The 57,671-nt window shown below is 50.4% G+C and carries 54 protein-coding genes, 1 tRNA gene and 2 pseudogenes (1 of these 57 running past the window's edge); 12 read left to right on the top strand and 45 right to left on the bottom strand.

Features of this window, described 5'->3' with window-relative positions:
- From EKM70_RS07450 to EKM70_RS07415, 8 genes are all read right to left on the bottom strand, one after another.
- Positions 1 to 288 carry the beginning of a WxL domain-containing protein gene (locus EKM70_RS07450; protein ID WP_164506351.1) on the bottom strand. Its footprint begins 420 nt before the window's first position, so the window shows 288 of its 708 coding nt (coding positions 1–288); its start codon is at positions 286 to 288; the stop codon falls past the left edge of the window.
- 43 nt (positions 289 to 331) lie between these two features.
- Positions 332 to 979, bottom strand: a complete 648-nt coding sequence (locus tag EKM70_RS07445; protein WP_057878846.1) for a WxL domain-containing protein — start codon at positions 977 to 979, stop codon at positions 332 to 334.
- A gap of 20 nt (positions 980 to 999) precedes the next feature.
- Positions 1,000 to 1,389, bottom strand: coding sequence for an LPXTG cell wall anchor domain-containing protein (locus EKM70_RS11520; RefSeq protein ID WP_225416402.1), 390 nt, complete (start codon positions 1,387 to 1,389; stop codon positions 1,000 to 1,002).
- 514 nt (positions 1,390 to 1,903) lie between these two features.
- Positions 1,904 to 2,620: a class A sortase gene (locus EKM70_RS07435; protein WP_125546642.1), complete on the bottom strand. Its 717-nt coding sequence runs from the start codon at positions 2,618 to 2,620 to the stop codon at positions 1,904 to 1,906.
- A 236-nt stretch (positions 2,621 to 2,856) separates the two neighbouring features.
- Positions 2,857 to 5,988 carry a mucin-binding protein gene (locus EKM70_RS11440; protein WP_125546640.1) on the bottom strand — a complete coding sequence of 1,044 codons (3,132 nt, stop codon included), beginning with the start codon at positions 5,986 to 5,988 and terminating at the stop codon, positions 2,857 to 2,859.
- A 440-nt stretch (positions 5,989 to 6,428) separates the two neighbouring features.
- The gene (locus EKM70_RS07425) at positions 6,429 to 6,680 is read right to left on the bottom strand and encodes a type B 50S ribosomal protein L31 (RefSeq protein ID WP_057878851.1); all 252 of its coding nucleotides are present in this window, start codon (positions 6,678 to 6,680) and stop codon (positions 6,429 to 6,431) included.
- Positions 6,681 to 6,780: 100 nt separating this feature from the next.
- Entirely contained in the window at positions 6,781 to 8,070 is a 1,290-nt protein-coding gene (locus EKM70_RS07420) for a UDP-N-acetylglucosamine 1-carboxyvinyltransferase (RefSeq protein WP_125546638.1), read from the bottom strand.
- 128 nt (positions 8,071 to 8,198) lie between these two features.
- Positions 8,199 to 8,735 carry a TetR/AcrR family transcriptional regulator gene (locus EKM70_RS07415; RefSeq protein WP_125546636.1) on the bottom strand — a complete coding sequence of 179 codons (537 nt, stop codon included), beginning with the start codon at positions 8,733 to 8,735 and terminating at the stop codon, positions 8,199 to 8,201.
- 645 nt (positions 8,736 to 9,380) lie between these two features.
- On the opposite strand from EKM70_RS07415, the gene EKM70_RS07410 reads away from it, so the two are divergent.
- Positions 9,381 to 11,711, top strand: coding sequence for an ABC transporter ATP-binding protein/permease (locus tag EKM70_RS07410; RefSeq protein WP_125546634.1), 2,331 nt, complete (start codon positions 9,381 to 9,383; stop codon positions 11,709 to 11,711).
- 699 nt (positions 11,712 to 12,410) lie between these two features.
- Here EKM70_RS07410 and budA read toward each other — a convergent pair.
- Both budA and alsS read right to left on the bottom strand, forming a co-directional pair.
- Positions 12,411 to 13,121 carry an acetolactate decarboxylase gene (gene budA / locus EKM70_RS07405; RefSeq protein WP_404819864.1) on the bottom strand — a complete coding sequence of 237 codons (711 nt, stop codon included), beginning with the start codon at positions 13,119 to 13,121 and terminating at the stop codon, positions 12,411 to 12,413.
- Positions 13,122 to 13,136: 15 nt separating this feature from the next.
- On the bottom strand, positions 13,137 to 14,819 hold the full coding sequence (alsS, locus tag EKM70_RS07400) for an acetolactate synthase AlsS (protein WP_125546630.1): 1,683 nt from the start codon (positions 14,817 to 14,819) through the stop codon (positions 13,137 to 13,139).
- Positions 14,820 to 14,942: 123 nt separating this feature from the next.
- Between alsS and EKM70_RS07395 the strand changes: the two genes are divergently transcribed.
- The gene (locus EKM70_RS07395; protein ID WP_057878858.1) at positions 14,943 to 15,380 is read left to right on the top strand and encodes a MarR family winged helix-turn-helix transcriptional regulator; all 438 of its coding nucleotides are present in this window, start codon (positions 14,943 to 14,945) and stop codon (positions 15,378 to 15,380) included.
- A gap of 570 nt (positions 15,381 to 15,950) precedes the next feature.
- Here EKM70_RS07395 and EKM70_RS07390 read toward each other — a convergent pair.
- From EKM70_RS07390 to EKM70_RS07380, 3 genes are all read right to left on the bottom strand, one after another.
- Positions 15,951 to 17,558: a CTP synthase gene (locus EKM70_RS07390; protein WP_125546628.1), complete on the bottom strand. Its 1,608-nt coding sequence runs from the start codon at positions 17,556 to 17,558 to the stop codon at positions 15,951 to 15,953.
- 168 nt (positions 17,559 to 17,726) lie between these two features.
- Positions 17,727 to 18,377 (bottom strand): DNA-directed RNA polymerase subunit delta, encoded by a 651-nt coding sequence (gene rpoE, locus EKM70_RS07385; RefSeq protein ID WP_057878860.1) that lies wholly within the window; start codon positions 18,375 to 18,377, stop codon positions 17,727 to 17,729.
- A gap of 44 nt (positions 18,378 to 18,421) precedes the next feature.
- Positions 18,422 to 18,862 carry a DUF1934 domain-containing protein gene (locus tag EKM70_RS07380; protein ID WP_057878861.1) on the bottom strand — a complete coding sequence of 147 codons (441 nt, stop codon included), beginning with the start codon at positions 18,860 to 18,862 and terminating at the stop codon, positions 18,422 to 18,424.
- 349 nt (positions 18,863 to 19,211) lie between these two features.
- Between EKM70_RS07380 and EKM70_RS07375 the strand changes: the two genes are divergently transcribed.
- The 4 genes from EKM70_RS07375 to yidA (EKM70_RS07360) are packed head-to-tail and all read left to right on the top strand — an operon-like array spanning position 19,212 to position 23,077.
- Positions 19,212 to 20,033 (top strand): lipoate--protein ligase family protein, encoded by an 822-nt coding sequence (locus EKM70_RS07375; protein WP_125546626.1) that lies wholly within the window; start codon positions 19,212 to 19,214, stop codon positions 20,031 to 20,033.
- A 28-nt stretch (positions 20,034 to 20,061) separates the two neighbouring features.
- Complete coding sequence (locus EKM70_RS07370) at positions 20,062 to 21,441, top strand: HD domain-containing protein (RefSeq protein ID WP_125546624.1); 1,380 nt, start codon at positions 20,062 to 20,064, stop codon at positions 21,439 to 21,441.
- Positions 21,431 to 22,240, top strand: coding sequence for a sugar-phosphatase (gene yidA / locus EKM70_RS07365; protein WP_125546622.1), 810 nt, complete (start codon positions 21,431 to 21,433; stop codon positions 22,238 to 22,240). The genes EKM70_RS07370 and yidA (EKM70_RS07365) overlap by 11 nt, the downstream gene beginning before the upstream one ends.
- A gap of 27 nt (positions 22,241 to 22,267) precedes the next feature.
- Positions 22,268 to 23,077 (top strand): sugar-phosphatase, encoded by an 810-nt coding sequence (yidA, locus tag EKM70_RS07360; RefSeq protein ID WP_125546620.1) that lies wholly within the window; start codon positions 22,268 to 22,270, stop codon positions 23,075 to 23,077.
- Positions 23,078 to 23,198: 121 nt separating this feature from the next.
- On the opposite strand, the gene EKM70_RS07355 is transcribed toward yidA (EKM70_RS07360), so the two are convergent.
- The 23 genes and pseudogenes from EKM70_RS07355 to trpS form a co-directional block, all read right to left on the bottom strand.
- Positions 23,199 to 23,936: a class I SAM-dependent methyltransferase gene (locus tag EKM70_RS07355; RefSeq protein WP_125546618.1), complete on the bottom strand. Its 738-nt coding sequence runs from the start codon at positions 23,934 to 23,936 to the stop codon at positions 23,199 to 23,201.
- Between the two features lie 25 nt (positions 23,937 to 23,961).
- Positions 23,962 to 24,321, bottom strand: a complete 360-nt coding sequence (locus EKM70_RS07350) for a DUF3899 domain-containing protein (protein ID WP_125546616.1) — start codon at positions 24,319 to 24,321, stop codon at positions 23,962 to 23,964.
- A gap of 372 nt (positions 24,322 to 24,693) precedes the next feature.
- A complete protein-coding gene (locus EKM70_RS07345) occupies positions 24,694 to 25,674 on the bottom strand; it encodes a ribose-phosphate diphosphokinase (protein WP_125546614.1) in 981 nt (326 codons plus the stop codon).
- 83 nt (positions 25,675 to 25,757) lie between these two features.
- A complete protein-coding gene (glmU, locus tag EKM70_RS07340) occupies positions 25,758 to 27,137 on the bottom strand; it encodes a bifunctional UDP-N-acetylglucosamine diphosphorylase/glucosamine-1-phosphate N-acetyltransferase GlmU (protein ID WP_125546612.1) in 1,380 nt (459 codons plus the stop codon).
- A gap of 11 nt (positions 27,138 to 27,148) precedes the next feature.
- On the bottom strand, positions 27,149 to 27,988 hold the full coding sequence (gene purR / locus EKM70_RS07335) for a pur operon repressor (RefSeq protein WP_125546610.1): 840 nt from the start codon (positions 27,986 to 27,988) through the stop codon (positions 27,149 to 27,151).
- 254 nt (positions 27,989 to 28,242) lie between these two features.
- The gene (locus EKM70_RS07330) at positions 28,243 to 29,040 is read right to left on the bottom strand and encodes a metal ABC transporter permease (protein WP_125546608.1); all 798 of its coding nucleotides are present in this window, start codon (positions 29,038 to 29,040) and stop codon (positions 28,243 to 28,245) included.
- The gene (locus EKM70_RS07325; RefSeq protein WP_125546606.1) at positions 29,033 to 29,731 is read right to left on the bottom strand and encodes a metal ABC transporter ATP-binding protein; all 699 of its coding nucleotides are present in this window, start codon (positions 29,729 to 29,731) and stop codon (positions 29,033 to 29,035) included. The genes EKM70_RS07330 and EKM70_RS07325 overlap by 8 nt, the downstream gene beginning before the upstream one ends.
- Positions 29,728 to 30,663: a metal ABC transporter solute-binding protein, Zn/Mn family gene (locus tag EKM70_RS07320; RefSeq protein ID WP_125546604.1), complete on the bottom strand. Its 936-nt coding sequence runs from the start codon at positions 30,661 to 30,663 to the stop codon at positions 29,728 to 29,730. Before EKM70_RS07320 ends, EKM70_RS07325 begins: the two co-directional genes overlap by 4 nt.
- 444 nt (positions 30,664 to 31,107) lie before the next feature.
- Positions 31,108 to 32,046: an alpha/beta hydrolase gene (locus tag EKM70_RS07315; RefSeq protein ID WP_125546602.1), complete on the bottom strand. Its 939-nt coding sequence runs from the start codon at positions 32,044 to 32,046 to the stop codon at positions 31,108 to 31,110.
- Positions 32,047 to 32,185: 139 nt separating this feature from the next.
- Entirely contained in the window at positions 32,186 to 32,767 is a 582-nt protein-coding gene (locus tag EKM70_RS07310) for a uracil-DNA glycosylase family protein (protein WP_125546600.1), read from the bottom strand.
- A 15-nt stretch (positions 32,768 to 32,782) separates the two neighbouring features.
- The gene (gene ispE, locus EKM70_RS07305; RefSeq protein ID WP_125546599.1) at positions 32,783 to 33,637 is read right to left on the bottom strand and encodes a 4-(cytidine 5'-diphospho)-2-C-methyl-D-erythritol kinase; all 855 of its coding nucleotides are present in this window, start codon (positions 33,635 to 33,637) and stop codon (positions 32,783 to 32,785) included.
- 109 nt (positions 33,638 to 33,746) lie between these two features.
- On the bottom strand, positions 33,747 to 33,983 hold the full coding sequence (locus EKM70_RS07300; RefSeq protein WP_125546597.1) for a Veg family protein: 237 nt from the start codon (positions 33,981 to 33,983) through the stop codon (positions 33,747 to 33,749).
- A 99-nt stretch (positions 33,984 to 34,082) separates the two neighbouring features.
- Entirely contained in the window at positions 34,083 to 34,973 is an 891-nt protein-coding gene (gene rsmA, locus EKM70_RS07295; protein ID WP_125546595.1) for a 16S rRNA (adenine(1518)-N(6)/adenine(1519)-N(6))-dimethyltransferase RsmA, read from the bottom strand.
- Entirely contained in the window at positions 34,963 to 35,535 is a 573-nt protein-coding gene (gene rnmV / locus EKM70_RS07290) for a ribonuclease M5 (protein WP_125546593.1), read from the bottom strand. Before rnmV ends, rsmA begins: the two co-directional genes overlap by 11 nt.
- The gene (locus EKM70_RS07285) at positions 35,522 to 36,301 is read right to left on the bottom strand and encodes a TatD family hydrolase (protein ID WP_125546591.1); all 780 of its coding nucleotides are present in this window, start codon (positions 36,299 to 36,301) and stop codon (positions 35,522 to 35,524) included. Before EKM70_RS07285 ends, rnmV begins: the two co-directional genes overlap by 14 nt.
- A 103-nt stretch (positions 36,302 to 36,404) precedes the next feature.
- The gene (metG, locus tag EKM70_RS07280) at positions 36,405 to 38,438 is read right to left on the bottom strand and encodes a methionine--tRNA ligase (protein ID WP_125546589.1); all 2,034 of its coding nucleotides are present in this window, start codon (positions 38,436 to 38,438) and stop codon (positions 36,405 to 36,407) included.
- A 174-nt stretch (positions 38,439 to 38,612) separates the two neighbouring features.
- A pseudogene (locus EKM70_RS07275) lies at positions 38,613 to 39,461 on the bottom strand (DUF72 domain-containing protein).
- Between the two features lie 11 nt (positions 39,462 to 39,472).
- Positions 39,473 to 39,799: a hypothetical protein gene (locus EKM70_RS07270; RefSeq protein WP_125546588.1), complete on the bottom strand. Its 327-nt coding sequence runs from the start codon at positions 39,797 to 39,799 to the stop codon at positions 39,473 to 39,475.
- An 11-nt stretch (positions 39,800 to 39,810) separates the two neighbouring features.
- Positions 39,811 to 40,509: pseudogene (locus EKM70_RS07265) on the bottom strand (NAD-dependent protein deacylase).
- A 23-nt stretch (positions 40,510 to 40,532) separates the two neighbouring features.
- Positions 40,533 to 41,498: an IpaB/EvcA family protein gene (locus EKM70_RS07260; RefSeq protein ID WP_125546586.1), complete on the bottom strand. Its 966-nt coding sequence runs from the start codon at positions 41,496 to 41,498 to the stop codon at positions 40,533 to 40,535.
- A gap of 16 nt (positions 41,499 to 41,514) precedes the next feature.
- Positions 41,515 to 42,786 carry a hydroxymethylglutaryl-CoA reductase, degradative gene (locus EKM70_RS07255; RefSeq protein WP_125546584.1) on the bottom strand — a complete coding sequence of 424 codons (1,272 nt, stop codon included), beginning with the start codon at positions 42,784 to 42,786 and terminating at the stop codon, positions 41,515 to 41,517.
- A gap of 11 nt (positions 42,787 to 42,797) precedes the next feature.
- Positions 42,798 to 43,718 (bottom strand): Ppx/GppA family phosphatase, encoded by a 921-nt coding sequence (locus EKM70_RS07250; protein WP_125546582.1) that lies wholly within the window; start codon positions 43,716 to 43,718, stop codon positions 42,798 to 42,800.
- Positions 43,719 to 43,738: 20 nt separating this feature from the next.
- A complete protein-coding gene (gene trpS, locus EKM70_RS07245; RefSeq protein ID WP_125546581.1) occupies positions 43,739 to 44,758 on the bottom strand; it encodes a tryptophan--tRNA ligase in 1,020 nt (339 codons plus the stop codon).
- Positions 44,759 to 45,177: 419 nt separating this feature from the next.
- Between trpS and helD the strand changes: the two genes are divergently transcribed.
- On the top strand, positions 45,178 to 47,484 hold the full coding sequence (helD, locus tag EKM70_RS07240; RefSeq protein WP_125546580.1) for an RNA polymerase recycling motor HelD: 2,307 nt from the start codon (positions 45,178 to 45,180) through the stop codon (positions 47,482 to 47,484).
- A gap of 183 nt (positions 47,485 to 47,667) precedes the next feature.
- On the top strand, positions 47,668 to 48,030 hold the full coding sequence (locus EKM70_RS07235) for a hypothetical protein (protein WP_125546578.1): 363 nt from the start codon (positions 47,668 to 47,670) through the stop codon (positions 48,028 to 48,030).
- Between the two features lie 49 nt (positions 48,031 to 48,079).
- On the opposite strand, the gene EKM70_RS07230 is transcribed toward EKM70_RS07235, so the two are convergent.
- Positions 48,080 to 48,541 carry a hypothetical protein gene (locus tag EKM70_RS07230; RefSeq protein WP_125546576.1) on the bottom strand — a complete coding sequence of 154 codons (462 nt, stop codon included), beginning with the start codon at positions 48,539 to 48,541 and terminating at the stop codon, positions 48,080 to 48,082.
- A gap of 431 nt (positions 48,542 to 48,972) precedes the next feature.
- Positions 48,973 to 50,154, bottom strand: a complete 1,182-nt coding sequence (locus EKM70_RS07225; protein ID WP_125546574.1) for a cation:proton antiporter — start codon at positions 50,152 to 50,154, stop codon at positions 48,973 to 48,975.
- 203 nt (positions 50,155 to 50,357) lie between these two features.
- On the opposite strand from EKM70_RS07225, the gene EKM70_RS07220 reads away from it, so the two are divergent.
- Positions 50,358 to 50,633 carry a hypothetical protein gene (locus tag EKM70_RS07220; protein WP_125546572.1) on the top strand — a complete coding sequence of 92 codons (276 nt, stop codon included), beginning with the start codon at positions 50,358 to 50,360 and terminating at the stop codon, positions 50,631 to 50,633.
- 297 nt (positions 50,634 to 50,930) lie between these two features.
- On the top strand, positions 50,931 to 51,206 hold the full coding sequence (locus EKM70_RS07215) for a hypothetical protein (protein WP_125546570.1): 276 nt from the start codon (positions 50,931 to 50,933) through the stop codon (positions 51,204 to 51,206).
- A 58-nt stretch (positions 51,207 to 51,264) separates the two neighbouring features.
- Here the strand turns inward: EKM70_RS07215 and EKM70_RS07210 are convergent, their stop codons facing one another.
- The 3 genes from EKM70_RS07210 to EKM70_RS07200 all read right to left on the bottom strand — a co-directional run bounded on the left by EKM70_RS07210 (position 51,265) and on the right by EKM70_RS07200 (position 54,535).
- Entirely contained in the window at positions 51,265 to 51,537 is a 273-nt protein-coding gene (locus tag EKM70_RS07210; protein WP_125546568.1) for a hypothetical protein, read from the bottom strand.
- Between the two features lie 345 nt (positions 51,538 to 51,882).
- Positions 51,883 to 53,217 (bottom strand): dihydrolipoyl dehydrogenase family protein, encoded by a 1,335-nt coding sequence (locus EKM70_RS07205; RefSeq protein ID WP_125546566.1) that lies wholly within the window; start codon positions 53,215 to 53,217, stop codon positions 51,883 to 51,885.
- A gap of 52 nt (positions 53,218 to 53,269) precedes the next feature.
- On the bottom strand, positions 53,270 to 54,535 hold the full coding sequence (locus EKM70_RS07200) for an MFS transporter (RefSeq protein ID WP_125546564.1): 1,266 nt from the start codon (positions 54,533 to 54,535) through the stop codon (positions 53,270 to 53,272).
- 151 nt (positions 54,536 to 54,686) lie between these two features.
- Between EKM70_RS07200 and EKM70_RS07195 the strand changes: the two genes are divergently transcribed.
- Both EKM70_RS07195 and EKM70_RS07190 read left to right on the top strand, forming a co-directional pair.
- The gene (locus EKM70_RS07195) at positions 54,687 to 55,133 is read left to right on the top strand and encodes a DUF3290 domain-containing protein (protein ID WP_125546562.1); all 447 of its coding nucleotides are present in this window, start codon (positions 54,687 to 54,689) and stop codon (positions 55,131 to 55,133) included.
- A gap of 3 nt (positions 55,134 to 55,136) precedes the next feature.
- Positions 55,137 to 55,775: a DUF421 domain-containing protein gene (locus tag EKM70_RS07190; protein ID WP_125546560.1), complete on the top strand. Its 639-nt coding sequence runs from the start codon at positions 55,137 to 55,139 to the stop codon at positions 55,773 to 55,775.
- A gap of 61 nt (positions 55,776 to 55,836) precedes the next feature.
- Here the strand turns inward: EKM70_RS07190 and EKM70_RS07185 are convergent, their stop codons facing one another.
- From EKM70_RS07185 to EKM70_RS11515, 4 genes are all read right to left on the bottom strand, one after another.
- Positions 55,837 to 56,004: an LPXTG cell wall anchor domain-containing protein gene (locus tag EKM70_RS07185; protein WP_125546558.1), complete on the bottom strand. Its 168-nt coding sequence runs from the start codon at positions 56,002 to 56,004 to the stop codon at positions 55,837 to 55,839.
- 289 nt (positions 56,005 to 56,293) lie between these two features.
- The gene (locus EKM70_RS07180; RefSeq protein WP_125546556.1) at positions 56,294 to 57,208 is read right to left on the bottom strand and encodes a C39 family peptidase; all 915 of its coding nucleotides are present in this window, start codon (positions 57,206 to 57,208) and stop codon (positions 56,294 to 56,296) included.
- A 198-nt stretch (positions 57,209 to 57,406) separates the two neighbouring features.
- Positions 57,407 to 57,479 (bottom strand) — tRNA-Thr (locus EKM70_RS07175).
- On the bottom strand, positions 57,470 to 57,671 hold a 202-nt coding region (locus EKM70_RS11515), incomplete at its 5' end, for a hypothetical protein (protein WP_225416401.1). The genes EKM70_RS11515 and EKM70_RS07175, both read right to left, overlap by 10 nt.

Below are 57,671 nucleotides of genomic sequence, written 5' to 3'. Positions count from 1 at the left end.
TAAACCAGCATCCTGCCTGAACTTGATGTTCGAGACATAATCCAAGGTTAGCGGACCAGTGGACCCAGTCCCCGGATTTTCAGGATCCTCGGGATCACCGGTGAAGTTACCACCGGGGTTATCCGGATCAACAGGTTTAACACTGGTGTCAGTATCCCCAGGTGTCAGACTGGTTGACGCCGTTGTCTTGGACGGATCAGCTGCTAATGCAACTTCCTGTGGCGACGCCAATGCGAGGCTTGGACCAAGCACTAAGGCAGCCACGACTGAAGCAAACGTCTTAGCCACCACACAGCCCTCCTTTGCTTAAAAGCAACGGGTCATCGACGACTTAGGCTGGCGTGTTAGTCAACGTCCAAGTTAGCTTTGAAGTGTACGTGTCAGCCTTGTTACCAGCAGCAACCTTGAAGGAAGCGTCCTTAGCAGCATAGTTAGCCATCCAAGTTCCGACACCTTGACCAGTTGCAGCCTTGAAGACCAATTGGTTCGTTTGACCTGCAGAAGCGAAAGTCAAAGCGCTACCGGCATCAACGGTACCCTTGTTAGTACTGTCCAGAGGCGTAACGGCTGGTGCACCGAAAGTCATTTCACTGGCGTTTAACGGCGTTTTTTCATCACTACCCACGAAAGCACTAGAAGCAACTTGAACGTTCCAACCAGAAGCAGTCCCTGGGTCATTAACTGTAACAGTACCTGCCGCAGCGTCCTTGTTTACTGAGTTAGCGTTCGTGGTAAAAATACCATCAGTAAATGTTTGCGTATTCCCATCGAGCTTACCACTGAAAGAAACATCAGGAGCGGAAAGTAATTGGATACCACCGGCACCGGTCGATGGGTCACCAGGAGTCAAGTTAACCTGAGCGACAGTATCGTGTGAATCAGTAGCCGGCGTTGTATCGGCGTTAGCCGTAACAGCTGTGAAACCAAATCCAGCAACGATAGCAGCAGTAGCAAGTAATTGTAAAGTCTTCTTAGTCATAATAAATTTCTCCCTCAACTTTAGTTATTTTGTTTTTTCATCCTAGTTTTGATAAAGCCTATCCAAACCAACAACATTAAGATAATTCCCGCCATCACGCCTAAACCAAGGGTTATCTCAGAAGTCTGAGGCAAAAGCCCGGTAAGGCCATGGTTGGTTGAAACTGGTTGACTTGAGCCGTCTGCAGTCTGAGTAACGGTCGCCCCGGCACCGCCGGAGTTGTTATGGGAAAGACCTGGTGTTGTAATCAAGTCCCCCTCCCCACCAGAACTCGGCGGGGTTAACGTTACTGAATAATTCGACTGTTGAACGTCACCGGTCTGGGTTGATGCCCGATCAGCTGTTGGGAAAACCCAACCGATGATGAGTAGGCTCAGTACCAGCAATCTCATTTTTCGGAATTGCGTCACTGTCCATCCACACATCCTGTTCTCGCAAACCTAAAGCCAATCACAACAGAACACCTACATGAAGCTTGTTCAAATAAAAAGTTCATATCAGCTGATTACAGGTAGTATCTTAGCATGATTTTTCTGCTCTGTCCACAATTAACGATGTGTGGGGAAGAATGTTTACTTGGAAACCGTTACATAGTCTGTACTTCCGTTTATAGTGTAGACGGATAAGACATAAAAATCCCGTCACATCAGCATTTGTAGGCTGTCATTACGAACATAACACTTTCTATATTTAGGAACCAATCATGAGTAAGTTCTCATGAAGCCGCTATCACAGCAATCGTTTACACCGTGATTTCTTACACAAACCCATCATGCGGTGAAACAGATCCGGCACTCAAACCCTTGTGAAACCTACGTTTCCCATCAGAACAGAGATAAACAGTTTTACTGAACTTTCACAATCTCACTTTTCGAAAAAAAAAGCACTTTTTACAATTTTTTTGTAAAAAGTGCTTGGAACGACTTAATTTTTATTATTGAACCCACTATGGAAGCCCTTTTGAACCGAAACTGGTGCATCCTTGTACGCCATCTGCTTCACGTATTTACCACGAATCATCAACCGGTTTGCGCCCGTAGCATCGCAGGTGATCAACGTGACCAACTTCTGCTGCGTCTGATCGACCACCTGAACATCGGTAGCTGGAATGAACTTCCGAACACTAACCTTATAGACGAAGACCTTCTTGGCATTTGTCAGGTAGATGGTCTGACCAACCCGCGTTTTCCAGTAAAGTGGACTAAAGAGGATCGTCTGTGAGGTCATGTGGTGTCCCGCTAACGGATAATTTCCCTCACCCATCTTCTGATCGGCCCGCATCGTCCCGGCAGTCAGCGCCAAGACCTCATTGCTGACCCCCTTAGCGATTGGCAAGTGAATCTTAGACTGGGGCATCAGAATCTCCCCAACCACATGAATGTTGGCGGTGTTCCAACGGGCATTAGCGACTGTCGAGAAGTCCAAAGACTTCACCTTACTGAAATCGTAAGAGGCCTTCTTACCCTCGTTCTTCTTTACCGACTTCTTAGTAATTTGCGGTTGATAGGAAGAAATCAACCAGTTTTTAATCTGCTCGTTAAAGATTAAGCCGAGTGAAATGATAATTAAGATGATAAAAAGCGTCGTCCAGAACCAGCGCCAGCGATGCTTATTCGGTTGCTGCTGCTTTTTCTCTGCCATAGTGATTACTCCATTCCCCAAACTCGTAGTCTTCGTTATCGAATTCTACCCCAAATGCTGACAAAAACAAAGTAAAACAGACTTCTCAACAAAGGATGATTACTCAATAATGCCAACTCTGGGCAACACTTCTAATAGAAAAGGCGTGACTGCTAGCTAGTCATCTTTTCTGACAACCTGGCAGTCATGCCTTCAAAAATTCATCTCTTAATGGCGACTTCTAACTTTATTGCTGGTTAAAAGTCCCGTTTCCGCCAACCAAATAGGCTAGCTAATAGACTCAATAACATTAAACCCAGCGCAACGAAGCCATGCGCAGACTTTTCACTGGTCTGTGGTAATTCAGTACGCCGTACTTGCTTGGAAGCTGTCGCCAAGTTCTGAACCTGAGCACCCTCACCACCAGCAACCACGTCAGATACTTTGGCTGGTTTTTGACCATTAGTACTTGGTTTTACAGGCTTGCTCGGCTTCTTACCTGGCGTCACTTGTGCCCCATTGCCACCTGTCGATGGCTTATCTGGCTTTGCTGGTGGTGTCACCGTGCCGCCACCATTATCACCGTTGCCTCCGGTTGTCGCATTAGGGGCATAGGTCACAACAACTGCCAAATCCGTACTTTCAGGCGTTACTGACTGTGCCGTCGTCTGTGTCAGATCATTAGCAACATCTGTCGTCGCCGTGACGTGCATCCCCGAAACAACCGGATCAGCAACAGCGTCAAATGCCACCGTATCACCATCTTTGTAGGTAACCCAACTGCTATCAGTTGGTTGCCCCGTCGTACTCAACTCTGGGTCAGCCGTCGCATCCGCCTTCCAGTAAGTTAAGGCTTCATTGGTCACTTGATCGGTCACCGTTGCGAAAGAAATCGCCTTGGAAACCGGATCTGCCACGGATTGTTGTTGGGCATTTTGATAATTAATCTGCTCGTGAATCACCTTGGTAGCCGTCTTGAAAGCATGAGCCAAGGTAATCGTGTAATCGAGATTAGCCGTAGGAGCATCAGTAAATGTAATGGCACTGGTACCATCGGCGTTCTTCGTGGTGTCACTGACCAAGGTGTACCCCTTGGCAAGCGCAGGATTAATCACCGTTGCTGAATCGAAGGTACTCGTGGTGCCCAAAGCACCCTTTAATTCTGGATTGGACTGATCGTCTAAGACCTGAATAGTCTTACCAGTCGTGGCATCCTTCACCGTGACAGTGGCGTGTGCAGCTTTCTTATAGACCATCAACAGGGTCTGCTTAGGTCCAGCGAAAGGCACAGTCGTATCCTGACTAACATCTGTCCATGACTTCCCATCTACACTAGTCTGAGCACCAGTGTAAACATAATCGGGCAAATCCTTTTGGTAACTGCTCAAGGTCAATTGTTCATCTGATGTTCCATTATGACTGTCGGTCATTGGTGTCCCATCAGCATTGGTCAGCTGTGTCACGGTCCCATCAGCGTTCTGAACCGCGTAAATGACTGAGAGATTCCAAGGCATGACATCCTTGTAGAATAGCAACGTCCAGTTCTTGGAATCTTTCGTCAAAGTTGTCGTAAAACTTGGTTGCCGATTTGCCTTCCCGTTCCCAGCTAGATAATCAGAATAAAGACCCGTTCCATCCAGAATCAAGTTAGAGAACGTATAACCCTTGGCAATCTGCTGATTAAAGAAGCTGATCACAGTTGGGTTGGCGCCAACGTTAAGTTCAGAACCAACCTCACCAGAGATCAACGTTGAGGGAGCCAACGTGAGCTGTTGCCCATCGGCTTGGAGAAGTTGAATGTTTACATTAATATCACTAACATTTTCGGCTAAATCATAAGGCTGAATGATGTATCCCGCGAAGGAACTGTTGGGATCAGACCAGATTGTCGATAAACTCCCATAGTCTGTGTTGGTACTATCCTTCTGCAGGTTGTACCAGGACAACGTATTGTCGTTTACATTACCAGTATCTGCGCTTGATGGATACAAGGATGGGTACGTTTCCTTGTCAGGATTATCAAATCCTTTAATTGGCAGGTTGCTCGACGTCAAGTCTTTAATGATAAACGATGGCGTCGTATACGTCAGTAGCCCATCTACCGTAACAGCTTCACCCTTGGCTAACTGCGAGCTAACCGTGATTGGCGCTAACAGCACGTGTTGATAGGCGAGTCCCACGTTCTTAATATCAACATTCTTATCTGTTGCCAGCGGTGAAATATCAGTGATTTGGTTATAAGGCAGGTCGACAGAAGTCAGCGTATCCTTATTCCCGAGGGCTGAGATATCGTTAATTGAAAATGCTGTCAAGGCCACTTTCTTTAATTTTGTGAGCCCACTAAGTGCCCGAATATCCCAAAGATTTCCGTTTTTAACGGCCGTTCCAAAAGTGGCTTGGTTCAGCAAGACATCTGGATAAAGATCCAGTACTTGCAGATTCGTCGCATTCTGCATACCTTCCAACGTGTACATGGCCATCATCGCCTTATAGTAGACGGTTGGCGTCTTGTGGTCGTAATTGCTGGACATTAAGCTCTCGTCCGCCGTAATGTTCGTAACGGTGGCTAAGTCTGCCTTGGTGAAGTTGGCACGGAAATCAGCAATTGTCGCGTACGTCTTCGAAAAGTTACTCAACCACAAAAAGTTCTGTAAGGCATTGTCTGGCATCCACTCATCAATGTACAACGGGTGAGTCCCATCAGAAAACCGAAGAGGCGAATTGACATCCATCCCTTTAGCATCCTGCGCAATGTTATTCGCATAGGTTTCTCCCAACCAATAACCGTAACCAGTCGGCGCCTGATAAGTTGGACTGTAACCATCCTTGACCCGGAGATCCGAGTTAAGCCCATTGGCTTCGGAATGGTCATATGTATATTGCAGGTGATCAGTCTTGCTAACGTTGAAGGCTGGTTGTCCCGTCACCGGATCAGTCAAAGCAGTTGGATCTTTAACGACGATCCCCGTCTGCACGTTAGTCTTAGGGGCAGTATGAGTCTGTTCAGGAGCTTCATCTAAGCTCTCTGCTTCGGGTGTTGGAACACCAGTCGCGGGCTGTTCCTCAACTTTATCAGAAGAATCTGGCGTTTTAGGAGCAGTCTTCTCATTATCGGGTGCTGGTGTCTCTGGTTCCTGAGACTTCTCTGCTACCGGAGCTTGTGGTGTGCTAGTCTTCTTCAAAGGAACCTCGGAATGTTCACCAGTTGTTTTATTGGGGTCAACGGATTCCGTTCCTGGCGTATCGTCGGCCGCTTTGGCGGTCTGAGTTGCCTGCGGTCCAGCAATCACCCCAACTGCCAGACTTGCCACGGTAACACCCGCAACTAGCCAGCCTTTATGTGACTTGTACATCTTATAGTGTGTTTTACGCTCAAAGTTTTTCATCATTGATCCCTCTCCTCAAACAATGACCAAATAACAACCTAACAGCGGACAGATACCTGTCATTCTCTTTAAAAATGTCCTCTTACTGTCCAGTATAGCCAAATTGTGAGAAACAATCAACGGCCTAAATCTTTGTGGGGAATAAAGATTTCAATAGTCGAGTACAAAGACTGTCATATCAACAATCTACTCCATTTATTTTACTATTGTATTTTGATATTTATCGTCGTGAAAGCCCTTCATAAGTACCTGATTGTGTACAATCTAAACGACTTTTATCATCTTTTGAGACGACCTAAACGCTCTAAGAATGCGGAGCTAGGCCACTTGACGTCGTCTCACGGAACGTGGTGCCATTATCGCAAGTGCACCAATCACCTAAAAAACGGTACAAAAAAACCGGCGACAATCAAGCCACCGGCGACAAATCATATTTTTTATAATTAGTCGTTTGATAAACCATACTTCTTGTTGAAACGGTCCACGGCACCATCGGCCTGAGTAAACTTTTGCTTACCAGTGTAGAATGGGTGTGAATCTGAAGAAATTTCGACACGGATCAATGGGTAAGTGTTACCATCTTCCCATTCAACCGTTTCGTCAGAAGTTGCAGTCGAACCAGACAAGAACTTGAAACCAGTACTTGAGTCTTGGAAGACAACTTCATGGTAATCTGGATGAATTCCTTGCTTCATAATGTATTTCGCTCCTTTGCCCTGGCCCATTGACTGAACCAGAGATTGATTTAATCGTCAACCGTTGAATTATACCATGAATTTCGATACTCATCAATGACTAATCTTGGCCGTTTTCCACCAAACTGGCGTCGCCAACAATCTCGACATCTGCATTTAACGCCGTGAGCTTCCCGGCAATCCGGTCATAGCCCCGTAAAATGTTATCAGCATGGGTGATCACGGTGTCCCCATCGGCCATCAAGCCGGCAATCACTAACGCTGCCCCGGCCCGGATTTCCCCAGCCTGAACCTCGCTACCGATCAGATCTGTGGAAGGATCGACCACAATGGTGTCGTCCTCCGAGCGGATGCTAGCGCCCATCTTCCGTAATTCAGAGATGTGCTTGATGCGTTTAGGATAGATCGTATCGATCACCACGCTGCTCCCGGAAGCCCGGAACAACAGCGGTGTTAAGGGCTGTTGAAGATCCGTGGCAAAACCTGGGAATGGCATGGTTTTAATCTTAATTGGCTTTAAATTATCGGTGTGTGGCACGTAGATACTATCTTCACTAATCTCTAACGGCACACCCATTTCAATCATCTTAGCGGTAAAGGCCTCCAAGTGTTCTGGAATCACGTTCTTAATCGTGATCCCATCCCCAACAGCCGCAGCCATTGACAAGTAAGTCCCGGCTTCAATCCGGTCGGGGATAATTGTGTGGGTATTCATTGCCCGCAACGTTGGGACCCCTTCGATCCGGATGACGTCGGTACCCGCCCCCCGGACATGGGCGCCCATGTTGTTCAAGAAGGTTGCGATATCGATGATTTCTGGTTCCTTAGCGGCATTCTCAATCACCGTCGTCCCAACGGCCTTCACGGCTGCCAAGATGGAATTGATCGTGGCCCCAACGGAAACCATGTCGAGGAAGATTGTAGCCCCGTGTAAACCGGTTGGTCCAGTCGTTATCCGCACGGTTCCGTCCTCTTCTTCAACATTGGCACCTAAGGCTTCGAAGGCCTTGATATGCTGGTCAATCGGCCGTGGGCCAATGTTGTCACCACCAGGAAAACTCAGCGTGGCCCGTTGGAACCGCCCCAACAAGGACCCCATAAAATAATAAGATGCACGCAAGCTCTTGATAGCCTTACTTGGTAGTGGTGCTTCGACGATTTCAGTTGGGTCGATGGTCAGCACGCCATCCTCGAAAGTGGAGTGCACGTTCATTGATTTCAAAATTAACATTAAGTTGTGAACATCCAGAATATCCGGCACCATATCAAAACGAACCGGTGTATCAGCGAGAATTGCTGCCGGAATTAAAGCTACGGTACTATTTTTAGCGCCGCCGATCGTTACTTCTCCGGAGAGACGTCGGCCGCCATGAATTATCATTTTTTTCATTTTGAAGCGATCCTCACTTATTCTAACTTCCATTATAATTCCATACAGTCAGATACCATGATAAATAAATCAGCGGTAAAAGACAACTGTTTCACGGTATTTCAGGTAAAATGTAATATTTGCTTCCCTTATAGGGGGGTCGTACGCAGGTTATCCAGGTTGCGCGCCAGAATAGTGTCGATAATAATTTGCGTCATTTCATGGGGCGACTCGACCATGCCGCCCTTCACCCAAACCTTCAACACACTCTGAATACCGGCTCCAATATAAGCTCCCTGATAAGCCGTAATTTCCGGTGGTCGGGGCCCGGTCTGATCCATCAGTTCCTGCATTCGCGCCAGGACTTTCGTCTTCCCTTCGACAAAGACTAGGTTACTGAGCTTCTTATCTCGGTAGAAGGCGGTCAACAGGTGTTCGAGAGCCTTGCTAGGGGTCGATTCTTGAAATGGCTGTAAGGACGCCACAAAGGCCTTCTCGATACTAGCCACACAGTCGTAAACGTCCGTGTAGTAGCGATAAAAGGTCGTACGATTCACATCTGCCAGCTCACAGACTGTCGTGACGGAGATAGCCGTGATCGGCTGATTCTCCAACAACGACAGTACGGTTTCCTGAATGACGCGCTGGGTATACTGTGCGCGTCGATTATTCTTAACGCCAACCATCCTTCACACTCCTAACCTATCAAGTCTGCCGCCGCGGGTGGTCAGGGACGCCATCCTGTGGGGCCCGGTCGAAGCCAAAAAGCGGTCTTCAACCTCGCCTCCAAGCCCCACCCAAACCGTGGGTCTTGCAGACGTCCCGTGCTGTAACCCCGGAAGGACACCGGGCTAACACCACCGACACAGGATTCTGCCCTAATCACCCACGGCTAACTTATCGGAACGTCTTCCCTGACGACACGTATATTCTAAAATTCCCATAACCAACCCAACCACAGCACCGGACGCTTTGAAGACCACCGTCTTGGGGGTTCAAAACGAGTTCGAAGACCGCCTTTGGGCTTCGGCCGTGCCCCACAGGATGGAGACCCGAGCCATCACCAGCGATCACGAAAACTTTCAGGTGAGATTACGTGCCGTTAGGTGGCGGGTCTGGTAAAGTAATAGCCGACAGTTAGCCAGGCGACCGCCATGCTTGCAACACCCTGTTGAAATGTGTTGCATTCACAACAGTTCTGTCGACATTGGCGGTTGCCAACTGGCAGTACAATTTTTATGATATAAGACACAGTGTTGCAGTAATGACAATTTTACCAGAAAAAGCCCTGTAACACCAACACTAGTCAAATAATGAAAGGATTATTTCGAATGCTGGAACTCAAACATATTAAAAAGTATTACTACGTGGGGGATTCCGTCACCAAAGCTCTCGACGACGTCTCCGTCGCCTTCCGTTCTCAAGAGTTCGTCGCGATTCTCGGACCCAGTGGTTCCGGGAAGACCACCATGTTAAATGGTATCGGTGGCCTGGACATCTACGACTCCGGTGATCTCGCCATTGAAGGGAAATCCACCAAGGACTTCTCTGCTTCCGACTGGGATGCCTATCGTAACAACTCCGTCGGTTTCATTTTCCAAAGTTACAACATCATTGGTCATTTAAGCATCCTTGATAACGTGGAAATGGGGATGACACTGAGTGGTGTCCCCAACGCTGAGAAAAAGCAGAAAGCCTTAAAGGCCCTCGACCGGGTTGGCCTGACGCCCCACATTAACAAGAAGCCCAACCAACTTTCCGGCGGACAACTCCAGCGGGTTGCCATTGCACGGGCCATTGCCAACGAACCCAAAATTCTCCTGTGTGACGAACCCACCGGGGCCCTCGATACCGAGACCAGCGATGAAATCATGCAGCTGATCAAAGAACTTTCCGCAGAACGCCTGGTCATCATGGTCACCCATAACCCCGACTTGGCTCACCAGTACGCGGACCGGATCATCGAGTTTGCCGATGGAAAGATTCAGCACGACTCGAACCCTTACGACGATCATGCCGATGCCGAACAGTTCAAATTAAAGAAGACCAAAATGACCTTCTGGACGGCTCTGAAGCTGTCATTTAACAACATCCGGACCAAGAAAGGTCGGACTGCGTTAACGGCCTTCGCTTCCAGTATCGGGATCATTGGGATCGCCGTGGTCTTAGCGTTGTCCAACGGTTTCCAAACGCAAATCAATAAGACCCAAGCCAACACACTGGCGCAGTTCCCTGTCACTATTTCACAGACTGCCACGAGCACCACGGGCGCTCAAAACAGTAATGACAAGGTCAAGTCGAGCAACGCCAAGCAAGTCACGGCCAAGGTCAGTGACCAAGACAAGGCAACTCATACCAACAAGCTTACCAAGGATTACTTAAACTACGTTAAAAAACTCGATCCAAAATTAAGCAAGAACGTCACCTACACCTACTCCACTGGAATGAACTTACTGCGGCAAGTCGATGGCAAGACCAAGACGGTCTCCTTCTCCAATGCCGACAGCAACAATGACTCCAGTGCTATGCAAGCAGCCATGGCCGCTTCAACGGGGGTCGGCGGTTCCGTTTATCCTAGTGCCAACGATGGTGGTTTGAACTTCCTAAAGAAACACTATAAGCTGGTTTCCGGAAGCTACCCCAAGAAGGCCACGGATGTCATCTTAATCGTCGATCGCGATGGATCAACCAACATCAATGCCCTGAAAAACTTAGGGTATTCGGTGAAGGCCAATCAAAAGTTTAGCTACAACAAAATTGTCGGAACAACCATTAAAGTAGTCAACAACAACGACTACTACCAGAGTCTTCCCACCGGAAATTACATCCCTAACAAAGCCACGAACTCCCTGTACAACAACAGCAATAACACCTCGCTGAAGGTTGCCGGGATCGTGAAAGTGAAGTCCAAATCTTCCGAAAATGTGTTGGCTTCCGGAGTTGCCTACAGTGACAAGCTCACCCAAGACATCATCCAGAAGAACAAGGGCTCTCAAATTGTGAAGGCTCAGAAGAAGGCCAATGACAACGTGAGGACCGGCCAAAGTGTCGACAGCACCACGAAGAAGTCTCTGGTCAGCTACCTGGGTGGATCAACCACACCTGCCAGCATCTTAATCTACCCGAATACCTTTAAGAATAAGGACAAGGTTCTCTCTTACCTCGATAAATACAACAAGGGGAAGTCCAAGTCTGACAAGGTCATCTACACCGATATGGCCGGTACCGTATCCGACCTGACCGGTGGTCTGATGGACGCGATTACCTACGTCCTCGTTGCCTTTGCTGGTATTTCACTGGTAACCAGTATGATTATGATTGCCATCATTACCTACACCTCAGTGCTCGAACGGACAAAGGAAATCGGGATTCTGAAGGCCTTAGGGGCACGGAAGAAAGATATCACCCGTGTCTTTGATGCCGAAACGTTTATTCTTGGGGTTGGTTCCGGGGTCTTAGGGGTCGTCATTGCTTGGCTCCTGACGTTCCCAATCAACGTCGTTCTACAGAACATTACCGACCTGAGCAATGTCGCCCACCTCAACCCAGTCCACGGGATTGTCCTGATTATCATCAGTACGGTTCTGACCATGTTGGGTGGCCACATCCCAGCACGGATGGCTGCGAAGAAGGACGCCGCTACGGCTTTACGTTCTGAATAAGTATTTTTAAATAACCACATTGGTCCACTAACTTTCGAGTTGGCGGGCCTTTTATTTTGGGGATCGGCAACCGTGGTGGTACTGGACGCCTTACCGGCCGACAGATAGGGGCTGGAACGGTGCGAACACAACTTGAAGCCTCGAAACCCACGAGTCTCCAAGCTTGGTTTTCTCCTAAGCCAGTGAGAAGTTCACTCACTGACTAAGGAGAACGACGCGCCTGAGCCCCTATCTGTCGGCCTCACGGCTTAGGTGGAAACACCAAGTCAACTCTTGTCGACACCATTGAAATTAGTAAGAAACAGTGTCGTTAACCTGTCCAATCAAAACACTTTTCCTTTTTCGACTGACGGTGCATCCAAAAAAAACAGATGCTGAGGTGTTCGAATCAGCCGGACAACTATATTTTGAACGTCACCACAAGGTGGATATAGAAAGGCCAACTTCGTTATGGTCAAGTACTAACCTAGCCGGAGGAGGCCAGGGATGAGCCGGCCGTGGCGGTGGCGTTAGACCGAGTGCCCTTCTCGGCCTTACACCACGGGCGACTTTGAAGACCCGCGCCTCTGGCGGGGCTTCAAATCGAGCGAGAAGCCCGGGTTTCAGGCTGAAGCGTCCCCACAGCAGGCGGCCAATTTAGAACATAAAAAAAATCGCAACCCATTTAGGATTACGAGTTTTGAGTTCAATTCGTTTTGTTTAACCCTCGGCCTGATGCAGATCGCCCATGATGTCATCTTGTGAGAAATCATGTTGCTGGTAATCGGTATCGGCAACGGGGAGATGTTGTTCCAAGGTATTGAAAATCTGAACCTGAACCTCACCAGTCACGCGACCAAAGCCCAGGAGATGACCACCAAAGCTGTGGGCGTCATCCAGAAAGTGGTCGTGATAACCCCCGACCGCGACCCCGTCAAAGATCTGTGGAGAGTAGTATCCCAACAAGGTCCCTTCCACGGTGTCACGAGTGAAGATACTCTGATTTTCAGCTGTCTCTGCCAGAGACTTGAATGGCCGACTGGACTTGGCTACCGCCCGGGTCTTCACATCTGTAAAGGTCCCCGTGACCCTAATTGAGAAGAAGGTGTTGGCGCCGTGCGTCAGGCCTAACACTTGGTCATGAAGTTCTTCACGGGTGGCATTTTCCATCGTAAGTAATGGCCGATAGTCGGCGAAGTGGCTGTTGGCAAATGGCAACGTGAAGTCGTCACCGACCACGGTTACTTTCCCCTCACTGTTAACCTGATATGGGTTGCCGTCTAAGATAATCAGCTCACCATCCAGGCCCTCACCCGTCCCAATTCCGGTATCCCCGTGGGCCAATAAGGTCCGCATTGGTAGGGTTCCCGTCAATAATCCTGGCACTAACAAGGCCAGCGTTCCGTGTTGATATAAGGTTGTTGTCTTCATCGTCATAACTTCCTTTTAGCTTAAGACATCTTCGAGTAATAAGGACTTTAATTGTAAATTATCGCGGTAATCCACGGGAATTTCCACCACGACTGGCCCGTTGGCGGCTGTCGTAAAGGCTTCACTCAGAGTGCTTGCCAGATCGGCGGCGTGGTCCACGCGTAAGCCAGTAGCGCCAAAGCTTTCGGCATACTTCACGTAATCCACGGGGCCAAAACTAACCGCGGCATCGTGACCGTATTTCGCAATTTCTTGGAAACGCACCATGTCGTAGTAGCCATCGGTCCAAATAATCTGCACGATTGGCAAATTCAACCGGACAGCGGTCTCGAGTTCTTGGCTGGAGAACAGGAAGCCACCGTCACCAGCAACCGAAACGATCGGTTGACCAGGTCGTTCGAGTGCGGCCGCAATCGCCCATGGAAAGGCAACGCCCAACGTCTGCATCCCGTTACTGAACAACAGGTGCCGAGGTTGGTAACTCCGGAAGTAACGCGCCATCCAAATATAGAAACTTCCAACATCCACCGTCACGGTCGTCTCATCATTCACTTGATCCTGTAAAGCTTGGATGATGGCCAATGGATGAATCCCATGGTCATCGTCAGGGGTTGGGGCCTCTGCTTGAGCCGCCAATTTGTCCCCTAAATCCGTCAATTCTGTCTGAACCTCATTGGATAAGGCCCAGTCGCTTGGCAAGGCCTGGCCCAATGCGTGTAGGGTTTTGGCAATGTCGGCGTGAATCACTAATTCTGGTTGATAATCGGTGGTGATTTCTGGCGCCACACTGTCGAGACTGACCACTTCACCAGTCCGGTCGGCGTTCCAGATCCGCGCTTCGTATTCCACGGGATCGTAACCCACCGTGATCACCAAGTCACTTTCCTTTAAGAGGTTATCACCGATTTGATTACGGAAAAGACCCACTCGACCAAAGTAGTTGCGAACTAGGTTACGGGATACGACACCGGCTCCCTGGAACGTTTCAACGACGGGAATATCAGCGTGGCCTAACAACTCACGAATCGCGGTCGTCACGTCACTGGCTGAGGCCCGCATGCCGGCCAGAATCACCGGTAGCTTGGCGTGTGTCATCTTATCGACCAGCGCACTGATCGTGGCGGGATCGGCCACCCCTTGGTCAATGGTTGGCACGGTCTTAATTTCTGGTCGGTCGACCTGACCGTTTAACACGTTTTGTGGTAAGGAGATGAATGTCGCCCCCGCCTTAGGTGCCCGCGACGTTTGGTAGGCGTTAGCAAAGGCTTCAGAGAGACTGTTGGCGTTCTGAACTTCGACACTAGACTTAGTGGCCGAGCTCAGGAGTTCCTTGCTGGGAATACTCTGGTGAGTCAAGCGGCCAATGTCATCTTGGGGAACCTGTCCCCCCAAAGCAATGACGGGATCGCCTTCTGCGGTCGCCGTAATTAGACTCGTCGTTAAGTTGGAAACCCCAGGACCAGAAGTGGTTGCAACTACGCCAGGTTCCCCAGTAATCCGACCAATCCCGGACGCAATCAACGCGGCATTCTGTTCGTGCCGGGTCACAATGACCTTTGGTGCTCGTGGGTCCTTGCTGTACTCCAGCCCTTCGAAAAGTTGGTCAACCTTCGCGCCCGGAATACCGAACACGTACTTGATCCCCTGATTAATCATGCTTTGAATTAACGCTTGTGCGCCAGTCTTGGTTTTTGTCATCGGTGGGTCCCCCGTTTTCATTTTTTAGTTTAATTGTGTTGACAAGTCAACTTAGAATCATCATAATAGCCTTAAGTTGTTTTGTCAACATAGAACCTTTTTCACAACAGAAAGGAGTGCGCCATGATCGATTTAGGTTATCTGGCTCAAGATATTTCTATCCTACACCGTAAATACTACAAGGACACCAGCCCGATATTTAAGGACTTGGGGCTGAATCCAACGGCCGCCTGCGTCCTACTGACAGTTCACGAGCACCCGGCCATCAACCAAAGTCAAGTTGCCAAGACTCTAGTCATTGACAAGGGCCTCACCACCCGCGAAGTCAACAAGATTCAAGCCCTCGGCTACCTAACCAAAACTGCCGGGAGTGGCAAGACGCAGCTCCTCAGTCTCACCCCGGCCGGCCAAGACATTGTGGCCCAGGTTCAAGATATTCGTCGTAGCTGGTGGCAAGCCCGCTTCGACCAAACGGGCATCGATGCCAATAGCCCGTTGATCCCCGCGATCCAAGCCGCGGTAACCAACATCATCGACGATCCCAACGTTCCAGCAAAATAGAAGATTAATGCCTGTCGCCATTCCTGTTTGGGAGTGCTGACAGGCGTTTTAATTTGCCTTCAAATTTGAATTAACACTAGGATTGCTTTGCTACATTAGTCCACTACTAGGCAACTGTTGTGGTACGACTCGCCTTACCGGCCGGCAGTTCGGGGCTGGAACGGTGCGAACACAACTTGAAGCCTCGAAAATCCCGAGTCTTCAAGCTTGGTTTTCTCCTAAGCCGACGAGAAAACCACTCGCCGACTAAGGAGAACGATGCGCCTGAGCCCCGATCTGCCGGCCTCACGGCTTAGATAGTAACATTATGGCAACAACTATCGATACCAACACAGTTAAGTCAGATTGAGATCTGCCTCCAGCATATTTGAATCCTAGCGATCTCGAGCTACAACTCAGACACACCAATTAACTAATTAGGCTGCTTATCACTCGACAATATAAAACGGGTAAGCACCACTTGGCCTCAGCCAGGGATGCTTACCCGTTCAGTATTTCAATTCAGTTATCTTTAGTTATGGTAAAGTACAGTCCTTGCCGCAGGCGGCCAACTTAAACGACCTTAGAAAATTAGTCTTTAACTTCATCACTGGCAGCGGCGATAAAGTCGCGGAACAGGCCTTCTGGCCGGTTTGGCCGTGACAGGAATTCTGGGTGATATTGTGAAGCCACGAAGAACTTCTTTTCAGGTAGTTCAATTACTTCAACCAGGTGGTCATCAGGTGACGTTCCGGAGAAGACCAGGCCCTTAGCGGCCATTTCTGCGCGGTACTGGTTGTTGAATTCGTAACGGTGACGGTGACGTTCCTGAACAATCTCTTGATTGTCGTAGGCAGCGGCAGCACGGCTACCCGCCTTCAACTTGCAAGGGTACAGACCCAACCGTTGGGTCCCTCCCATTTCGTGGACGTCGGCTTGATCGGCCATCAGGTCAATGATCTTGTGGCTGGTCTCAGGGTCCATTTCTGTTGAGTTGGCATCCTTGTAACCGAGAATATCACGGGCAAATTCGATGCTGGCCACTTGCATCCCCAGGCAAATTCCGAGGAATGGCACATCTTGTTCCCGGACGTACTTGATCGCCGTAATCATACCTTCGATCCCCCGGTCACCGAACCCACCAGGAACAATCACACCATCGGCATCGCCTAAGATGTCTGCCACGTTATCTGGCGTAATCTTTTCGGCATCGATCATGTCCAAATCAATCTTGGCATCGACCGGATAACCGGCGTGCTGTAAGGCTTCGGCCACGGAAATGTAGGCATCGTGTAGGCCAACATACTTTCCAACTAAGGCAATCTTAATCGTCCGCTTCAAGTTCTGCATGTGGTCCACCATCTTGGCCCATTGTGCCATGTCAGACTTAGGCGCATCCACCTTGAAGTGATCCAAGACAATCTGATCCAACCCTTGCTCTTGTAAACGCAGGGGAATGGAGTAGATCGTTGGCACATCCATAGACTCGATAACGGCTGAAGGCTGCACGTCACAGAACAACGCAATCTTCTGCCGCATGTCATCCGTAATGTGGTTCTCGGTCCGAACAACCAGAATGTTTGGTTGAATCCCGATGCTCCGGAGTTCGCGAACAGAGTGTTGCGTTGGCTTCGTCTTCATTTCGTGAGCCGCATGCAGCGTTGGAACCAGCGTCGTATGAATGTAAACGACATTCTCGTCACCCACTTCAGACTTCATTTGCCGGATGGCTTCCAGGAAGGGTTGGGATTCGATATCCCCAACAGTCCCCCCGATTTCGGTAATCACGAAGTCGGCACCCAAAGTCTTGCCGGCCCGCATGATCTTTTCCTTAATCATACCGGTAATGTGAGGGATCACTTGCACAGTTGCTCCCAGATAATCACCGCGTCGTTCCTTTTCCAGAACTTCCGAATAAATCTTACCAGTCGTCACGTTTGAGAACTTGTTCAGATTGTTATCGATGAAACGTTCGTAATGACCCAAGTCCAAATCAGTCTCGGTCCCATCATCGGTCACGAAGACTTCCCCGTGTTGATAAGGGTTCATCGTACCGGGATCCACGTTGATGTATGGATCGAATTTTTGAATGGTTACGTTTAACCCACGGTTCTTTAACAACCGTCCTAGGGAAGCAGCTACGATTCCCTTACCTAGTGATGAAACCACGCCGCCAGTCACAAAAATATATTTGGTCATGTGCAAACTCCTTGTAAGATTATTTAGGGTATAAAACTATAAAAAAACTCCCTATTCATTCGGAATAGGGAGCTACTTCACCGTTCAGTTGTCCTCACTACAAGTAGCAAGGAGCCCAAAAAACATACTAACTGTTTTTCGACTGTAGGTCAAGCAAACATTTTCAATTTACTTTTGATCGCTGTCTTCTTCGTCATCGTCGTCTTCATCATCGTCATCAGAGAAGTCGAGATTGTCGGTGTCATCGTCGTCCGGGGCTTCCATCTGAGAAAGCTGGTCTTCGATACCATCTGGGATGTCTTCCGAAGCATCTTCTTCGTCATCGTCATCGATGCCTAGGCCGGTCTGTAACTTGCCCAGGTCAGGCGTTGAGCCGGTTGAATCGTCATCATCGTCGTCATCACTGGCGTACGAAGTGTCGTCATCTTCTGGATCATCGTCATCGTAATCGATTACGTCGTCGTCATCGGTCGTATCAGCGAGGAAGGCGTTAACCTTCTTACGCTTCTTACGCTTAGGTTGATCTTCATCTTCCTCAGCGTGAACCGTCGCTTCATCGATGGATTCAAACGGATACCAAGTTCGCAGTCCCCAGAGGTTATCACCCAGAGAAATGAAACTACCATCGACATTTAAATCCGTATAGAATTGGGACAGCCGGTTACGAACTTCTGCGTCACTGTCGCCCAAATAGGCTTGCACGGCGTTTGCTAAGTCGGCAAATGCCATCACGTCACCGTGTTGAGACAAAATGGCGTGAGCAACTTCGATCATTGATAATTCCTTTTTATTCTGGCCCTCAAAGACTTTTAATTCCAAACTGGTGCACGTCCTTTCCACAGTCTACGAAATATGATACTCGTTTATGCCGTAAATTGCAATCGAATCTTGTAGTTCCCGACTAATTCTTCACCAGCATAGAGCAGGTAGTCAATCTTGACGTTTCCGCTGAATGGTCGCTCCTGAAAACTGGTCTCCAGGTATGGCGTCACGGTCTCGATTGGCATGATCCCATAAGGCGTCTTGTAGCGCGCCGTGACCCGTTTGCCACTGATGAAGTGTAACCGCAGTTCAGCCTCCGCGTTTCGCGTCAGGTGGACCTCACCTTCTGGCGTGAACTTCATCGTCACGGGCGTTTCCTTTCCCGTCTCTTGATCGGGTTCCAGGTAGCGAAGATAGAGGTTTAAGCCCATCTGAACGAGCTGACCTTCCACATCTAAGCGGTAGTCGGAAACGTCTCCATCCTGTTTAATATGCGTTTCCAAGTGAATCATCACGGGCACCCCCGTTGATAACTGATCCATCTGCACACTCCCTTTCCGTGAATTGTCTGCGTTAATTATAGTTCATTTTTCTTGGAAAACCTATTCTTTAATACTTTAAGACCAAGTTCTTTGAGAATCCCTACCCACCTCCGGCTAAGATCCAGCAGTCAAGATAATTTTAAATGTCTCCTGTAATCATCAAACTAATATTATTTGCCAATGGATCTTATCATTCACAACAACTACCGAACGTCATACGTACACATCGAAATCAAATCTAAGTGATCCGGCTCACTCAAACAGCCACTACACCCCCAACCATGACGGGGTCTAAGTTTTCTAGTATAATGAAAACATTGCATCTAAACGACTGAAAGGGGGACGTCTCTTGGCACCACTTAATTTAGCCACTGACCGGATTCAGACGCTGACGACCGCCATTGCGGCCGAGCAGAAGAATCAAGCCTTTGGGTACACCAATGCCCTGCTGGATCTAATCCCCCGGCTTAAACAGCCCGTATTGCACTTCTGGACCATGCCACCAACCGTCATCATGGGGATTAAGGATAAGCGGCTACCACACCTTACAGACGCTGTCAGTGCCGTTCACGGCTACGGCTACGACCATGTTCTCCGAAATTCTGGCGGATTGGCCGTCGTAGCCGACGGTGGCATTCTGAACGTGTCCTTGTTTCAACCCCTGACGACCCCCGCCATTAGCGTGGCGGCGGCTTACGACCAGATGTTGGACTTGATGGCGGCGACCTGGCCGGAGCTCGACCTGGCTCACCATGAGATCACCCGGTCCTATTGTCCAGGCGACTACGATCTCAGTGTCAACAACCGTAAGATTGCCGGTATTTCGCAACGCCGCAGTCCACACGCGATGGTCACCATGCTTTACCTCAGCGTCACCGGTGATCAGCTCACGCGCGGCAGCCTGGTTCGCGACTTTTACCGCGCGGGTTTAGGAGATCACCCCAACGATTGGAACTTTCCCGACGTCGATCCTGCGGTCATGACCACCGTGGCGAATCTCTTGGATCGCCCGCTCACCGTAGCAGACGCCCGGCAACGGATCCTCGCGGCTTGCACCTCGGCGGGTCTCGACATCGGCCAAGGCAAATTAACCGCGGCCATGGCAACCCCCTGGTTTCAGGACCGGCTAGCCCACGAAACCGCCCTGATGGCACGCCGCCAACCTATTTAAATGTTCAAATTAAGAAGGAGGAATCACTGTGAGTTACGCAACTGCTCGGCTACCCCGAGAAAAAGTCTTTCGCGACCCGGTTCACAACTATATTTACGTTCAACATCAAGTTATTTTAGACCTAATCAACACCCGTGAATTTCAACGGCTCCGGCGCATCAAGCAACTTGGAACGGCTTCACTCATCTTCCACGGTGCCGAACACTCGCGTTTCACCCACTCACTGGGGGTCTACGAGGTCACCCGCCAAATCTGTGATAACTTCCAACGTAACTATCCCATGGAAATTCCAGGTGATGGCGGTTGGGATGACCGGTATCGACTGACGGCCTTATGTGCCGCTCTGCTACACGACATTGGTCACGGTCCCTACTCTCACGCCTTTGAACACATCTTTCACACGGATCACGAGGCCATTACCGCTGAGATCCTGACGTCACCAACCACCGAGGTTAATCAAGTGCTGCGGCGCGTCAGCCCAACCTTCCCGGCCGAAGTGGCGAGCGTCATCCAGAAGACGCACCCGAACCCCCAAGTGGTTCAGATGATCTCCAGTCAAATTGATGCCGACCGCATGGATTACCTCCTACGAGACGCCTACTTCACGGGAACCGAATACGGAACCTTTGATATTACCCGAATTCTGCGAGTGATGCGTCCTTATAAGGACGGCATTGCCTTTGCCATGAACGGCATGCACGCCGTCGAAGACTACATCATCAGTCGCTTCCAAATGTATCAACAGGTCTATTTCCACCCGGTTTCTCGGGCCATGGAAGTCATTTTGGATCACTTGCTGGCTAGAGCCAATGAGCTCTACCAAAACGGGAACGAGGATGAGAGCTTCGTGCCCCATCTCCTATTGCCCTTCTTCAACCACGAATTTGATCTCAAGGACTACTTGAACCTCGACGATGGCGTCCTTACCACCTACTTCATTCATTGGCGCGACTCCGATGACGAGATTCTGGCCGACTTGGCCCACCGCTTCCTCGATCGGAAGCCTCTGAAGAGCGCGATCTTCTCCGCAAAGACGCAAGACTTGATCCCACATCTTCGCGACCTCATCGCCTCCGCTGGGTTCAACATCGACTACTACACGGCCACCGATAACAGTTACGATTTGCCTTATGATGATGCCTATGACCCTCGCGTCACACATCCCCTAACGCAGATTGAACTTCAAGAACCGGATGGTAGCCTGCGAGAACTCTCGACAGTTTCCGATTTGGTCAACGCCATTCGCGGAAAGTTCTCCGGTGACCAACGCTTCTTCTTTCCTAAGGAAATGCTCAGCCCGGATAGTCACGATCCCGAGCTATTCCAGCCCATTTACGATGACTTCAAGCAGTATATTCAAAACAACCAGTTGATTCAGCCGAAGGAGACTGATCACCATGACCATTAAACTCATTGCCGTAGATATCGACGGCACCCTTCTCAATGAAAATGATGAACTGACCTCCGGTACTATCCAGGCGATTCAAGCAGCCCGTGATCGTGGCATCAAGGTGGTTCTCTGTACCGGTCGTCCCCTCACCGGCGTCACACCTTACTTAGAAGCTCTGGGCCTGAGTGGCGACGACCAATACGTCATCACCTACAACGGATCATTGGCGGAAACCGTCTCCGGGAAGGTACTGACGAAGCATTCACTCACCTATGACGATTACGTTGACTTGGAAGCCCTCGCCCGGAAGTTTCAGGTACACTTTCAAGTCCTCACCCCCGACCACATCTACACCGCCGATCAAGACATCAGCCCGCACACGGTCACCGAGAGTCACTTCGTCCATCTCCCCCTCCGCTACCGGGCGGCGTCGGACATGCCCCGCGATCTTTTGATGCCCACGGCAATCTTCATCGACAACGCCCCCGTTCTCGATAAGGTCGAAGACCAATTACCCCGTGAAATTTACGATCGGTTCTACGTGGTTCGCACCATGCCTTACTTTATTGAAGTCCTCAGCAAAAACGTCAGCAAGGGCAACACGCTGGCCGAGCTCGCCACGACCCTGGGGCTCACCGCCGCCGAAGTCATGGCGATCGGCGATCAAAACAACGATCTCCCGATGCTGACCTATGCCGGCCTCGGAGTGGCCATGGGAAACGCCAATGAAGCTGTGAAGGCCGTCGCCGATACGGTGACGACCCCCAACACCGCCGATGGCGTGGCCACCGCAATCCAACGCTACGCCCTACCCTAACGACATGAAGGAGAATTGACGAAAAACATGACAATTAAAATGATTGCAATTGATATTGACGGCACCTTACTCAACGAAAAGAATGAATTGGCCCCGGCCACCATCGCCGCGGTTCAAGCCGCTACGGCCAAGGGCATCAAGGTCGTTCTATGTACCGGTCGACCACTGACCGGGGTACAACCTTACCTCGATGCCTTGGAACTGAGTGGTGACGACCAATACGCCATCACTTACAACGGGTCGGTCTCCCAGACCGTTTCTGGAAAAATGATGACCAACCATTCCCTCAGTTACAACGACTTCATCGACTTGGAAGCCCTCGCCCGGAAGCTCCAGGTACACTTTCAAATCGAAACGCCTGACTACATCTACACGCCCAACAAGAACATCTCAGCCTACACGATTGCCGAAAGTATGCTCGTGAAGATGCTCATTCGTTACCGTGCTGTTGGCGAAATCAGCCGTGACCTGACGATCTCTAAGGCCATGTTTGTCGATCACAAGGACATTATCGACCGCGTCAATGCCGAGATTCCCCAAGAGTTTAGAGACCGGTTCTATGTCGTTCAAAGTACGCCATTCTTTGTTGAAATCATGAACAAACAAGCCAGCAAAGGGAACACTTTAGGGGAACTCGCCACTAAATTAGGCTTTAGTGCCGACGAAGTCATGGCCATCGGCGACCAAGGAAACGATCTGACCATGATCGAATACGCCGGTCTCGGAGTTGCCATGGGCAATGCTATTGACGAAGTTAAAGAAGCGGCTCAAGTCATGACACTCAGTAATGTTGAAGACGGTGTCGCCGCCGCCATTCATAAGTACGTCTTAGACTAGACGCAACGTTTTGAATTTCTGTCCTCCGTAGGCTCAAATTTAAGACACTTAACTTAAACAAATAGACGACTCACTACCGGTTTCTCTGGTAGCGAGTCGTCTGTTTTATTAAGGTCACAATTTATTTGATCGTCGCGTTTTTCCCCTTAACCGCTCGAATCACGTAACTCCCTTGCCAAGGTCCGGTCCACCAACCGTCAAACCCAGCCGACTTGGACACCAAGACTCGACAACCAGCAGTCTCTAAAAAGTTTTGGTAGCCTCTTCGGTGATGCTCCGTATCCACGATCAGCAGTTCGCCACCCGGTTTTAAGACCCGGACGGCTTCTTCTAACGCCTGATCACGCTTGGCTTGAGGCTTGATGTTATGCACCGCAAAGCTGGTGGTCACGACATCAAAACGGTTATGATCATACGGCAAATCTACCATATCCGCCGTAACCAAGGTGACGCGATCGGCAACCCCCAAAGCTGCCATATTCGCCATGGCTGCCTGTTGGGAATTCTGTGATTGGTCCCGCGACCGCCAGAGATCGACGCCCACGGCATGACCGGTTCCCGACAACTCCTGGGCTACGCGGCCCAACACAGCGCCATGACCACAACCCAAATCTAAGATTTGTGCGTTCGGGTCAATCGGCGTCTGAGTCAATAACCGTTCCCAGATAATTTTCTTTCCCCGTAATGAGGTGTGTAGGAAAATTCCAGTTCCGATCACGAAAATCAGGCCAACCACGATATCCCAAAATCGCCCCGTCGCACTTCGTTCCCAGAAAAAACTACTGAAGAAAAAAAGCGCCGCAACCGAATAAACGATTGGAACTACGGGCGCATCAATACCAGACGTCACTTTTTTCATTTTAATTCGCTCCCCTAAGTGAATTTTATAGCAGTGTTAAAATAATCCCGATAACGACGTAGACCCCACCAGAAACCAACCCATAACGGGCAAAACCATTCACCACGATCGGTGAATTCTTCACCGTCGCCACGTGGCGGACGTCAATTTTTTTCTCGCGTTCCTCTTTGGTTACCGGGTCCCCTTTACGTCGTCGCCGACGCCACCCGGTAAACAAATGGCCCTTGGCCAAGATCCCAATCATCCCCAAGACCAGCAGTGCCAGTCCCACCATGAAAAGTAAATTGCCAATAACCATTAACGGTTGTGCCAAAATGCGCATTGCTAACGCAACAATCAGTCCCACGGCTAACGTCCCCGTGGTCCATCGCTGCCAACTTGTCATGGCAGTTGCTCCCTTCAAATTTCAAATTTACACGTGCTTTCCTAACCTCCGGCAGCCAGAAATCAAGTTTAAACTCCTTCAACCGGTCCGTCGATCTTAGCCGGAGGTGGACAGGGCCGATACCCTGTGTCGGTGCTGTTAGGTCGGTGACTCTCCGGCCTTACAGCACGGGGCGCCCTCGAGACTCACGCTCTTGGTGAGGCTTGAGGACGAGATTGAAGACCGCTCTTTGGCTTCGACCGTTCCCCATAGGGTATCGGCTCTGTCCACCGCAGGCAAAACAAAAGATCCCCGCCACGTGTAGTTAGTTTAACCTATTTTAGCAAAAAAACTTGAGCCGTGTGCACCACGACTCAAGTTTTTTCAGTTTGTTTATTGTTCGGCGGACCGGAAACGGTTCTTGAACAATGGGCTAACTGGCCGGTTTTCGTTAATCCGCTTGATAGCTTGACCAATCAGGGGACCGACGGATATTTGTTGAATCTTGTCAATTTGCTTGTCTGCCGTTAATTGAATGGAGTCCGTCACCACTAATTTCTTAATTGGGGACTTTTCGATTCGCTCAATGGCTGGACCCGAGAGAACTGGGTGGGTACAGCTTGCGTAGACTTCGGTAGCACCGGCTTCCATCAAGGCACGAGAGCCCAACGTGATGGTTCCGGCGGTATCAATCATATCATCAATCATGATGCATCGCTTACCCTTGACGTCCCCGATAATGTTCATAATCTCGGCAACATTGGCTCTAGGCCGCCGCTTGTCGATAATAGCAATGGGGGCCTTCAAGAATTCGGCCAATGCCCGGGCACGCGTTACCCCACCATGGTCTGGTGAGACTACGACGGCGTCCTTGTCTAACCCATTCGTTAGGAAGTAATCGGCTAACAGTGGCGCACCCATCAAGTGGTCCACTGGAACGTCGAAGAATCCTTGAATCTGAGCTGCATGCAAGTCGAGTGCCAGAACACGTGTGACACCAGCCGTTTGTAGCATATTGGCCACTAATTTGGCCGTAATTGGTTCGCGAGACCGAGCCTTTCTGTCCTGTCGTGCGTACCCGTAATACGGAATGACCACGTTGATAGTGGCCGCACTGGCGCGTCGTAAAGCATCAATCATAATCAATAATTCCATCAAATTATCGTTGACTGGTGCCGACGTGGATTGAATCACGTAGACGTGACAACCACGGACACTTTGCTCGATATTAATCCGAATTTCACCGTCACTAAACCGATCCACCGAAGTTTTCCCTAATTCAACACCAACCTCGCTAGCGATCTTTTCCGCTAACGGCTTGTTAGAGTTCAACGCAAAAATCTTTAGTTTAGGGTCAAAATATTGCGTAGCCATAATTTCCTCCAATAGCAACTAACCTGCCAGAATTTACTATAATAATTTTATGCTATCGCGTCGTGAAACACAAGACCCTCGCTCTAATCTTCACCGCGATACGGGAGTTTCTGGTAATAATTAGGCTTGTTAGTCTGACGTTGACGTGCGATGGCCATATCGTATTGCTTGAGGTCGTCCGTAATCGTTGATCCGGCGGCCACGAAACTGTGATCGGCCACATTCAATGGCGCGATCAAGTTGGCATTTGACCCGATGAAGGCATCATCCCCGACAACCGTCTCGTGCTTGTGTTGGCCGTCGTAGTTCACGAAGATGACCCCACAGCCAATATTGATGTGCTTACCCAGCTTGGCATTCCCGACGTAAGTCAGGTGCCCAACCTTGGTTCCTTCACCGATCGTAGCCTTCTTAACCTCGACAAAGTTCCCTAGGTGAACCTTAGGCCCGATGTGTGATTCTGGGCGTAAATGACTGTTGGGACCAATGTCACTGCCGCTGGCCATCGTGGAGTCTTCCAACAGAGAAGAGGTTACGGTGACGTGATCGGCTAACGTGGAATTCCGGATTTCGGAGTGGGCCCCAATGTAGCAATCCTCACCAATGACGGTGGACCCCTTCAAGACCACGCCGCCCTCGATGATGGTGTCGGAACCAATCTTGACACCGGCATCAATGTACGTCGTGTCGGGGTCGATCAATGTAACCCCATCACGCATGTGTTGCCGGTTAATCCGGTTACGCATGATCTTCGTGGCGTTGGCCAAGGCAACCCGGTCGTTAACCCCCATGGATTCATCGAAGTCAGCCATTTGGTAAGCCGCCACAATGTCACCCTGTTGCTTCAAGATTTCGATGACGTCGGTCAGGTAGTATTCCCCCTGAGCGTTATCGTTGGACGTTTGGTGTAAGGCCGCAAATAATTTCTGGTTGTCGAACACGTAAACACCCGTGTTAATTTCATGGATTTCCTGTTCCTCAGAACTGGCATCCTTTTGTTCCACGATCTTTTCCACGATACCAATGTTGTTCCGCACAATCCGACCATAACCGGTTGGGTCCGGGGCAACGGAAGTTAAGACTGTTGCGGCCGCGTGCTTGGCTTCATGGTAGGCAAAGAGGTCTTCGAACGTTTGGGCAGTAAATAATGGCGTGTCGCCGCTCACGATGAGTGTGGTGCCAGCTTCATCCTTTAAGAGTGGTTCGGCCTGTAAGACGGCATGACCCGTTCCCATTTGTTTGGCCTGGAGCGCGTATGCCGTCCGGTCACCTAACGTGGCCTTGACGTCATCGGCGCCATAGCCCACGACCGTCACGATTTGATCCATCTGGGTCTTCTCTACCTGTGTGAGAACGTGGTCCACCATGGCTTTGCCGCAAACCTGATGTAAGACCTTGTATAACTTTGACTTCATCCGCGTGCCCTTACCAGCCGCGAGGATAATCGTATTTCTCGTGTTCATTCCGATATCTCCTAGTTTAATTGATTATTTTCGGCACCAAAAATTTGAGTCAAATAGTTTCCTGGTGTCACCCGGATCTGTTCGTCCTTCGTGTGAATCTTTAAGAGTGACGTGTACTTCGTCACCGTCCGTTGTCCCTCGAAGTCGCCTTCCGCAAAGACAGCTACTCCGGCGAGTTGTGAATCAAACTCATCGACTAATGAACGCAAACCACCCACGGTGCCGCCGCCCTTCATGTAGTCATCGACTAACAGGACCTTGGAACCGGGCTTCACGCTACGCTTGGACAAGGCCATCCGTTCGATACGTTTCGTCGAACCGGAGACGTAGTTCACGCTAACCGTGGAGCCTTCAGTGATTTGAGAATCATGCCGCACAATGACAAAGGGTACATTCAGATAGCTCGCAACACTCTGGGCCAAAGGAATTCCCTTGGTTGCCACCGTAACCACGACATCAACCGACTGATTCAGGTACTGCGTCGCCAAGATGCGGCCAATTTGCCGCAAAGCAGCCGGCCGACCGAGGATGTCGGACATGTAGACGTAGCCACCTGGCAGGTAACGATCGGCTTCGGACAGTTCCGTAATCATTTCGGATACGAATTGTTCGGCTTCTTCTTTTAAAATGTACGGAATAAACCGTGCACCACCAGCAGCGCCAGGAACGGTCTCCAGCAGCCCAGTTCCCCGCATCTGAAAGGCGCGTTTCAAGATCGTCAGATCTTCACTGATAGAAGACTTGGCCGACCCAAATCGCTCTGCAAAAAAGGTCAAGGACACCAATTGATGCGGACGTTCTAATAAATACCGGGTCATATCGACCAAACGGTCACTTCTTCTGACTTTCAACCTCTTCACCTCAACTATTATTTAGTATTAATTGTACCGCCAATTTTAGCATAAATGTTCGGGTTTTTCGTTACATTTCGGTGAGAATTAGGAAAAAGGTCCAAATTTTAAAGAATGCAAGGCTTTTGGGATGTTTTCACGTCACTTTTTGCCTTTCACGATTCAATACAGGTGATTAACGATTAACTAAAAAAGTGACCCACCACAAGGGTGAGCCACCGATCTTTTCATGTTCACTTCGTTAAACCGTATCCTCACTCCGCCGTCTGGAGCCGTTGCCAGCCCAACGCGACAAAGTAGAAGATGGCCTCGATGGCCGCAATGAAGAAGGAAACCGGGTAGTTGGTCATGTAGCTCAGTGTCAATCCACTCCATACCCCGATTAGGGCTAGCGCGATGGCTAACACCATCATCCCCCCTACCGTGTGGGCGAAGTACTTCGCCGTCGCCGCTGGTAAGGTTAAGAGAATAAAAATCAACAGGGACCCCACGATTTGAGCCGCGACACTCACGCTCAATGCCACTAGGACTAAGAATGTGATCGATAGAGCATTGGTCCACAGCCCCTTGACCCGCGCCCCGGTATGGTCGAATGAATCGAACTTCAGGAACCGATACAAGACAAAGACCACAATCAGCACCACGAGTGACAGCCAAAGCATCTGGCGCACATCACTGGCACTAATCCCGATGACACTCCCGAAGAGAATGCTGGTGGCATAGCTGGCGTTCTTATTCGCCAGAGATAAGAAGAGAATTCCCATCCCAATAAAGAGCGCTGAGATAGCACTCGTAGCCGCTTCTCGCCGTTCCGATCGCGCCGAGAGCTGACCGACAATGACCGAGCTCACAACGGTAAAGAGCAACATCCCATTGAGTGGTGCCCAACCGGCGAAGACCCCGAAGGCCGCCCCGGAGAACCCAATTTCAGATAACGTATGCGTCAAAAAAGACATGTTTCGGGCAATCACGAAGACCCCCATGATCCCACAGATCACGGCAATAATCGTGCCGGCCGCGAAGGCGTTGCGCATAAATTCATAACTAAACATTTTCGCCCTCCCAAACCTTGTCGTCCGTCAACTGTGCAATTGGCCCCTGTTCAATCTTACCGGGGGTCATCATGAGATACTGGTGCGTGTACTTCTGCGCCATGGGGATGTCGTGGGTGACAAAGAGCACGGTCAGGTTCAACCGTTGATTCAACTCGGTCACGAGATCCAACAACTCCGTCTTGGTCACGGGGTCCAAACTAGCCGTCGACTCGTCCAAAATTAAGAGGTTGGGCGCCTCGACTAAAGCTTGGGCCAGGTAAGCCTTCTGCTTTTCCCCGCCGGATGCCTGACCGATGGGGCGGTTCGCTAGTTGCGTCAAACCGGTTTGTTCCAAGATTCGTTGAACCTTGGCCCGTTCCTTGGCTGACAACCACGGTAATTTCCAGCCAGTGAGGTTAAGGCCGACAAAATCCCGAATGGTCAGTGGGTAATCGGCATCGATATTCCGAAATTGAGGGACGTAGCCGATCCGCACGTCATTAACACTAGGCAGATAGGTCACCTTACCTTGCGTTGGCCGCAACTGATGTAGGAGCGTCCGCATCAAGGTGGTCTTCCCCACCCCGTTCTTCCCGATGATGCTCCAGACCTCACCCTGACGAATTGTCAGATTTAGGTCACTGAAGACGGGATTGTTCGGGAACGTCACGCCAAGATGTTCTAATTTTAAAATAGGTGCTGCAGTCATGCGTGACCCTCCTGTTCCTGTATACGTTGTACCTGGCGATACTGCTTGAGCATCCAGGTTCTATAGCTCTGATGTGTTGGCATGGTCTCAGTCACCTTGACTACCGGAATGTGATATTTCCGGGCGAGCTGAACCATTGCGGTTACATTCTTACTGGTGTTTTGCGTATTTTCGACAAAAAAAGCAATACGGTGGTGCTTGATCTGATCTTGAAGCTGGGTGATATCGGCCGGTGTCGGGTCGCTATCTTCCTCGATCGCCTGGGCAAAATGCGCGTCGCTAACGCGATAGCCCATGGCACTCAAGGCCAAATCGAAGACGGGTTCGCTGACGGCCACTCGCTGATTACGGCTACGCTTGGCAATGGTAGCGGCTAATTTCGGCAATTCTCCTAGCTGGGCCTCGTAAGTTCGCCCACGTCGACGATAAGCGGTGGCGTGCTGGGGATCCAACTTACTGAACTGGGTGACCAAATGTTGCGTAACCTTCACCATCGTCGTTGGATCGGTCCATACGTGGGGATTATCCCCCATTTTCTTTCCCATCAGGTGACCAATCGACAGAGACTTGGTCTGAGCGTCGTTATTAGCCGCTACAACCCGGTCCATCCAACTATCGTAACCTAGGCCATTCTCAATGACGACATCGGCCTTAGCGACCGCCTTAGCCGTCTTCACGTCCGGCTCATAACTCTCGGCGTCAATACTGGGACTATTGATCACCGTCGTTACCTGACCCTGGTTGCCCAAGATCGCCTTAGCGGCCTCACCGTAGAAACCCAACGTCGCCACGACTTGAATCTTATGACGCTTGTTTTGGGCCGTTGGGCCAGCTGAGCAGCCACTCAGGGTGGCCCCTACTAAGATTAGGGCCAGTAGGACAATGATCCCGAACCCACTAAATTGTCGTTCCCTGCGTCGCAAACTCGTCATCTCTTTTCTCTCACGTATATGTAAATGGTAATGATTACCGTTTAATATCTTACCAGAAAATGTAAGCTTGTCAACCGGGTTTAAGACTTTCCTAATGTTACCTTAATTGTTCGAAATGGATCACTGTCATGGGTCGCCTGCGGCCACCCGGCTGACGATCATGAATAAATAACAAACGATATTTTTTGAAAACGCCTTAGCCGGGGACGTCCGTCGATTCTGAAACGAAATTTGCTCGTGATGACTTACAGCCATTAAAAGTTGAAACAATACAAATATATAAGGTCAATTGCCTCATTCGGCAACCTCGAAAAAGTAACCCTGATTATCGATAGAGCTCGACCATCGTCATTGAAAATTATTTCCTAGCCGCAGGCGACCAATCCACACACGAACAATCCCACCGATCAAGACCTTCAATCGGTGGGATCTTTTCCTTAATGCCTAATCCACATACTTTTCCAGGAACGTTTTGACCAAGCTATCATACTTGGCCGGGTCTTTGGCACGGGTGGCAATGTGGCCGGCCTCATTATCCCGATACTTTTCCTTAGGGCCAGCCGCTGCCCGGTACAAAACATCCAGGTTTTCCGCAGGTACCGTTTCGTCATTAGCACCCTGAATAAACAGAATAGGTAAGTGCGTTTTCCGTAACTGTTGGGCGATATTTCCGTCCGAAAGCCGGTATCCTTCGGCTAAACGCGAATACTGATCGGCAATTGGCAGGATTGGGTACACTGGCAGGTGGTATTTATGTCGAACGCGGTAGCGGGCCTCCGCCAATACAGAGGCATAGCCAGAATCAGCGACGACGGCCTTCACATTGTGTGGCACGTCTTCACCGGCCGTCGCCAGAACCGTGGCGGCCCCCATGGAAATCCCGAGCAGCACAATTTCACAATCCGCCCCATAGGTTGCGATGACCTGATTAATCCAACCGTTATAGTCGAAACGGTCCGGCCAACCGTAACCAATCGTGTGACCCTCACTATCCCCATGAGCCCGGGCATCGGGCATCAAAACCGTATACCCCCAGTCATGGAAGGTCTTGGCCCAGGGAATCATCTGTTCGCGGGCGTGACCCAAGCCGTGAGCTAGGATGGCGATCCGTTTGGTGGGTTGTGTGGCTTCGATGCAACTCGCTCGTAAAATTAGGCCATCCAAGCTGGTCTGGGTCCATTCCACAGGATTATGCCGCAGATACCAGGCGTTATCCGCCGCGGTATTTTCGGCGATCGCTCGTTGCTTTGTCTTACGTCGGTTGCGGCTAAATGATTTCGTTGCGGCCTGGTAGACCACAGCGGCGCCACCGAGAACCCCAACTGTACCGACTGCTGCGGCAATTGCCGTCGCCCCCAGCCACTTCTGCCAACTCTTTGCCATACTGCCTGCCCCATTCCTGACTCTCGTCGAATTTGTTACCTCCACTGTACCCAAAAAGACGGACCGTTGCCACTATTTACTGTTAGATTTTGGGAACAAAAAAACTCGAGAATCGTCTCCCGAGTTGGTCAAATCTATTTTAATGAATCAAAGTTGCTACCCGTTGTTGTAGCTCTGGTACTACATCCGTCTCAAACCACGGATGCTGATGTAGCCACCCATAGTTGAGCGGCGACGGATGAACCAATGGAAAATATTCCGGCAAGTAGTCCCTAAAAGCCGCTACCGTTGTCGTCAGGTTCTTCTGCCGCTGCGGCAGATAGGCCTTCTGCGCATATTGCCCAATCAGTAGTGTTAACTGAATTTTGGGCATCAGTTCCAATAACGGGCCATGCCACTTTTCAGCAAAGCCCTTACGCGGTGGGAGATCCCCACCGTGCGCGTGCTTACCCGGATAATAGAAATCCAAGGGCAACACGGCAATTTTACCGGAATGGTAGAACTCATCCTCCGTGACACCCATCCAACTCCGCAACCGATTTCCGCTGGCATCGTCCCAAAACGTCATCGACGCCTGGGCCTGTCGACTGGGCGCCTGACTCACTAGAAGAATCGTCGCATTAGGTTCCACGTGATACAGTGGCAATAGGCCCTGCTGGGTCAATTCAGCATTCTGTGGGTCTGCCTGAATCGCGTTGAAAATGGTTTCCGCTCTGCTCATTAACCACTTACCCCCTTATGGTAACGGCCGGACTAAATAGACTTCCCGACAGAAGCCCTTCATGCCGTTGAAGACGCGCTGCGCCCGTGATTGCTTACTACAGAGGCCAAAAACGGTGGGACCAGTCCCACTCATCTGAGCCACGTCGGCGCCGAATTTCATCATTTGTTGCTTGAGCTGTGTGATTTCAGGATAGCGATGCGCCGTCAGAGGTTCCAAGACGTTGCCCATTACGGCACACATGGCGTCAATGTCCTGATCGCGAATTCCCCGCAAGAGGCCCTCAATGTCTGGATGTTCCAAAGCATCATACCGGATCTGTTGGAGAATGCTGGGGGTCGACACACTCACCTTAGGTTTGGCCAAAACGACCCATGCCGCTGGCAACTTTGAGAGCGGGGTAATCCGCTCGCCCCGCCCGCGAACGTGGGCTGTGCGACCGTAAACACAGTACGGTACATCGGAATCGATTTCGAGACCTAACTTAGCCAGCTCTTGCCAGGAAAGTCCGAGATCCCAGAGTTGATTCAAGCCGCGTAAAACGGCGGCAGCATCCGAAGAGCCACCCCCAAGACCGGCCGCCACGGGGATGTTTTTCTTAATACGAATATTGACCCCCTCATCGACGTGAAAGCGAGTCTGTAGTAAGTGTGCGGCCTGGTACGCCAGGTTCCGCTGATCGTTAGGAAGGAAGCCACTGTCCGAGGCCACCCGAATTCGTTTGTGCTTGGTTAGCGTTTGAATCTCTACGTAGTCCGCCAAGTCCACGGAAGTCATGACCATGTTCCACTCTTCCGCTCCATCCTGATGATGATAGGGCGTATCAAGCCCGAGGTTAATCTTGGCAGGCGCCTTTTCAATCAGTTGCATGAGCTCACCTTAATTCCAGATAGACCGAGTCTACCGTTCTCGTGAATATAATTAAGCCCATTATACTATGGTTTTAGGCAAAATAAAAAGGCCTGACCGGCCCAATTATTTATTCATCGAAATCGACTTCGATGTTTTTGGTTAAAATATCGGTATAGCTGTACGAAACCCGCTTGAACGAATTTTCATTCTGGTCTAAATCCACAACGAAAACAGCCGGATAGGTTTCCCGAAGAATGCCATGCCGTTCTGTCGTCTTCTTACGCCCAGCCTGAGCAATCACCATTAACTTGTCGCCAATGCGATCGTCCAGTTTGTTCTTAATGTTCGCTAAACTTGTTGGCATGCCCTTCACCTCTGTGAAACAATTATAGCATGGTTTCACAGAAATTGCAAATTATACCACAACGTACTTTAAACCGCAAGAATCCACAATTGAAAAGGGTTACATAAGTCCTTCATTGTGAAAAGCGTTGGTTAATTCGATAAAGTTTATCAGGGTTAGCCGTTCTGGCCGTAGTTGCCGAGAGATGCCAACCGTTTCCAGAACGGTTGCCAAACGTTCACGGACCTCAGGTTGCTTGCCAAAGAGGCCTTGTAAATTGTTCCACAACGTCTTCCGCCGGTGAATAAAGCAGCCCTTAACGAACTTGAATAAGGCTTCTTCTTCGTACGGTTTAACCGGGAGTGGCTCCCTTGGCGTCAACCGAATAATTGCGGAATCCACGTTGGGTTGCGGGATGAAGGCCGTCCGGGGCACATCGAAGGCCACGGCAACGTGCGCCTTATACTGCATCACCACAGACAGTGACCCGTAGGCCTTGTTTCCAGGTTCGGCTACCAGGCGATCAGCAACTTCCTTTTGCATCATCACCACGATCTCATCGAAGGCCACCCCACTCTGGAGGACCCCCATCAAGATCGGTGTCGTGATGTAATACGGAAGATTAGCCACCAGTTTAACGGGATGGCCTGGTTCAAACTCGTTGTGAATGACCTCAGCCAAGTTAGCCTTCAAGATATCTTGATTGATGATCTTGATGTTATCGTAATCCGCCAATGTTTCGTCCAAGACGGGTAAGAGGTTGTCATCAATTTCGAAGGCCACGATCCGACGTGCGCGCTTGGCAATCTGTTCGGTCAAAGCCCCAATCCCGGGACCAATTTCAATGACGTTATCGTCTTCCGTGACCTCGGCGACATTGACAATGTTACGCAAAATATTCAGATCGGACAAGAAATTCTGACCCAGACTCTTCTTAGCCACTAACCGGTAACGGGTCAGGATGGCTTTTGTTCTAGCTGGTGATCCAATCTCTGGGGCACTATTGTTCATGGGCGTTCTCCCTTTCTCGAATCTGTTTGACGGCGGCCGCAAAGTCTGCGGGTTGGATGCTAAACATCCGGAGCCGTTTTTCAAGTTGCTTGCCATTAACGTAACCAATCTGGAGGAGCTCCCCCAGTTGTTCTCTGCGGGCTTTAGCGCCGGCACCGCCAATAAGCCCGGCGGCCATCAAATCCTCATGGGTGATGAGGGTCGGTGCGGCGTCGGTTTCTGTGTAAACATGATCTAGTGCTGTGCGAATAGCCTCTGGACTAGCATGTTCCACGCCCAGTGAGCCCCCAGCTTTATCCGGCCGCCCAGCAGCCTTCGGGAGGAAGGCGTGCTTGGCGTTAGGCACGGCTTCGGCCACAATCTTTCGAATCTTTTCACCGGAAAAATCGGGATCGGTAAAGATGATGACCCCGCGTTGGTCGGCGAGCTTGGCAATCAGTGCTAGGGTATCCTCGTCAATCGCGGACCCCCGAGTTTCAATGGTATCTGCGTTGACTGCCCGGTTAATTTGTTTCGTATCGTCCTTGCCTTCGACGACTAGGACTTCTTTAATCTTTTTCATTAATGTGATAAAACTCCTCTGCGTTGTGGTAAGTGGCTGCCGCAATCTCTTCCGGCGTCGTCTCACGTTCCTTGGCCACAGCTTCCACCGTATAACGGGTAAAGCCGGGTTCGTTCTGTTCACCACGATGGGGTTCCGGCGTCAAATACGGCGCATCCGTCTCGACCATCATCACGTCGAGTGGCGTCGCCCGCACGGCGTCATGAACCTCGTGGGCATTCTTAAAGCTGGCCACCCCGGAGTAAGAGATGTGCATCCCCAAATCCAAGAACTTCTTGAGCCATTCGGGATCACCATTGAAACTGTGCATGACGCCTCCGATGTCACGGATGTCGGCTTCCTTAATGATACGGTAAGTATCTTCAAAGGCATCACGGTTGTGGACCACGATCGGCTTGCCAATTTCCTTAGCGATCGCAATCTGCCGCGCAAAGACCTTGCGTTGCATATCCTGGGGTGACGTGTCCCAGTGATAATCCAGGCCGATCTCCCCGAGTGCCACAACGCGGTCATCGGTCAACTGCTCCTCTAAGAGCTTTTCTTTGGCCGCATCGTAATTCTTAGAATCCTCGGGATGCCACCCCACCGCCGCATACAGCTGGGGGTACTGGTGCGCCAACCTGATCGCATCGGCGTTTAGCTGGGTATTAGAGCCAATATTGGTCATCTTGACCACGCCCAGATCTGCCGCCTGCTTCAGGTAGCGTGGGACCTCCTGAATGAATTCTTCACTGTTCAAATGGGTATGTGAATCAAAGATTTTCATCATGATCCTCCTAAGTGTGTGACACGGTTAACGTTAAAAATTGAAAACGTGGGTCGGCGTCTCATCGACCCCCCGCCCACGTTTTCCATGACTTTTTACAGATTTATTCGACTGAAGATCCGTTAACCATGCTGTCTGGCAACGTTAAGAGTTGGACCTTGCCGTCGTGTTCAGCGGAAAGTAACATCCCTTGGCTAACCTCACCGCGCATCTTACGTGGCTTCAGGTTGGCAACGATGACAACCTTCTTACCCAGCAAGACTTCTGGTTCTGGGTACCACTTGGCAATCCCCGACAGAATCTGACGGTTACCTTGATCCCCGGCATCCAATTGGAACTTGAGTAGTTTGTCGGCACCGGCAACGTGGTCCACAGCCTTGACTTCGGCAACCCGCAATTCAACCTTTTCGAACTTGTCGAAACGAATTTCTGGCTTGTTCAAGGTGAGTTCCGTGGCATCTTCTGCCGCAGCGGCCTGTTGCGCTTCTGCCTTGGCAGCCATAGCGGCCCGCCCCTTGGTCTTTTCAGACTTAGTCATTTGACCTTGGATGAAGTCAACTTCTTCCTTCACGTCGATCCGTGGGAAGATTGGTGTCCCCTTAGCCACAACTTGAGCCCCTGCCGGTAAGTCGGCCAATTGCAGGCCGCTCATCGTCAAGGTTTCAGGATCTAAGCCCAATTGGGCAAAGATTTCCTTAGGCGCGTGGGTCATGACGGGACTAATCAGCGTGGCAATCACCCGCAGGCTAGCTGCTAGGTGCGCCATGACGGCGGCTAATTCCGTCGTCTTACTGTCATCCTTGGCTAATTTCCATGGTTCCGTTTCATCGATGTACTTGTTGGTCCGCGCCACTAACTTCCAGATTTCGGCTAAAGCGTCAGCAAAGTGCATCTGATCCATGAGGTCGTGGTAGTTGGCGATAACCGTCTTAGCCGTTGCTTCGAGGTCACCATCAAATTCGGTAACGCCGGCCTTGAATGCAGGCAGCTTACCGTCTTCGTACTTGTTAATCATGGCGACGGTCCGGTTCAACAGGTTCCCCAGGTCGTTGGCCAGGTCATAGTTCAACCGGTCCACGAAGTCTTCTGGGGTAAAGGTCCCGTCATTACCGTAAGGCATGGCCCGCATCAGGTAGTAACGCAAGGCATCGAGGCCGTAGCGTTCCACCAGCGTTTCGGGATAAATCACGTTCCCTTTAGACTTGGACATCTTGCCGTCCTTCATGAGTAACCAGCCGTGCGCAAACAACTCGTCGGGGGCTTCGATCCCTAACGCATGCAACACGATTGGCCAGTAAATAGAGTGGAACCGAACGATTTCCTTGCCGACCATTTGAACGTTGGCTGGCCAGAATTTCTTAAAGAGGCCTTCGTCGTCGCTGGCGTAGCCCAATGCCGTGATATAGTTCAACAGGGCATCGATCCACACGTAGACCACGTGCTTGGGGTTACTCTTGACGGGCACACCCCAAGTAAAGGTAGTCCGCGAGACAGCGAGGTCTTCCAGACCAGGCTTAATGAAGTTATTGATCATTTCCGTCATCCGTGATTCTGGTTGGATGAAGTGCGGATGGCTGTGGTAAAAGTCCAGTAGCCAGTCCGCATACTTGCTCATCTTGAAGAAGTAGGATTGTTCCTTAACGAGGGAGACCTCGTGACCGGATGGTGCCTTCCCACCGATAACCTTACCGTTATCGTCGTGGTAGACCTCGGCCAGTTGTGTCTCGGTAAAGTACTCTTCGTCATCTTCGGAGTACCACCCCTCGTATTCACCGAGGTAAATGTCGCCCTGCTTCAAGAGACGTTCGAAGACTTCCTGAACGGCGGCCACGTGTTCCTTATCCGTCGTCCGGATGAACTTATCGTTGGAAATTTCCAACGTCTTCCAGAGTTGCTTGATCCCGTCAGCCATGCCGTCCACGTATTCCTGTGGTGATTGTCCTTTAGACTTGGCCTTGTCTTCAATCTTCAGGCCATGTTCGTCGGTTCCCGTCAGGAAGAAAACGTCGTAACCGTTGCTACGCTTGTAGCGCGCAACCGTGTCACAAGCGATCGTGGTGTAAGAGTTACCGATATGTAACCGCCCTGATGGGTAGTAGATCGGCGTCGTAATGTAAAATGTTGGTTTATCTGCCATAAATAAAAATGCCTTCCCTCACTCTAAATTAGTCCGTAATTTTGGGGTTAAATTTTAGTGTAAATTCTAATTAAGTATAGCATAAACCCCGGTTCAGCCATAGCGCTTACCGGGGTTTTTAAGGTCTAAATTTAACTGAAGGTCAATCGCTTTTAGTGTCCGTTTCTAAGCCACCTAGAATAGGTCCAGCTGTTGTGGGGCCAGATTATCCCAATGCAGGCCTAGAATCTCCTGCAGCCGCTGGGCATTCGGAGCCGCATCCTTGCCGGAGTTGTTGTTGAAGATCACACAGACGTTCTGCGCCTGCGTCGCCACTCGCTTCACCAGTGTGGCAATCTCCTGAAGTTCTTCCTCACTGTACCGATAGAGGGTTCGGGTCTTGCGTCAGTTGGCACCCTGATTGAACCAGCCCTCTTTGTTACGGCCATGCAAGCGAACCACCGCCAACTCGGGCGTGGTCACCGCCGTTACCAACGGAATCCCATTGTTCAAGTTATGCGGTTCGTCGGTGATGACGTTGGTCAGTCGCAATGATTGTAAGTAGTCGGTGACATCCTTAGTCATCCCCGGTGTCTCAAACCAGCTGGGACTACGGAACTCCACCGCCACCGGCAACTGTTCCATTTGGACCCGCACGTCACGGAGGTACTGAATGTTAGCCGTCGTCCGATTAAAGTACGGCGGAAATTGAAAGAGCACCGTTTGGAGTTGTTGATGGGCCACCAGTGGCGTCACCGCTTGCTTAAAGTCATCAAACGCCGTGACCCGTTCGGCCGTGGTAGCCGGTGTGGCCCGCTGGTCATGTTGGGTCATGATCTGATTGGCCTTCAAGATGTACTGAAAGCCCTCCGGAACTGCGGCTTGCCAGTTGACCACAGTCGATTCTCGAGGAATCCCGTAGAACGGCGTATCCAACTCAACCAAGGGAAAGTTTCCAGCGTACTCACTGAGCGTTACGGGACGATCCTCCCCACCAATCAGCGCGGGATGCTCCTTCCACGTCGTTAACCCAATCGAAATCATCTCGTCACCTCTTACTTAAAACGTTCAAATTGCTTGATCAGCTCAGCTTCCGGGGTCGTCAATCGCCCACTCAGTTGACTGATTAGCCGCTTACCGGCTAGGCGATCATTATACCGAATCCCGGTCACGCTGAGATCAATCAGGGCAAACAACACGGCTACCAGTGCAGCCTGTCGGCGCGCAAAAGTTACCGTGAGCAGGGTCACCAGTTGCCCACCAAAGACCAGCTGAATAATACTGTAAATCAGCAAGGTGTCCGGAATCAACTGTAGAAAGTTTAGCCAGCGGAGACGCCTCACGAGTCGCCTCAGTTGGATGATAACTTCTTGATGGCTCATAATTTCACCCTCTAGACCTTGAGCTCACTGAAGAACTCAGTTGCATCGGCTTGGACCATATCATAGTCAAAACCGAGATTTAATTATTCCTGATTGACCACCACGACATTGGCCTGGCTGTTGCGATAATCCAGTAGCCCCGCAAACGGATAAACCCGCATGGAAGTCCCCACGATCACCACCAGATCTGCCTGTTGCATGGCGCCCACTGCCAGCTGAACGTTCAACTGGTTGAGGCCCTCATCGTAGAGCACGACGTCCGGCCGTAACCAACCGCCATCGGCCTCGTGATAAGGTGACTTCAGGTAATCGTGCCAATCCACGTGTTCTCCACAGATTTGGCAGTAGACGTTGTACAGATTGCCATGAAATTCTACCAGGTGCTTCGTGTCCGCCACCCGGTAAAGATTATCGATGTTTTGCGTGATAACCGTCGCGCGATCCTGCTGGGTCAGCGCGGCTTGTTTAGTATGAATGACATTGGGTTGCGCATCTGGATAGTACAGGTTCTGTTTGACGTAATCATAAAAAACTTCTGGTTCCTGAACTAAACAGGTGTGACTCAGATAATATTCCGCATTGCGATGCCCGGTATACAACCCATTCTTGGATCGGTAGTCCGGGATTCCCGACGGTGTCGAGACCCCTGCTCCGGTTAAGAACACAATGTGCTGAGCGTGATCAAAGGCTGCTTGTAAGCGCGCTTCCATCCCCATCATCCTTTCTTAAACGACTAACGTAAAATATAAGGCATCTTCAATTCCTTGAAGAGATCTTCTACTGTCATGCTGTAAATTCGCGTAAAGTAATCTGGTGTGTCTTCCTTCGGTGCTGGCGAAGGTAACACAAAGGCATTCTGCTCGTCAGACCGGTTAAAGCCGACGTAGCCTCGCCGTTGGGTAGTCTTCTCGTGCATATCCGAGTGATAGAGTTCGAAGATTTGCTTGACGGATAGGCCCAGTTGCCGTTTGGAGAGCACACTGGTCAGCGTGGTAAATTCGGTATTGTGTAGGGCTGGTAAATGCCAGGCTTCGAGTTGTTCGTCGAAGGCCTTGAATAGCTTAACCACGTTGCGCCGGAAGGTAAATGGCGAGTCAACTGGCTTAGCCATAATCACGGCATACAGACTCTTGGCAGCTTTCAGACTAATCGGATAGTCCTTAGCAAATTGGGTCATAACGGCATCATCATCTGGTCCGAAGAAGACCAACGCATCTAACAACGTCAGCGCCCGCAACGTCATCTCGTCATCAAGTGGCGTTGGTTCTGGCTTGATCGTGGCCTGAACCCCTTTCAGGTAGAGGTCCTTAATCTCAGGGGTAATTAACCCATGCTTCTGTTGTTCTTTAACGACGACCACATGACTCACAATATCGTAGAGTTCGGTGCCCATAATCATCAGCTGTTCATCTAGCTTGGGTTGTCCTGTTGTCAGTGAGAAGAAGACTTGAGGAAAACCGGACAAGATCATTAACAAATGAACGAGTTCGTGGGACGCCGTGTAGTTCGGTGCTGTCAGATCGGCCACTTGAATGGCAATATCCTTGCCCATTTGCATCTGTTGGGCCTGATCGTGACGCACGTAACCCGACTGCAGGCTACCGATGAACTGAACCTCAACCTTCCCTGGGTACAGGGCATTGACTTGATCCAAGAGGCTTTGAACGGCCTCGTTTAACTTCACATTTTCTGCTTTCATAATGTGTATTTGTCACCTATTTTCTTAGATTTTCTTGTCGAACGGCGGTTAGGGCCGCCTGGGCTTGCGCCATTGTTGGCTGTGTAATAGCTTGCAGCTGTGCGACCACTGCGGGTAGCTCGGCCGGAGTGGCCCCCACCGAGAGGGCGAGAGACTTCAACTGCAGGTGCATGTGGCCGCGTTGAATACCCTCGGTCACTAATGCCCGGAGCGCCGCGACGTTCTGGGCTAAGCCCACCGCCGCCACGATGCCCATGAGTTCGGACGCCGTGGGTTGCCCTGCCAGCTGCTGATTGATGACGACTAGCGGGAAGACCCGCGTCGCCCCACCCACGACACCCAGTGCCAAGGGAACCGTCAGCTCCCCGTGAAGTTCGGTGCCCTGTTCACCTAGCCACCAACGACTTAAACCGCGGTACTGACCACTCTGACTCGCAAAGGCGTGCGCGCCACTTTCGACGGCGCGCCAATCGTTTCCCGTGGCAATCACCACGGCATCGATACCATTCATAATCCCTTTATTATGAGTCACGGCCCGGTAAGGATCGATCTGTGCATAGTCACTAGCCTCACAGATTTTCTCGGCAACCGTGGCGCCATCGACCGTTTTAGTGGCTAATTGGGTCACCGGGACGGCCACTCTCGCCGTAACGAGACTGTGCGTGGCGTAGTTACTCAGGATACTCATTAAGACGTCAACTTTCAAGTGAGCCTTGATGTAGTTGGCTACGGTCTCACAGAGCGTGTTAACCAGGTTGGCCCCCATGGCTTCCCCAACGTCGATAAAAACGTCGAGAGACACCCAGTGTGGTGGCAAACGGCGAACCCGAATGCTTCGTGCCCCGCCACCGTGTTTCGTCACCAGCGACGGATGAGCGGCATTGGCCACGTCCAAAATGGTTTGACTATTGGCATTCAGCCAGGCCTCCAGCCCCGTGCTGTCGGCAACATGATTGAAGACAATCTGTCCCATCACTTCGCGCCGGTCCACCGTGGTCACGATGCCCTCGCGGCTGTTCAAGAGGCGACCACCATTGCTGGCAGCGGCGATCACCGAAGGTTCCTCCGTCACCATGGGGACGACAACCTCGCGGCCATCGACCCTGAGGTTGACGGCCACGCCTTCTGGCAAGCCGTAGGTCATTAGATAATTTTCAATCAACTGGTCGTCACCGCTCTGACGGCGCGCCGCAATCGTGGCCAGCTGGGCCACCGTCAGATGAGCCAGTTGGGCCAGACGATCACGTCGGGCTCCATAAGGTAACCGATAAAATGGCAGTTGTGTCATCCACTGACCTCCTATCGTTGACTAAGGTACTCGGAAATAATCCCTTCGCGCACACCGCTTTCGGAGAAGACGACGCGATCGGAATCTAACATTTGTAAGAGCGTCACCAGCGGAAGCATCCCCCCGATAATGATATCTGCCCGGTCCGGTTCCAAACCAGAGATCCGTTTTCGATCGACGAGGGAGCCGCGTAACAACCGTTCAAAGGTTTTTAAGACCTGATCGGTCGTGAGCCGGTAGCCGTGAATGTTCTCCACGTGCAGAATCTTCTGCTGTTGCCGATTCATTCTCGCCAACGTCCGGTTGGCCCCGCCTAACAAGACGAGTGGTAGATGTTTGGCGTCATTTAGCCACCAGATATCTCGCAGTCGTTCCCGCAGGAAGACTTGCGCGGAGAAGAGGTCCACCGCCGTCACCCGATCATCCAACCGAAATTGTTCGGACAGATTGACCGCGCCGAAGGGCACACTGATCAGATTGGCATCGCGGCCGTCCTTCACGTGAACCAATTCGCAGCTGGCGCCACCGGTGTCTAGCAACAGGCAATCCTTGACCTTGAGCCGGTTAACCGCACCTAAATAGTCATAGTAGGCCTCCTGATCACCAGACAACACTTCGAGTTGAATGTCTGTCGCTTCGGCCACGCGATCGAGAAAATCCTTACGATTACGGGCCTGGCGCACGGCAGCCGTGGCAATTCCCCGCACGATCAGATTGGGCAATTGTTCATAGTAGGGCCGAAATGACCGAAGCGCCCGGATCGTCCGATCCATGGCGTTGGGTTGTAGAATTTTTTCGGGGCCCATGCCTTCTGAGAGCCGGCTATCAGCTTTGACGCGGTTTACCTCGCGGTAAGTGCCGTCCTCGTGAAGTTCATTTACCGCCATGCGAACTGAATTCGATCCCAAATCAACAATGGCTAAATTTTGCATGGTCGTTCCTCCGTTTCAGTCTAACCGAAGTAATCAATCCCAATGGCATGCCGAACTTCGTGTAAGGTCTGTGCGGCCACCTGATTAGCGCGTTCGCTCCCCTGCTTCAAGATGTCGTAAACCGCATCTTCGTTAGCCGCGAAATGTTCCCGCCGTTCACGGATAGGCTTCAATTCGGCTTGGAGAACTTCGTTTAAGTAGCGCTTGATTTTCACATCACCGAGGCCACCATGTTGGTACTGGGCCTTCAGATCGGCGACGTGTTCCTTGTCCTGGGCGAAGATGTCCAGGTAGGTGAAGACCGTGTTGCCCTCGATATGACCTGGGTCTTCAATGTGAATGTGTTCTGGATCGGTATACATCGACATGACTTTTTTCTGAATGTCATCGGCGCTGTCACCTAAGTAGATGGCGTTATCTAAGGACTTGCTCATCTTGGCATTGCCATCTAGGCCGGGAATCCGCCCCTGACCCTTTGGTGGGAAGTAGCCTTCTGGTTCAACCAGAATGTCTTCACCGTAAACGTTGTTGAAGCTCCGTACGATCTCACGGGTTTGTTCCAGCATGGGTTCTTGATCCTCACCAACGGGCACGGTGTCGGCCTTGAAGGCGGTGATATCGGCCGCTTGGCTCACTGGATAGATAAAGAATCCGGCAGGCACGCTTTCGCCAAAGGCCTTCTGTTTGATTTCATTCTTAACGGTTGGGTTCCGGTTCAAACGAGAAACCGTGACCAAGTTCAGGTAGGCCATGGTCAATTCGTTTAAGGCTGGGATCTGTGATTGCACCAAGATGGTGGACTTGGTTGGGTCAATGCCGACAGCCAAATAGTCCAACGCCACTTGTAAGAGACTGTGACGAATCTTCTCTGGGTCACGCGCGTTGTCAGTCAACGCCTGCATGTCCGCAATCATGATGTAGGTCTCATAGTCACCGGTGTTCTGCAGGGCAACTCGATTACGCAATGACCCCACGTAATGTCCAATATGTAATTTACCAGTTGGTCGGTCACCAGTTAAAATAACGTGTTTTTTATCCATTAATGTTCTCCCTTTCTGAAAAAGCGCCCCATTGGAGTCGGACTCCAATAGGACGCTTACTGCGCGGTACCACCTAACTTGTGGTCACTATTGACCACCACTTTCGTCGTTAACGGGGACCCCGCGATAATTAATTATCGGTTAAATGACTAAATCCCGATCCAATTCGCCCGTAAAACCGTTTCAGCACTAGCGGTTTTTCTCTGCGATGGGGCTACTCCTATCGTGATTTCTATTCCTTTATTTTAGTGGTTTTCCATGGGAAAGTAAACCGTTGTGCCCTCACAAAGATTTTGATATTAGCAGTTGGCGTCCACGCCCGTCGTTCCTAGACTTCACCCACTCGCTTTAATTGACATTCCCCCTCAAAATGACTAAACTTGTAAAGCAATTTAGCCTAGTCAAAGGAGGCGGTCATTTTGACCACCAGCGAGGAAGCACAAGAACAGCGGCGAGTCGATCACGTTGCGGGCCGCATTGGCGCCCGCATCGAGAAGACCGAAGCCGACTATACGGCTGCTCACCAAGAGCTCCGCAATGTGCTGAAGAATTACAGTGAAAACACGTCGGTTAACTGGTTTGAAGTCGATGACCGAATCGAAACCAGTGCCGAACTGCAGCAACAACGGGCCCTGGTCTCCCGACTAACCGAAAACCAGAACATCATTCAAGACCAATTAGATACCTTTAAAGAACTCCAGCGGTCGCCTTACTTTGGCCGCATTGATATTCAAGACCCCGACGAAGCCACGCCGGAATCACTGTACATTGGCACCGCTTCATTCGTCGATGACGACCAGAACTTTCTGGTCTATGATTGGCGGGCCCCCATCTCTAGTATTTACTACAACGGGGTTCTCGGTCAGGTGGCCTATGACACCCCTGCCGGTGAACAACACACCGATCTGCTGAAAAAACGGCAATTTCTGATTCAAAACGGCCACATCGAGAACATGTTCGACACCAACGAAACCGTTGGCGACGAGATGCTCCAACACGCCCTGGGTGAACAAAACGATGCCACCATGCAGAACATCGTCGCCACCATTCAACGCGAACAAAATGACATTATTCGCGACACCACCAGTGATCTCTTGGTGGTCCAGGGGGTGGCCGGTTCCGGTAAAACCTCTGCCATCTTGCAACGGATTGCCTTTCTGCTCTATCACAGTCGACGGGACCTTGAGGCCGATCAAATCGTACTCTTCTCTCCGAACCGCCTGTTCAGTCACTACATCAGTGACGTCCTTCCTAGCCTAGGGGAACGCAACATGCGTCAGGTCACCCTGGCCGAGTTTCTCACCCAACGCTTCCAAGGACTGACGGTTCAAACGCAATTTGGCCGCTACGAGGATGACCAGACTCAACCGATTAACCGTCACCTGCGGGCATTTCAAGAGAGTGCGGCCATGATGACCGCGATTCATGACTACTGTTTGAAGAGTTCGCCGGCAACCCTGCGCTTCACTGACATTCGCTTTGATGGACGGGTCTTCTTCAGTAAGGAAGAAATCCGCGACATCTATGACCGTCTGCCGGATGCCGCCGCGCCAGCCGACCGATTTCTCCGCACTAAGAATGCCTTGGAAAAGCGATTGAAACACCGCATCGCCACGGAAGCTCAGTCCGACTGGGTCCGCGACGAAATCGATCAGCTCAGTGATGAAGACTACCACAACCTGTTAGGCGCCAAGCATCTCGGCCAATTCGAACAGCTGGACGATGAGATTGACTTTATCGCCAGAGAAATTGTTCGCCGGCGCCTACGTCAAGTGGATGATGCCATTTATAACGGTTACTTCCTAGACGTTTACAGCCAGTACACGGATTTTCTCAGTCACTGTCCGTTACCTAAAAATGTGACGGCTGAAGAATGGCAGGCCGTCATTACCACCTACCAACACGATATTGAATTTCACCGGCTGGCGTTGACGGACGCGGCGCCACTCCTTTATCTCCGTGATCTGCTGATTGGCGGCGGGGCAAACCACCGGATGCAACACCTGTTCGTCGATGAGATGCAGGACTATTCAATGGCACAACTCATCTATTTGCAACACGCCTTCCCACGGGCCAAATTAACCCTGCTAGGCGACAGTGAACAGGCGCTCTTCAAGGCCGTCGAGTCGCCCGAAAGCATCTTAAAGAAGTTGGATGCCGCTTTGAATGTCAAACGGTCACGCTTAATCACGCTCCGTCGTTCTTACCGGTCGACGTATCCGATCACGACATTTGCCAAGGCACTCCTCCCCGATGGCGATCAGATCGAGGCCTTCAACCGGCCCGGAGATCTGCCGCGGGTCGTCATTCGCTACGACGAAGCAGCGGCCTTCAAAGCCTTATCGCATGAAGTCACAGCCGAGTTGGCAACCAATGGCACCGTGGCTATTCTAACCAAGAGTGCCGGTGAAGCTCGCCATGTCTACCAGGAACTCCACCGCGAATTCGACCTGACCCTACTGACGGACAACGACCTCTCGTTGCCTAAGGGATTGGTCGTCCTGCCCGTCTACCTGGCTAAAGGGCTCGAATTCGACAGCGTCATTGCCTACAACGTTTCCGCCGAGAACTATCCGGATGAACAAATGGCTGGGACCCTCTACACGATTGCGACTCGGGCCATGCATCACCTGACCCTGCTCAGCATCGGTGCGGTCTCGCCACTGATTGCCTCGGGAAAAATTCCGCAGGCAGATTTGACGATTGAACATGAATTTCAAAGTTAACTTGAGTTATGAGGAAGACGACGATTGTTGCCTTCCTCTTTTTTAACGCCAAATTTATATTGCCGAAACGTGTCCCAGAAGGCAGGTGGCTCCGTTTAAGTCTGATAACCACCTTCTGGGACACTCTGCCATTGACCCCCAAAACTAAAAAGCGCACACTACCCTTAGGGGAGATGACATCTCATGCACTCTTTTTCAAAATGGCGACCTTGGATCGCCATTATCACGGCTTGTATCACCATCGGTGGACCACTAGCGGTGATCATTAATGGATTCATTTTAATGGCCCAAAATGATCCTCTTCATCCAGATGTTTTGGTTCTCTTCGGTGTCCTCGTTTGGGGCCTCGTTGGCCTAATTGGCGTTATTGCTTATGGAGTTCACTGCTATCGCGTGGGGTGGCGCGGACTTACTCGCCTGCAACGCATCCTGTTCTCAATCTATGGGGTCATCTTCATCATCGGTTTCTGTGTCTGGTTGGGATTTCTGGGCATCATTCCTTATCAATGGGTCGACTGGATTATCTACGGTCGAACCGGTTATTAGTGAAATTTAAAAGGAGATTGACCTTTGTTGGTCAACCTCCTATTTTTCGTTAATACAGACCCTTGGGCGCCTTCGTCGTTCTAAATGACGCATGCCGCCCGTAGTCGTGATACCCCTTCGAGAAGTGCAGGTGCTTAGCGGTAACGCGAATCTTATAAGTCATACGTTGTCCCGCGAAAGCTACCGTGCTACCCTTAGGTGAATATTGAATACCCGTTAACCGATAGACATGATGGCCGAGTGTCTGATACTTCAGGTTCTTTAGACCATAGCCTGGTAACCGGTAGTATTTATGCGACGCATTGTCATACCCAAACAGGTTCCCCGAACTCCGATGCTTGGTGTAAGTGATATACGCCTTGTTATCCCCTTTGCCATTGTGGAACCAGGTCCGTCGTAAAACTTTCGGCGTTCCCTGATGCCACGTGTTCGCTTGTGCGGTCGCGTAGTCGGTCATCCCCATGCCGAATGCCACGATAGCCAGTCCAATCATAAAGCGCGATGTTTTCAAGTGCTGTTCCTCCCCTAAACCGTTCTGCTCATGTACTCTTTCAATTTACACGGGCGACCCCTAAAAAGCAAGAACTCTTTTAATCACAAAGAGTGTGACAAAAGGCAGTTAGTCAATGCGTATTAACATCGATAGGTGAATATTCCTGGTCTTGGATTGTTTGTCTATCGGAGATAAGCGGAGTTGACTGCTTTTGTCGCACGTTTCGGCCATAGATAATCGGACCGCAAAAAGTGCCTAAGACTTTTGCCTCAGACACCCCTTCTAATTAATATTTGAAAACTGTCGTCAAACGATTCAAAACATTAGACTCAAATTCCACTAGTACTACCATAACTGACAGCTGGAGTTTCCCCTTACCAACATGAGCAAGAAAAACTCCCTGGCAGCCGGAGGCGGCTTCCTTGAATTTTCGAACTTATTCTACCAGCTCACACAGCCTGTTCCGGGGCCCCTTGTGGCGTTCGTTTCAGAGCCTGCTTCAACAGGAGTGGTGCCACAACCGTGGCCAAGACGATGACCAGAATCATCACGGAGTAATTGGCATTTCCGAGCAATCCAGCTTGATGTCCAATCTGGGCAGTAATTAACCCCATTTCACCCCGAGCAATCATTCCGGTGCCAATGACCGAACTGCTAGACCAAGAGAAGTGGCAGAGCCGCGCACCGAGACCACAGCCAACGAGCTTGGTGAGGCAAGCCAACACGGTAAGGCCCAGGATAATCCCGACTTTCTCGCCAACATGATCCAATGTCATGTTCAACCCAACACTCACGAAGAAAACTGGAATGAAGATGGCGTTCCCCAACGGTTCAACATGGTCGGCCAAGACCGCCCGATAAGGGGTGTGGGCCACGGCAATGCCGGCAAAGAAGGCCCCAATGGCCCCGCTCAAGCCGACCAAGTTCGCTAACCAAGCCATACCTAAACAGATCACCATTGACATAATGGTTACACTGGATGCCATGACCAGCCGTTCACTCAGGTGCATCAGATATGGCGCCACCCATTTGACCAGGGCGTAGGTGCCTCCGAAAAAGGCCACCTGTTCCAATAAGACAATGGCCAAGGCTGGTTGCGACCCTGCGGCTTCAATTCCTTGACTGGCCAACAGGCTAATCATCAGGGACAGCAACACCACGCCCATGATGTCATCGGCGACGGCGGCCCCCAGAATCGTAGCCCCCTCCCGCGTGGTCAGCGCGTGGTATTCCTTGAGTACGGCCACGGAAATTGAAACTGAAGTGGCGGAAAAAATCACGCCAATAAAGAGTGACTCCAGGCCGGTGAAACCCCACCACCATGAGGCAAGGCCCATCACCGTAATCGGCAGGATCACCCCAAGTGTCGCCACGATAATTGCCGGACGCAGGTACTTCATCAGGAGCTGGAGATTACTCTCGAGGCCTCCCAGAAACATCAGAATGACAACCCCAATGTCGGAAAACAAATTAACCAGACTATTCAATTGCACCCAGTCGAGTAGCGCCGGGCCAATGATGATACCGATCAAAAGCTCCCCAATTACAGCCGGTACCCCTAAGCGGTTGGCAAAGTTTCCCGCCAACGTGGTTAACACCAAAATCAAACACAACGTTCCCAAAAAAGCCATGCCAATCCCTCTCTCTAAATTCTAATTTAAGTTCCATGATACGCCACTTCCCAGAGAGACAAAAGACACAACTTCACATTCATTGGTCGTCAAATCAATATAGCCGAAAACCATTCACCCCATTGACGTCCCCTGAAAATGGCTACACTAAAATCATAGCCGTTCGAGTAAACGGCTGATTCAGGGGAAGGGTGGCGACAGCGATGCCGAAAATTTTACAACCCACGTTCGGTGGGGTTTTGAAGATCGGAATGCTTGATTTCTTCGTGTTCCTATTTGGAGCGGTGACCTTAATTTTGAATCTATCAGATGAGACCAATCATCTCATCTGGGGTATCATATTCGTCGTATTCGCGCTATCCAGTCTGTTCACCGTGCTGGGCCTCTGGCGCGGTAAACTTTACCATGATTTTGAAATCTTTTCGGTATTGATTTTGCAGGTTGTGTTTACTGGCTTGCTGTTAAACTTTTTACTTTAGGCACCACGACTGAGGACCGGTTCTAGTGACCGGTTCTCCTTTTATTTACCTTGTGGGACGATTTGTGACCCACAGAACCGGATTTTAGCCCCAATAGGTAATGTTTTTACCTATTTTCAAATGGCCGAGTGTCCCCATTTGACGGCATTTCAGTTTGGGCTTATCATATAAGTATAGGTTGTTACGTGTGCGTAACTTTTAAGTTATGGACAACCATCCTGAACTAATTTGAGAAGGAAATCGAGAGTTAATTCGGGCTCACTGCCAAATTTTTTATGGAAAAGGAAAGTGGATACATTGTCAAAACTCTTACGGCCTACGCTTAGCGATATTCTCAAGGTGGGCATGGTTGATTTCTACGCATTCTTGCTTGTTGCGGTTGCTCTTTTAATGGGGTTACCCGACGGAACCAACCGGCTACTATGGAGTATTCTTCTGGCAATCTTCATTATTTCTGATGCCTTTACCCTCACTGGCTTTGCACGTGAGCGGCTCTATCGTGAATTCGAAGGTATCTCAGCTTTATTCTTACAGCTGGCATTCACGGGCATCATCATCAACGTCTTACTCTAATAAACGTTACAAAAGGCGTACGGGCTTTCGATCCGTACGCCTTTTACATTGCCAAAATTTAAAGAGCTAATGCCAGAATCGCACCACCCACGACCACCCCAGTTAACAGAAAGATCAGGTCGACGCGTAGACTAGTGTCCACCTTTTCTAAAGCGGTGGTTGCATAGATCGACAAGACAAAGAGTCCTAAACCCAAGCCAATCGACAGATAGAACTTTAAGTCTGTACCGCGAATAATGACGCCGTAGCCCCATAATCGAATAGCCAAAACGAGAATCGCTGCCGCTATCGCGGTCATAATCGAATAGACAAAGTGTCGCTGTGCATCCATGGTCTTCCCACCCTTTCCTCAGGTCCCTGCAGGTCGTACCTCTTGCGTCGCAATGAGTGTATCACGGGGGCCACAAATTGGCGGGTCTTGGCAACCTCAACCGGTTGGTTCGGACTTTAAACGAAACTACCTGGTGGGTCTGGTTTAAATTGGCCGCCTCCAGCTCAGATCCGCCTTTCCATACATATTGCATTATCAACTAGATTAGCTAAGTGCTAGAATTACATCTTTGCCTTTCCAAGATAACATCAATGGATTAATACACCTAAAATTCAAAACAAAAACGTCAGCGTTTGAATAAGCACACTGACGCTTTACGTTATCAAAATTTAAAATTTTCACGTTTTAATTAAAGTACCCCAAGTCGGAAGCCAACGTTGGGTAGGCCACGATGGTCTGGCTAATATCTGCCGAACTCATCTGGTTCTTAATCACGAAGTCAAGGTAGTTAATGACCTGCTCCGCCTCGGTGCTCAAGGCAGCAGCCCCGACAATGTTGAGGGACGTCCGGTCAACCACGACCTTAATCCGGGCATGCGGGTCCTGAATCCGCTGGTAGCTGTACCAATGCGTCAGGTCCAAGTCCTTGACCTGATAACGATCAGATTGGGTCGCCGCCATTTCTGGACTGACCCCCAATTGCGCCAACTGTGTCTTCCCATAAACAACGGATGGGATGACTGGATACACAATCGCTGGCGCATCACAGGTAGTCAGTGTCTGTGCTAGGTAGCGGCCCTCGAATCCAGCGACCGGCGTCAACTTCGGTTGTGGCCGGTCAACGACATCGCCCAAGGCAAAGACGTGTGGATTGGTCGACTGGAGCTGACCATTCACCGTGATTCCATGAGCAGTGGTAGCCACATCAATCCGTTCCAAATGAAGGTCATCAATGACAGGACGCCGACCAGCCGTCGCCAGCACCATCCCCGTCGTCCAGCTCTCACCAGTCGCCGTGGTGACCTGGTACTGATCATCGGCTGGGGCCACTGCCGTAATGTCGGTGTCCAACTGCACATCAATGCCATCCGCTACCAAACGATCCATCAAATCGTGAACGAGGTCCGCGTCAAAGGCCCGTAACGGGCGATCGCTATGATGAATCAGGTGAACGTGACTACCGGCCGCATTGGCAATAGCTGCCATTTCTACCCCAACAAAGCCGGCCCCCATCAGGGTAATGTCGGCTGGTAAGGCATCGAGGTCGAGAAATTCATTACTGGTATTCAACCATTCGGAGCCCTTAATCGCTGGAATCCGTGGTTCTTGCCCGGTCGCGACAATCCAGTTGGCTGCATTCAGTTGATCTTCGCCAACCGTCAGCGTGCCGTCCGCATTAAAGCTGGCCGTCCCGTGAAAGGTCGCAATTCCTGCCGACTTAAGACCACTGTGAGTGCCACCCGGAATCTTCTCCGTGTAAGCCCGCTTAGCGGCCATCAGAGCCGTCCAGTCTATCTGGGGAACACCACTCAGGCCATGACCTTGTAAGGCCTCACTATGGGCCTGCGTTTCAACCGCGGCCATAAGAATCTTTTTGGGGTCACATCCCCGGTTGGGACACGTGCCTCCCCAGAGATCCTTTTCCACCACCGCGACGTTCATGCCCTTGGCATGTAACCCATAGGCTGCGGCTAGTCCGCCAGGACCACCACCAATGACGACGATATCGAATTCTTGCATCCGCAAAAACCTTCCCTTCCTGTAACTAACGGTTTAAGTTTAGCACGACGCGTTATGATTCCGTAGAATTTTGACTGCTGATGCTCCCATTTCGACCGTCCACGACTAGCTGCCAACTGGTATATAGAAGAATTCCAATTCCGGTAATCAGGTAAACCCAGCCCGCCGTGAGGTGTTGGAAACAGAAGCCGTAGACGAGTGTTCCCAGTGGTACAGCCAGTTGAAGTAGCGTCGAAAAGGTCGAGCCTACCCGACCGAGTAGTTCGGTCGGGACAGTCATCTGAAGGTACACCGACAGCGGCGTATTGATAAAAGCCAAAACAGTTCCAATAGTAAAGCCCCAGACCAAAAGACCTATTAGGAGTTGCTGCCCATTTAAGGTGCTAAGGAAGACAATGCCAAGAAGGCCGATTCCAGCTCCCAACGCCAGACACAAGCGTAGAATGACTAACAGCACCCGTTTAAAGGATGGTAAGACACTTAGCAGAAGATTCCCTACCAACAATCCGGCGGCAAAGCTACTCATAATCAGACTCAGACGAGCGTTACCCATATGGCGTTCCTGAACCACGGCATATGGCAGACCCACGTCTACGGCACTAAATAAAAAGTTCAAGACGACACCCATGACGACCAAGGCCCGCAAGGCGAGATGATCCTTGATATAGACCAACCCAAGCCGGAACTTCCGCCACTGATTGGTCGTGGCCTCTGGAGTCTCTTCGACCTTCACAGCGACGGGGTAGAAATGCATACTGGCAGAAATCAACCATACCAGAATCTCCGCCCCAATCAGAATCCGAACGGTGCCTTCAAACCCCAACCAGGCATACAGTGCAGCTGCTAATACTGGCGAAATCAGTTGAATCGCCGCCGTCGCCGCCTGTTCAATGGTCGCCAGGGTCTTCACATGTTTGTCGTTAACCAACTCGTGAATTGACGCCGTATAAGTGGTATTTGTCACCTTGTCGCAACAGGCTTGCACGATGAGTAGGCCGATCGCCAAAACCATCGGGAACCGCACGTAAGGCACCAAAAAGGCATACACGACTAAAGCTAAAATCCCCACACCTTTGCTCGTCAGTATCAACTTTTTATGATGGTAGGTATCCACTAGATTTCCCACAGGAACTACCAATAGGAGACCGATTAACGGATAAATAATGGCACCCAGACCAAAGCTAATGGCCGAGTGCGTCCGGTGCAACAGCATCAGCCCCAAGGAAAAGCTGAAAGTGTTCCCGCTCAGGGTGCTAAGAATATCACTACTGGCCGCCCGAAAGATTTGAATGACAGATTGACGATTGGTAATTTCCATGGGGGTCCCCTCTTTCTAATCTGTTAATTAGTATACCGCAAAATGAGCTTTTGATTAGAAAATAATGTGAAATCTATCAGTTTTCTCTGGCAACGATTCTCCCTTATTCGTGATAAAATATATTGCAGGAATTATTTTAAGGGGGAACATGATGACTTTTTATACTTACGGTTATCTCACGACCCATCACAATACTTGGCAGTATGCCCGAATTGCCCTATTAATTGCGCTCCTCATCATCTTTATTGGCCTCTTCGTTCACTACCTACGAAACCAATGGAACGTGAAATATAAGGATTTGAGTATTATCACTGGAACTTTATTATTGCTGGTGCTGGGCTTTCAAATCAACAGTCTGCTCTCGCTTCGATCTGCAAGCCAACAAACCGGCCAGATCACAGCAACCGTTCAACAGGTGGCAACCACCCTTAAGGTCAAGCCATCTCGTCTGAGTATTAACGCCACCTCAACCGGAGACAACCTCCTGGTCAAGGCGCCAGATGGGTATTATCGACTGAACTATAACAGTGACGGCTCGGCCTTTGTCCTGGAGAAGATTACGTTGAAACAACCCAAGATTACGTTGGTAAAGGAGTAACCCATGTTTGTTTATTCGGATGTCTTTATAAAATTAGTTGTTGGTTTCATCTTTATGACGCTATTGATTAACTTCTCTGGCAAAGGGAACCTGGCTCCCACCTCGGCTATCGACCAGGTTCAAAACTACGTCCTTGGGGGAATCGTCGGTGGGGTTATCTACAACTCCGCAGTCACCCTGCTTCAATTTATTATTGTCCTGCTGATCTGGTCTCTGCTGATCCTAGTCACCCGTTACCTCAAGATTCACGTGCAGGCCGTCGGCAAGTTCATCGATGGTGGCCCCATCACGGTGATTCGCGATGGCCAACTACTGGTGCACAACTGCCTAAAGGCCAACCTCTCGGCTAAGGAAATTGACTTCAAACTTCGAACCGCTGGTGTCTACCAGATCGACGAGGTCAAACGGGCCATTGTCGAACAGAATGGTAGCCTGACTATTCTGCGTCAAGGTGACGGGTCGATTCGCTATCCCATCATCGTGGATGGACAGATTGATCAAGACGTGTTGGAACTCATGAATCACGACGAGAACTGGCTACTAGAGCAACTCAAACAACACGGCGTGGCCAACGTCCGCGACGTCTACATGGCGAAATACGAAAATCATCAATTTGAGATTACGCGGTATGATGGCCACTAACAACTAAAAAAGAGGAGTTGACGACCAATCGTCAACTCCTCTTCTTTAGATGCGTCTCGGTCTAACGTTCGCGACGACGCAGTACCCAGCTCAGGCCAATTGCCCCAATCAAGGTCCCACCTAACCAGATGAGTTCCGTTTGATTGGCATCACTGCCCAAAATGGCCAAGACAGCGTCAGGCCACAACATAGACGTTGGCAACAGATGCATCTCCCCAACTCCTTTCATGACAACCAGCCCCACACTAACACTCGACTCCCCATGATCGAGTAGGTCGTTCGCAAAATCTGCGAATCGTGGGATTAGCTGGCATGAGTTTTCGTTCCTGTCCCTAGTCAATTAGTCCTTAATCAACGACCATTGCCGATCGCTTTCAATCAGCAATCCTTATGCTAGCAGGTCTCACCGTGAAACCCAAGTCAAATTTAGGCGACTATTCAAAAAAGGAAGCCTCGTCTTCAGACGGTGCTTCCTTTCGTGTCGTGTCATTAATGAACAACAGCGGTTGCCCTCGCTCCTACTGAACCGCCACCGCGAAATGCTTGTAGTTATAACTCCGTTTAAACTTCTTAGCACTAACCCAGTACTTGCCCTGGTTCGGGTCTGAGACGTGGTAGTATCCCGATTTATAGCCATCTAATACCATCACGTGACTATTATCGATACCCGTTTCCCAGAAATAGTGATCATACTGCGCCTTGGCAAAGTGTAGGGTAACGTAAACCACCACCGGATTGTGTTGCCGAATCTGGCTCCGCAACGCCGCAACACTGGCACCACTAATATTTTTAACTGAGGTGTACTTGTTCCCCCATTTAGCTAATGGTTTCGGGAAAATGGATTGAAATACCCCGGGTGTCACCTTGTAGGGGCTACCAGCAAATCCATTGTTTGGATTGTTATTTTTACTTCGTGGCAAGTGTTTCATGAAGGCCACTAAACCGGTCGACTTTTTAACGCCCTTGTAATGGAAACCTTCCAATAAACTCGCGGATTCACATCCCATCCAAGCCTTAACGGCATTTTGGTTGACGTAAGGCGCATTCAAGTTCACCTTGCTGGGCGTCTTCAAATCCTGATGAAGCACCCATCCCGCATGGCGTTTGTTAGGCACATTTCTAGTCTCAGTGACGTAGTCGTACCGATAACGTTTACCATTAGCCTTCTGAACCCAGGCCGTTTTACTAGCAATCCAGGCAGTCTTGCCATAATTCTTTAGATAATGTGTGGGGCTCATAGTCAACGCCCCCCGACTGTCCGTTTTAAAACTGTAAAGGTTGCCCTTAGTGTTCCCGGTCACGCGACCAAACTTGGTGACCTTGGCCTGCGACACGAGGGTCATGTTCCCCGTTTCAGCTTTGGCTGGAACCGACAGACTGGTTAGTCCCAGCGTCAAAACAGCTGTGGCCAAAAGCTTAGTGATCATTCTCATCTTTTATTGCTCCCCTGGTCCTTGATTTTCGGTCAACGTGTCAATTGACACATCAGGCCTCGTTTAATGCGCTAAGTTATTTCCCATATAGATTGAGTATACCGCTGTCTTTCCTGATTTGACAGAGTCTTCAGTTAGCCATGGAAAAAGGTCCCTCACTGCAACCAAGTTGCGATGAGGGACCTCAACGATGCTGTAAGCCGCTTATTGGATTTGAACCAACGACCTCTTCCTTACCATGGAAACGCTCTACCTTCTGAGCTAAAGCGGCATATTTAACGATTCGGTGATGTCAATGGCATCACTTATTACCCTTCCATTATCCCTGTTTTCCGGATTTTTGACAATAAAAAAAAGAACCCTCACAGGGTTCTTTCGTTCGCGTGGCAACGTCCTATCCTCGCAGGGGGCGATCCCCCAACTACTATCAGCGTGCTGAAGCTTAACTTCCGTGTTCGGCATG

The organism is Levilactobacillus lindianensis, from assembly GCF_003946095.1.
Lineage (GTDB): Bacteria > Bacillota > Bacilli > Lactobacillales > Lactobacillaceae > Levilactobacillus > Levilactobacillus lindianensis.
Note: the sequence above shows the minus strand (reverse complement) of the source record. Positions and strands in the feature narration are given on the sequence as shown.

Excerpts from the sequence above, each read along its gene's own strand:
- EKM70_RS07445 (WP_057878846.1), bottom strand. The coding sequence starts at position 979 with ATGACTAAGAAGACTTTACAATTACTTGCTACTGCTGCTATCGTTGCT.
- EKM70_RS07435 (WP_125546642.1), bottom strand. The coding sequence starts at position 2,620 with ATGGCAGAGAAAAAGCAGCAGCAACCGAATAAGCATCGCTGGCGCTGG.
- EKM70_RS11440 (WP_125546640.1), bottom strand. The coding sequence starts at position 5,988 with ATGATGAAAAACTTTGAGCGTAAAACACACTATAAGATGTACAAGTCA.
- EKM70_RS07425 (WP_057878851.1), bottom strand. The coding sequence starts at position 6,680 with ATGAAGCAAGGAATTCATCCAGATTACCATGAAGTTGTCTTCCAAGAC.
- EKM70_RS07420 (WP_125546638.1), bottom strand. The coding sequence starts at position 8,070 with ATGAAAAAAATGATAATTCATGGCGGCCGACGTCTCTCCGGAGAAGTA.
- EKM70_RS07415 (WP_125546636.1), bottom strand. The coding sequence starts at position 8,735 with ATGGTTGGCGTTAAGAATAATCGACGCGCACAGTATACCCAGCGCGTC.
- EKM70_RS07410 (WP_125546634.1), top strand. The coding sequence starts at position 9,381 with ATGCTGGAACTCAAACATATTAAAAAGTATTACTACGTGGGGGATTCC.
- budA (WP_404819864.1), bottom strand. The coding sequence starts at position 13,121 with ATGAAGACAACAACCTTATATCAACACGGAACGCTGGCCTTGTTAGTG.
- alsS (WP_125546630.1), bottom strand. The coding sequence starts at position 14,819 with ATGACAAAAACCAAGACTGGCGCACAAGCGTTAATTCAAAGCATGATT.
- EKM70_RS07395 (WP_057878858.1), top strand. The coding sequence starts at position 14,943 with ATGATCGATTTAGGTTATCTGGCTCAAGATATTTCTATCCTACACCGT.
- EKM70_RS07390 (WP_125546628.1), bottom strand. The coding sequence starts at position 17,558 with ATGACCAAATATATTTTTGTGACTGGCGGCGTGGTTTCATCACTAGGT.
- EKM70_RS07380 (WP_057878861.1), bottom strand. The coding sequence starts at position 18,862 with ATGGATCAGTTATCAACGGGGGTGCCCGTGATGATTCACTTGGAAACG.
- yidA (WP_125546622.1), top strand. The coding sequence starts at position 21,431 with ATGACCATTAAACTCATTGCCGTAGATATCGACGGCACCCTTCTCAAT.
- yidA (WP_125546620.1), top strand. The coding sequence starts at position 22,268 with ATGACAATTAAAATGATTGCAATTGATATTGACGGCACCTTACTCAAC.
- EKM70_RS07355 (WP_125546618.1), bottom strand. The coding sequence starts at position 23,936 with ATGAAAAAAGTGACGTCTGGTATTGATGCGCCCGTAGTTCCAATCGTT.
- EKM70_RS07350 (WP_125546616.1), bottom strand. The coding sequence starts at position 24,321 with ATGACAAGTTGGCAGCGATGGACCACGGGGACGTTAGCCGTGGGACTG.
- EKM70_RS07345 (WP_125546614.1), bottom strand. The coding sequence starts at position 25,674 with ATGGCTACGCAATATTTTGACCCTAAACTAAAGATTTTTGCGTTGAAC.
- glmU (WP_125546612.1), bottom strand. The coding sequence starts at position 27,137 with ATGAACACGAGAAATACGATTATCCTCGCGGCTGGTAAGGGCACGCGG.
- EKM70_RS07330 (WP_125546608.1), bottom strand. The coding sequence starts at position 29,040 with ATGTTTAGTTATGAATTTATGCGCAACGCCTTCGCGGCCGGCACGATT.
- EKM70_RS07325 (WP_125546606.1), bottom strand. The coding sequence starts at position 29,731 with ATGACTGCAGCACCTATTTTAAAATTAGAACATCTTGGCGTGACGTTC.
- EKM70_RS07320 (WP_125546604.1), bottom strand. The coding sequence starts at position 30,663 with ATGACGAGTTTGCGACGCAGGGAACGACAATTTAGTGGGTTCGGGATC.
- EKM70_RS07315 (WP_125546602.1), bottom strand. The coding sequence starts at position 32,046 with ATGGCAAAGAGTTGGCAGAAGTGGCTGGGGGCGACGGCAATTGCCGCA.
- EKM70_RS07310 (WP_125546600.1), bottom strand. The coding sequence starts at position 32,767 with ATGAGCAGAGCGGAAACCATTTTCAACGCGATTCAGGCAGACCCACAG.
- ispE (WP_125546599.1), bottom strand. The coding sequence starts at position 33,637 with ATGCAACTGATTGAAAAGGCGCCTGCCAAGATTAACCTCGGGCTTGAT.
- EKM70_RS07300 (WP_125546597.1), bottom strand. The coding sequence starts at position 33,983 with ATGCCAACAAGTTTAGCGAACATTAAGAACAAACTGGACGATCGCATT.
- rsmA (WP_125546595.1), bottom strand. The coding sequence starts at position 34,973 with ATGAACAATAGTGCCCCAGAGATTGGATCACCAGCTAGAACAAAAGCC.
- rnmV (WP_125546593.1), bottom strand. The coding sequence starts at position 35,535 with ATGAAAAAGATTAAAGAAGTCCTAGTCGTCGAAGGCAAGGACGATACG.
- EKM70_RS07285 (WP_125546591.1), bottom strand. The coding sequence starts at position 36,301 with ATGAAAATCTTTGATTCACATACCCATTTGAACAGTGAAGAATTCATT.
- metG (WP_125546589.1), bottom strand. The coding sequence starts at position 38,438 with ATGGCAGATAAACCAACATTTTACATTACGACGCCGATCTACTACCCA.
- EKM70_RS07270 (WP_125546588.1), bottom strand. The coding sequence starts at position 39,799 with ATGAGCCATCAAGAAGTTATCATCCAACTGAGGCGACTCGTGAGGCGT.
- EKM70_RS07260 (WP_125546586.1), bottom strand. The coding sequence starts at position 41,498 with ATGAAAGCAGAAAATGTGAAGTTAAACGAGGCCGTTCAAAGCCTCTTG.
- EKM70_RS07255 (WP_125546584.1), bottom strand. The coding sequence starts at position 42,786 with ATGACACAACTGCCATTTTATCGGTTACCTTATGGAGCCCGACGTGAT.
- EKM70_RS07250 (WP_125546582.1), bottom strand. The coding sequence starts at position 43,718 with ATGCAAAATTTAGCCATTGTTGATTTGGGATCGAATTCAGTTCGCATG.
- trpS (WP_125546581.1), bottom strand. The coding sequence starts at position 44,758 with ATGGATAAAAAACACGTTATTTTAACTGGTGACCGACCAACTGGTAAA.
- EKM70_RS07235 (WP_125546578.1), top strand. The coding sequence starts at position 47,668 with ATGCACTCTTTTTCAAAATGGCGACCTTGGATCGCCATTATCACGGCT.
- EKM70_RS07225 (WP_125546574.1), bottom strand. The coding sequence starts at position 50,154 with ATGGCTTTTTTGGGAACGTTGTGTTTGATTTTGGTGTTAACCACGTTG.
- EKM70_RS07220 (WP_125546572.1), top strand. The coding sequence starts at position 50,358 with ATGCCGAAAATTTTACAACCCACGTTCGGTGGGGTTTTGAAGATCGGA.
- EKM70_RS07210 (WP_125546568.1), bottom strand. The coding sequence starts at position 51,537 with ATGGATGCACAGCGACACTTTGTCTATTCGATTATGACCGCGATAGCG.
- EKM70_RS07205 (WP_125546566.1), bottom strand. The coding sequence starts at position 53,217 with ATGCAAGAATTCGATATCGTCGTCATTGGTGGTGGTCCTGGCGGACTA.
- EKM70_RS07200 (WP_125546564.1), bottom strand. The coding sequence starts at position 54,535 with ATGGAAATTACCAATCGTCAATCTGTCATTCAAATCTTTCGGGCGGCC.
- EKM70_RS07195 (WP_125546562.1), top strand. The coding sequence starts at position 54,687 with ATGACTTTTTATACTTACGGTTATCTCACGACCCATCACAATACTTGG.
- EKM70_RS07190 (WP_125546560.1), top strand. The coding sequence starts at position 55,137 with ATGTTTGTTTATTCGGATGTCTTTATAAAATTAGTTGTTGGTTTCATC.
- EKM70_RS07185 (WP_125546558.1), bottom strand. The coding sequence starts at position 56,004 with ATGAAAGGAGTTGGGGAGATGCATCTGTTGCCAACGTCTATGTTGTGG.
- EKM70_RS07180 (WP_125546556.1), bottom strand. The coding sequence starts at position 57,208 with ATGAGAATGATCACTAAGCTTTTGGCCACAGCTGTTTTGACGCTGGGA.